Annotated in this window: 46 protein-coding genes and 1 pseudogene (1 of these 47 running past the window's edge); 18 read left to right on the top strand and 29 right to left on the bottom strand. The window is 73.1% G+C overall.

What is annotated here, in order from left to right; all coding sequences use genetic code 11:
* The 4 genes from AB0A97_RS10770 to AB0A97_RS10755 all read right to left on the bottom strand — a co-directional run.
* Nucleotides 1-417, bottom strand: partial view of a peptidoglycan-binding protein gene (locus AB0A97_RS10770; protein ID WP_361147550.1) — the 5' portion only. 36 nt of this gene lie to the left of the window's left edge; 417 of the gene's 453 nt are visible here — the first part of the coding sequence; it begins with the start codon at nt 415-417; the stop codon falls past the left edge of the window.
* A 292-nt stretch (nt 418-709) separates the two neighbouring features.
* Nucleotides 710-1,930 carry a thiopeptide maturation pyridine synthase gene (locus AB0A97_RS10765; protein WP_361147547.1) on the bottom strand — a complete coding sequence of 407 codons (1,221 nt, stop codon included), beginning with the start codon at nt 1,928-1,930 and terminating at the stop codon, nt 710-712.
* On the bottom strand, nt 1,927-2,967 hold the full coding sequence (locus tag AB0A97_RS10760) for a thiopeptide-type bacteriocin biosynthesis protein (RefSeq protein WP_361147544.1): 1,041 nt from the start codon (nt 2,965-2,967) through the stop codon (nt 1,927-1,929). Before AB0A97_RS10760 ends, AB0A97_RS10765 begins: the two co-directional genes overlap by 4 nt.
* A gap of 207 nt (nt 2,968-3,174) precedes the next feature.
* Nucleotides 3,175-4,251, bottom strand: coding sequence for a glutamate--cysteine ligase (locus AB0A97_RS10755; RefSeq protein WP_361147542.1), 1,077 nt, complete (start codon nt 4,249-4,251; stop codon nt 3,175-3,177).
* A 239-nt stretch (nt 4,252-4,490) separates the two neighbouring features.
* On the opposite strand from AB0A97_RS10755, the gene AB0A97_RS10750 reads away from it, so the two are divergent.
* Complete coding sequence (locus tag AB0A97_RS10750) at nt 4,491-5,303, top strand: alpha/beta hydrolase (RefSeq protein ID WP_361147539.1); 813 nt, start codon at nt 4,491-4,493, stop codon at nt 5,301-5,303.
* 88 nt (nt 5,304-5,391) lie between these two features.
* Here AB0A97_RS10750 and AB0A97_RS10745 read toward each other — a convergent pair whose 3' ends face one another.
* The 8 genes from AB0A97_RS10745 to AB0A97_RS10710 all read right to left on the bottom strand — a co-directional run bounded on the left by AB0A97_RS10745 (nt 5,392) and on the right by AB0A97_RS10710 (nt 14,668).
* Nucleotides 5,392-6,951, bottom strand: coding sequence for an AMP-binding protein (locus AB0A97_RS10745; RefSeq protein WP_361147536.1), 1,560 nt, complete (start codon nt 6,949-6,951; stop codon nt 5,392-5,394).
* 249 nt (nt 6,952-7,200) lie between these two features.
* Nucleotides 7,201-7,896, bottom strand: coding sequence for a DUF305 domain-containing protein (locus AB0A97_RS10740; protein WP_361147534.1), 696 nt, complete (start codon nt 7,894-7,896; stop codon nt 7,201-7,203).
* Between the two features lie 264 nt (nt 7,897-8,160).
* Entirely contained in the window at nt 8,161-8,835 is a 675-nt protein-coding gene (locus AB0A97_RS10735) for a CBS domain-containing protein (RefSeq protein ID WP_361147531.1), read from the bottom strand.
* Nucleotides 8,836-9,015: 180 nt separating this feature from the next.
* Entirely contained in the window at nt 9,016-9,414 is a 399-nt protein-coding gene (locus tag AB0A97_RS10730; protein ID WP_361148745.1) for a cyclic nucleotide-binding domain-containing protein, read from the bottom strand.
* 220 nt (nt 9,415-9,634) lie between these two features.
* Nucleotides 9,635-11,215, bottom strand: coding sequence for an ATP-binding cassette domain-containing protein (locus tag AB0A97_RS10725; RefSeq protein WP_361147529.1), 1,581 nt, complete (start codon nt 11,213-11,215; stop codon nt 9,635-9,637).
* A gap of 59 nt (nt 11,216-11,274) precedes the next feature.
* Nucleotides 11,275-12,081 (bottom strand): ABC transporter permease subunit, encoded by an 807-nt coding sequence (locus AB0A97_RS10720; protein WP_361148743.1) that lies wholly within the window; start codon nt 12,079-12,081, stop codon nt 11,275-11,277.
* Nucleotides 12,082-12,122: 41 nt separating this feature from the next.
* Nucleotides 12,123-13,013, bottom strand: a complete 891-nt coding sequence (locus AB0A97_RS10715) for an ABC transporter permease (protein ID WP_361148741.1) — start codon at nt 13,011-13,013, stop codon at nt 12,123-12,125.
* Nucleotides 13,014-13,129: 116 nt separating this feature from the next.
* Nucleotides 13,130-14,668, bottom strand: a complete 1,539-nt coding sequence (locus tag AB0A97_RS10710) for an ABC transporter substrate-binding protein (RefSeq protein ID WP_361148739.1) — start codon at nt 14,666-14,668, stop codon at nt 13,130-13,132.
* 331 nt (nt 14,669-14,999) lie between these two features.
* On the opposite strand from AB0A97_RS10710, the gene AB0A97_RS10705 reads away from it, so the two are divergent.
* The 5 genes from AB0A97_RS10705 (at nt 15,000) to AB0A97_RS10685 (ending at nt 20,976) form a co-directional block, all read left to right on the top strand.
* Nucleotides 15,000-15,995, top strand: a complete 996-nt coding sequence (locus AB0A97_RS10705) for a TauD/TfdA family dioxygenase (RefSeq protein ID WP_361147526.1) — start codon at nt 15,000-15,002, stop codon at nt 15,993-15,995.
* Nucleotides 15,996-16,038: 43 nt separating this feature from the next.
* Nucleotides 16,039-17,064, top strand: a complete 1,026-nt coding sequence (locus AB0A97_RS10700; protein ID WP_361147523.1) for an ornithine cyclodeaminase family protein — start codon at nt 16,039-16,041, stop codon at nt 17,062-17,064.
* Nucleotides 17,055-18,437 carry a Y4yA family PLP-dependent enzyme gene (locus tag AB0A97_RS10695; protein WP_361147521.1) on the top strand — a complete coding sequence of 461 codons (1,383 nt, stop codon included), beginning with the start codon at nt 17,055-17,057 and terminating at the stop codon, nt 18,435-18,437. Before AB0A97_RS10700 ends, AB0A97_RS10695 begins: the two co-directional genes overlap by 10 nt.
* A 68-nt stretch (nt 18,438-18,505) precedes the next feature.
* Nucleotides 18,506-19,534: a cysteine synthase family protein gene (locus AB0A97_RS10690; RefSeq protein ID WP_361147518.1), complete on the top strand. Its 1,029-nt coding sequence runs from the start codon at nt 18,506-18,508 to the stop codon at nt 19,532-19,534.
* The gene (locus tag AB0A97_RS10685) at nt 19,531-20,976 is read left to right on the top strand and encodes an MATE family efflux transporter (RefSeq protein WP_361147515.1); all 1,446 of its coding nucleotides are present in this window, start codon (nt 19,531-19,533) and stop codon (nt 20,974-20,976) included. Before AB0A97_RS10690 ends, AB0A97_RS10685 begins: the two co-directional genes overlap by 4 nt.
* Before the next feature lie 31 nt (nt 20,977-21,007).
* Here the strand turns inward: AB0A97_RS10685 and AB0A97_RS10680 are convergent, their stop codons facing one another.
* The 8 genes from AB0A97_RS10680 to AB0A97_RS10645 form a co-directional block, all read right to left on the bottom strand.
* On the bottom strand, nt 21,008-22,519 hold the full coding sequence (locus AB0A97_RS10680; protein WP_361147512.1) for an ABC transporter substrate-binding protein: 1,512 nt from the start codon (nt 22,517-22,519) through the stop codon (nt 21,008-21,010).
* Between the two features lie 7 nt (nt 22,520-22,526).
* Nucleotides 22,527-24,563, bottom strand: a complete 2,037-nt coding sequence (locus AB0A97_RS10675) for an ATP-binding protein (RefSeq protein ID WP_361147509.1) — start codon at nt 24,561-24,563, stop codon at nt 22,527-22,529.
* Nucleotides 24,564-24,728: 165 nt separating this feature from the next.
* Nucleotides 24,729-25,901 carry an FAD-dependent monooxygenase gene (locus AB0A97_RS10670; protein ID WP_361147507.1) on the bottom strand — a complete coding sequence of 391 codons (1,173 nt, stop codon included), beginning with the start codon at nt 25,899-25,901 and terminating at the stop codon, nt 24,729-24,731.
* A gap of 9 nt (nt 25,902-25,910) precedes the next feature.
* On the bottom strand, nt 25,911-27,272 hold the full coding sequence (locus AB0A97_RS10665; protein ID WP_361147504.1) for an AMP-binding protein: 1,362 nt from the start codon (nt 27,270-27,272) through the stop codon (nt 25,911-25,913).
* A 61-nt stretch (nt 27,273-27,333) separates the two neighbouring features.
* A complete protein-coding gene (locus AB0A97_RS10660) occupies nt 27,334-28,794 on the bottom strand; it encodes a 3-deoxy-7-phosphoheptulonate synthase (protein WP_361147502.1) in 1,461 nt (486 codons plus the stop codon).
* A gap of 2 nt (nt 28,795-28,796) precedes the next feature.
* Nucleotides 28,797-30,041: a 3-deoxy-7-phosphoheptulonate synthase gene (locus tag AB0A97_RS10655; RefSeq protein WP_361147499.1), complete on the bottom strand. Its 1,245-nt coding sequence runs from the start codon at nt 30,039-30,041 to the stop codon at nt 28,797-28,799.
* On the bottom strand, nt 30,038-32,059 hold the full coding sequence (locus tag AB0A97_RS10650) for a multicopper oxidase domain-containing protein (RefSeq protein WP_361147496.1): 2,022 nt from the start codon (nt 32,057-32,059) through the stop codon (nt 30,038-30,040). The genes AB0A97_RS10655 and AB0A97_RS10650 overlap by 4 nt, the downstream gene beginning before the upstream one ends.
* A 246-nt stretch (nt 32,060-32,305) precedes the next feature.
* On the bottom strand, nt 32,306-35,266 hold the full coding sequence (locus tag AB0A97_RS10645; protein WP_361147493.1) for an AAA family ATPase: 2,961 nt from the start codon (nt 35,264-35,266) through the stop codon (nt 32,306-32,308).
* A 161-nt stretch (nt 35,267-35,427) separates the two neighbouring features.
* Here AB0A97_RS10645 and AB0A97_RS10640 point away from each other — a divergent pair, with 161 nt between their 5' ends.
* Entirely contained in the window at nt 35,428-36,543 is a 1,116-nt protein-coding gene (locus AB0A97_RS10640; protein ID WP_361147490.1) for an alpha/beta fold hydrolase, read from the top strand.
* 38 nt (nt 36,544-36,581) lie between these two features.
* Here the strand turns inward: AB0A97_RS10640 and AB0A97_RS10635 are convergent, their stop codons facing one another.
* The gene (locus AB0A97_RS10635; RefSeq protein ID WP_361147488.1) at nt 36,582-38,861 is read right to left on the bottom strand and encodes a GMC family oxidoreductase; all 2,280 of its coding nucleotides are present in this window, start codon (nt 38,859-38,861) and stop codon (nt 36,582-36,584) included.
* Nucleotides 38,862-39,143: 282 nt separating this feature from the next.
* On the opposite strand from AB0A97_RS10635, the gene AB0A97_RS10630 reads away from it, so the two are divergent.
* The 5 genes from AB0A97_RS10630 to AB0A97_RS10610 all read left to right on the top strand — a co-directional run bounded on the left by AB0A97_RS10630 (nt 39,144) and on the right by AB0A97_RS10610 (nt 42,949).
* The gene (locus tag AB0A97_RS10630; RefSeq protein WP_361147485.1) at nt 39,144-39,503 is read left to right on the top strand and encodes a hypothetical protein; all 360 of its coding nucleotides are present in this window, start codon (nt 39,144-39,146) and stop codon (nt 39,501-39,503) included.
* Between the two features lie 119 nt (nt 39,504-39,622).
* On the top strand, nt 39,623-40,039 hold the full coding sequence (locus AB0A97_RS10625) for a CBS domain-containing protein (protein ID WP_361147483.1): 417 nt from the start codon (nt 39,623-39,625) through the stop codon (nt 40,037-40,039).
* A 179-nt stretch (nt 40,040-40,218) separates the two neighbouring features.
* Nucleotides 40,219-40,701, top strand: a complete 483-nt coding sequence (locus AB0A97_RS10620) for a VOC family protein (RefSeq protein WP_361147481.1) — start codon at nt 40,219-40,221, stop codon at nt 40,699-40,701.
* A 116-nt stretch (nt 40,702-40,817) separates the two neighbouring features.
* Nucleotides 40,818-41,201, top strand: a complete 384-nt coding sequence (locus tag AB0A97_RS10615; protein ID WP_361147479.1) for a DUF6479 family protein — start codon at nt 40,818-40,820, stop codon at nt 41,199-41,201.
* An 11-nt stretch (nt 41,202-41,212) separates the two neighbouring features.
* Nucleotides 41,213-42,949, top strand: coding sequence for a ubiquinol-cytochrome c reductase cytochrome b subunit (locus tag AB0A97_RS10610; RefSeq protein WP_361147477.1), 1,737 nt, complete (start codon nt 41,213-41,215; stop codon nt 42,947-42,949).
* Nucleotides 42,950-42,971: 22 nt separating this feature from the next.
* Here AB0A97_RS10610 and AB0A97_RS10605 read toward each other — a convergent pair whose 3' ends face one another.
* The 4 genes from AB0A97_RS10605 to AB0A97_RS10590 all read right to left on the bottom strand — a co-directional run bounded on the left by AB0A97_RS10605 (nt 42,972) and on the right by AB0A97_RS10590 (nt 46,089).
* Complete coding sequence (locus AB0A97_RS10605; RefSeq protein WP_361147474.1) at nt 42,972-43,358, bottom strand: cytochrome c oxidase subunit 4; 387 nt, start codon at nt 43,356-43,358, stop codon at nt 42,972-42,974.
* The gene (gene ctaD / locus AB0A97_RS10600) at nt 43,355-45,085 is read right to left on the bottom strand and encodes a cytochrome c oxidase subunit I (RefSeq protein ID WP_361147471.1); all 1,731 of its coding nucleotides are present in this window, start codon (nt 45,083-45,085) and stop codon (nt 43,355-43,357) included. The genes AB0A97_RS10605 and ctaD overlap by 4 nt, the downstream gene beginning before the upstream one ends.
* Before the next feature lie 299 nt (nt 45,086-45,384).
* Nucleotides 45,385-45,648: a hypothetical protein gene (locus AB0A97_RS10595; protein ID WP_361147468.1), complete on the bottom strand. Its 264-nt coding sequence runs from the start codon at nt 45,646-45,648 to the stop codon at nt 45,385-45,387.
* Nucleotides 45,649-45,726: 78 nt separating this feature from the next.
* The gene (locus AB0A97_RS10590) at nt 45,727-46,089 is read right to left on the bottom strand and encodes a hypothetical protein (RefSeq protein ID WP_361147465.1); all 363 of its coding nucleotides are present in this window, start codon (nt 46,087-46,089) and stop codon (nt 45,727-45,729) included.
* 98 nt (nt 46,090-46,187) lie between these two features.
* On the opposite strand from AB0A97_RS10590, the gene AB0A97_RS10585 reads away from it, so the two are divergent.
* Together AB0A97_RS10585 and AB0A97_RS10580 are read left to right on the top strand one after the other, a co-directional pair.
* Nucleotides 46,188-47,012 carry an SDR family oxidoreductase gene (locus AB0A97_RS10585; protein WP_361147462.1) on the top strand — a complete coding sequence of 275 codons (825 nt, stop codon included), beginning with the start codon at nt 46,188-46,190 and terminating at the stop codon, nt 47,010-47,012.
* A 68-nt stretch (nt 47,013-47,080) separates the two neighbouring features.
* Nucleotides 47,081-48,472, top strand: coding sequence for a cytochrome P450 (locus tag AB0A97_RS10580; RefSeq protein ID WP_361147459.1), 1,392 nt, complete (start codon nt 47,081-47,083; stop codon nt 48,470-48,472).
* Nucleotides 48,473-48,501: 29 nt separating this feature from the next.
* On the opposite strand, the gene AB0A97_RS10575 is transcribed toward AB0A97_RS10580, so the two are convergent.
* Nucleotides 48,502-48,831, bottom strand: a complete 330-nt coding sequence (locus AB0A97_RS10575) for a DUF6233 domain-containing protein (protein WP_361147456.1) — start codon at nt 48,829-48,831, stop codon at nt 48,502-48,504.
* A gap of 94 nt (nt 48,832-48,925) precedes the next feature.
* On the opposite strand from AB0A97_RS10575, the gene AB0A97_RS10570 reads away from it, so the two are divergent.
* Entirely contained in the window at nt 48,926-49,366 is a 441-nt protein-coding gene (locus tag AB0A97_RS10570) for an SMI1/KNR4 family protein (protein WP_361147454.1), read from the top strand.
* Nucleotides 49,367-49,537: 171 nt separating this feature from the next.
* Here AB0A97_RS10570 and AB0A97_RS10565 read toward each other — a convergent pair whose 3' ends face one another.
* Entirely contained in the window at nt 49,538-50,119 is a 582-nt protein-coding gene (locus tag AB0A97_RS10565; RefSeq protein ID WP_361147451.1) for a hypothetical protein, read from the bottom strand.
* A 762-nt stretch (nt 50,120-50,881) separates the two neighbouring features.
* Here AB0A97_RS10565 and AB0A97_RS10560 point away from each other — a divergent pair.
* Nucleotides 50,882-51,265 carry a helix-turn-helix domain-containing protein gene (locus AB0A97_RS10560; protein WP_361147448.1) on the top strand — a complete coding sequence of 128 codons (384 nt, stop codon included), beginning with the start codon at nt 50,882-50,884 and terminating at the stop codon, nt 51,263-51,265.
* Between the two features lie 38 nt (nt 51,266-51,303).
* On the opposite strand, the gene AB0A97_RS10555 is transcribed toward AB0A97_RS10560, so the two are convergent.
* Nucleotides 51,304-52,755 (bottom strand): FAD-dependent oxidoreductase, encoded by a 1,452-nt coding sequence (locus tag AB0A97_RS10555; RefSeq protein ID WP_361147446.1) that lies wholly within the window; start codon nt 52,753-52,755, stop codon nt 51,304-51,306.
* A gap of 193 nt (nt 52,756-52,948) precedes the next feature.
* Entirely contained in the window at nt 52,949-53,743 is a 795-nt protein-coding gene (locus AB0A97_RS10550; RefSeq protein ID WP_361147443.1) for a TetR/AcrR family transcriptional regulator, read from the bottom strand.
* A gap of 1,365 nt (nt 53,744-55,108) precedes the next feature.
* On the opposite strand from AB0A97_RS10550, the pseudogene AB0A97_RS10545 reads away from it, so the two are divergent.
* Together AB0A97_RS10545 and AB0A97_RS10540 are read left to right on the top strand one after the other, a co-directional pair.
* Nucleotides 55,109-55,708, top strand: a pseudogene (locus AB0A97_RS10545) (IS5 family transposase); the annotation flags it as partial.
* Nucleotides 55,709-55,953: 245 nt separating this feature from the next.
* Nucleotides 55,954-57,021 (top strand): hypothetical protein, encoded by a 1,068-nt coding sequence (locus AB0A97_RS10540; protein WP_361147440.1) that lies wholly within the window; start codon nt 55,954-55,956, stop codon nt 57,019-57,021.
* Nucleotides 57,022-57,671 lie beyond the last annotated feature (650 nt).

Here is a 57,671-nt window from a genome sequence, read left to right as displayed (position 1 = left end):
GGTCTTCGCCCCGGGGTCCCCGTCGATCTTGCCGGTGTACCCCCAGCTGTCCTTCAGCAGGCGTTGCAGCGCCTTCACCGTATTGACACCGGGCTTCCCGTCGATCTTGCCCTGGTACTTCCAGTACTTCTTGAGGCAGCGCTGGAACGCCTGCCAGCTCCCGGTGCCCAGCGCCCCGTCGATCTTCCCGCGGTACTGCCAGTGCTTCTTCAGCCAGCCCTGGACCTTCTTGGCCTGCGCGGCGCTCAGCCCGAGGTTGTTCACCGCGAGCGGCGCGACGGCCTCGGCCGTCACCGCGGGCTGCGCGGCCGGCGCGGAGGCGGCGAAGCTCGTGCCCGCCCCCGCCAGGCCGCCGGCGAAGATCCCCACGGCGGCGGTGACACTGACCAAGGTCCTCGTCACGGCATTGGGTCGCATTCCTTTTTTCCCCCTTCGAGTTCCGGGGGCACCGCCCGACACGCGCGGCGCGTACGTCGCCGGACGCCTCGGCGTACCCCCTCATGGCCGTACGGCGCAGCGGCGACCCTGGCGATGGTGCTCCCCGTTCGCCCCGGCGCGGTACGGGAAGAAGCTATCCGCCGGAGCGGCCCCCGGCGTCAGCCCACGAGTGCAGACCGCCGCAACCAGAAGCTGACATCCGCGCTCCACCGACCGCGGTAACGGCGGCGGATGTACAACCCCCGCGGTACTGCCCACCCGGAACGGGACGTCACTCCACGGGCCCCGCGCCCGCGGCCCGCCCGTCGGCCCACTCCTTGCTCAGCCGGGACCACTCGGGGGTGGCCTCGGTGGGGGAGGAGGAGACGACGTGGCGGCGGAAGGCGTCCTCCGCGGTGACGCCGTGCACCGCTTCGACCGTGTTCGCCGCGAGGTGGCACAGCAGGCCGCGGTCCACGGGTTTCAGTCCGAGGCGGTTGAGGTGGAGGTAGAGGTAGTTGACCACCAGCCGGAAGGAGGCGAACCAGTGGTCGTCCCGGAGGAAGCCGTCGTGGCCGTGGCCGGTCTGCAGGAGCCGGTGGAAGTCGCTGAGCTGCCGGGTCGGCAGTCGCGGGGCCCGGCCGGCGCCGCTGAGCGTCAGCTCGCCGGACTCCAGCAGCGGGTACGCGACGCGCTGGCACCGGCGTACGGCCTCGGCCCACTCCCGGACGAACGGCACGGTGGCGCCCGCGTCCGCGGCCGCGGGGGAGCCGGGCTCCGCGGACAGGACGGACTCCACCGTACGCAGCCGGGTGGTCAGCGCGTCGGCCTGCCGTCGGTACCGCTCGTCGAAAGCGGCCCGGTAGCCGGCCGGGTCGTGGGTGCGGGACAGGAACGCGTCGGCGTGGGACCGCAGGGACAGGAACCCGCGTGCGATCGGCGCGCTGCCCTCGTCGAACGGTACGGCGGCCACCGACGCGGTGGTCCACATCAGGTCCAGTGCCAGCACCGGCAGGGCGCCGCCGTCCCGCAGGTGCTCGTACATCGCGAACGCCAGGTCGTTCGTGTCGCTCAGGAAGTCGGCCAGCACCTCGCTGCCTCGCATCGACCCCAGCACCGGCAGCCGGTGGTCGTAGGGCTGTTCGAGCACGGTGTTGTCCGGCACCCAGGGATGCCGGGGGCCGGTCTCCATCTCCAGTTCCGCCAGCCGCTCGTGCACCGGCGCGAGCGCGGCCTCGTCCAGCCGGGCCGTGGAGGGGTGGTCACGGACGTACGTCTCCAGCGCGGCGACGACCCGCGGGCGTACCCGCGAGGCCCACGCCTCGGCCGTGGTACGGAAGTTCAGGCGCAGGTGCGGGCCGCGCAGCCAGTGACGGCCGAACCAGGCGCCGTCGACCGACGCCCGGACGGCCTCGAACGCCGGGCGGACGGCGTCCAGGACGAGCGCGGGTTCGGTGCTCTCGTCGTGGTGGTGGACATGGACGCTGTGCCACGTGGCGGCTGCCCCGCTCATGAGGCGGTCAGCGCCTCGGGCAGTTCGGCGAGCACCCGGCCGACGAGGAACCGCGCCTGACTCTCCTGCCACAGGGTCAGCCCGAGCCGGTTGTTGACCAGGTGGCCGCTGCGCAGCAGCACCAGGCTCGTGGCGGGGTGTGCGGTTTCGGCCAGTTCGAGCGGCCCCACGAGCGGCGAGTCCGTCCACTCGTTGGTGAAGTTCCCCGCGTCCTCCAGCACGTGGAGCGCGTCCCGCAGCCGGCGCAGGGACGCCATCCAGTACGCGCGGGGGTCCGCGCCCGCGCCGGTGAGCGACTCCTCGGGCGCGGCTGCCAGCCGCCAGACGCGCCGGGCCCGCTCCTGGAGCTGCGCCTGCTGGGCGCGGTACCGCGGCTCGACGTCCTCGGCCTCGGGGCCGCTGCCGAAGGGCAGGGGCGGGCCGCCGTTGCGGGACCACCGGTCGCGGACCTCGTCGAGGAGCGCGAACACTCCCACGACCAGGTCGAAGGCGAGCATCGCGCGCTGTTCGACGGTCGCGCCGGTACCGACGACGGACAGGGCCAGCTCGCTGGACTCGTGGAAGTGCCGCTCCACGGCGGCGATGGCGGCGCGGTACCCGAAGTCGGAGTTCTCCCGCTCGTACGGCCGCAGCTCCAGGGTGTTGTTGGGCCGCACCTCCTCCTGCTGCTCCTGGTCGGACCGGCCCTCCAGCCCGGCCAGCCCCTCGGAGACCTGGGCGAAGCGCGTACGGTCCACGACGTCCGGGGACGGGGCGCCCTCCAGATACGCGCGGAGGTGCCCGGCGGTCAGCCGCTCGATCTCGGCGCGGTCGGCGGTACGGGCCGGGAGGAAGCGCAGCCGGACGTGCGGCCCGCCTTCCCAGTACCGCAGGAAGAACCACCGCTGGACGAGACCGTCGGCCGTCAGCCGTGCGACCAGCGGGCGGACACCGTCGGTCAGCAGCGCGTCCTGGCCGGTGTCGTAGAAGATGTGCGCGCCCACCCAGTCCGCGCCCTCCGCGGTACCGGGGTCCAGCCGGTCGCTACCGGTCAGCATCTCGCCTCCGTCGATCGATGGTCGCCGGTCCCGGCGGGGCGGGAACCGGCCACCCCGATTCTCCGGCGGAGGCCGGGCGGCGGTCTTCACGGTACGACCACGGGGTGACCGAAGAACGGACCGAAGGCCACCGAAGAGGCACCACAGGCCCCGCGCGGCACCGAAGCCCGACCGCAGGCCGGGCCTTGACACGCGGCCGCCCGGCCGTCACAGCGTCGTACGCCGCACACACTCCTCGACGACCGCCCGCAGGCTGCCCGTACGGCGCAGCCGCTCCCGCTGGATGTGCGCCCCGTTGCCGCGGCCCATCAGGGTGTCCAGGCCCTCCTTGGCGAGCCCCAGGTCGCCGTTGTCCTCCAGCGCCTCGCCGACGTGGTCGAGCAGGGCGCGTACCACGGCCTCGGCGGGGGCCGGGGTCCAGGTGAGCGGATGGACGAGGCGGCCGGACAGTCCGGACCGGCCGGCCCGCCAGGCTGCCAGCCGCAACAGGCCGACCCCGGCCGGGTCCGGCGGTTCCCCCGCGCGCCACGCGCGGGCGGCGGTCTCCACCAGCCCGCGGGTCAGGGCGGCGATCAGCACCGTGTCGTCGGACTGCAGACAGACGTCGGCCACCCTGATCTCGACGGTGGGGTAGTGCCGCGACAGCCGGGCGTCGAAGTAGATCATGCCCTCGTCGAGCAGGGTCGCCGTGGCGAGCATCTCCCGCACCCGCCGGTGGTAGTTCTCCGCGCAGCCGAAGAGCTCCACCGGTCCGGACGACGGCCAGCGGCCCCACACCCGGCTCCGGTAGCTGCTGTACCGGGTGTCCTCGCCCTGCCAGAAGGGCGAGTTGGCGCTCAGCGCGAGCAGCGTCGGCAGCCACGGACGGATACGGTCCAGCACGGCCACGCCCTCGTCGTCCGACTCGACGGACACATGGATGTGGCAGCCGCAGGCGAGCTGTTCCAGCGCGGTGCTGCCGAACTCCTCCGCCAGCCGCTGGTAGCGCTCGTCGACGTTGAGGGACGGTACGACGGGCAGCGGCGAGGTGGCCAGGGCCACCAGTTCCGTACCGGCCCGGCGGGCCTGGCGCGCCGCCTCGCCGCGCCAGTGCGCGACCTCCGCGGCTAGGTCCTCCATCAGCAGCCGGGGCCGGGTCGCGATCTCCAGCTGCTCGCGGTGCAGTTCCTTGTCCAGGGTGGAATCCTCCGGAGACGTGGCCAGTACGGTCCCGGAAGCAGCTCGTGGCTTTCCTGAGTACGGGTCCACCAGGAGAAGCTCTTCTTCCACTCCCACACTCCGCATACGACAGCCTCTCTCGACCGGCGACGGTCAGCAGGACGGCTTTTTCGTGTCTGCTGACATGGGAAACGCTCGCGCGGCACGGCACAAGGGGTCGGGCGGCCACGGAGTGGCGCGATGAGGGCGGGAGCGGGCGGCCGCGCCCGCGGGGCCGGTGCGCGGTCGGTCGGACACCCGTACAAGCCGGGCCGGAGCTGCTCTGATGGAGGGGCACGCCATGAGGCGGACGAAGGGGGCGGGCCATGCCGGTGGTGCGGACCAACGGGATCAGTCTCGGGTACGAGGAGTACGGCGCCGGGGAGCCGGTCGTGATGGTCACCGGGACCGGCGCGCCGGGACGGGTGTGGCGTGCCCACCAGGTGCCCGCCCTGACCGCGGCCGGGTACCGGGTGATCACGTTCGACCACCGGGGCCTGTCGCCGGACGGTGCGTCCGGGGAGCCCTTCACCCTCGACGACCTGGCGGCCGACCTCGCCGGTCTCCTCACCCACGTCAGCTCGGGGCCCTGCCGTGTGGTCGGCTTCTCGCTGGGCTCGGTCGTCGTGCAGGAACTGCTCGTGGTCCGGCCGGAGCTGGTCCGCAGGGCCGTGCTGATGGCGACCATCGGCCGGGCGGACACACTGGTCCGCGCCATGGCGGCGGCCGAGATCGACCTGTGCGACAGCGGGGTCGCGCTTCCGCCCCGGTACGCGGCCTACGTCCAGGCGTTGCAGTACCTGTCGGGGGAGACGCTCGGTGATCCGGACCGGCTGCGCGGCTGGCTGGACGTGTTCGAAATGACGGCGACGGCGAGTTCCGCCGGAATGCGCGGGCAGCTCGGGCTTCAGGTGATCGAGGACCGGCGGGCCGCGTACCGGCACATCCGGTGTCCGTGTCTGGTCGTCGGATTCTCGGACGACCGGGTCGTCCGCCCGCGGCTGGCCGAGGAAGTGGCCGCGTGCATTCCCGGCTGCCGCTACACCCAGATATCCGGGTGCGGTCATTTCGGTTATCTGGAGAAGCCCGGCCCGGTGAATTCCGCGATCCTCGATTTCTTCGCGGAACCGAATCGCTGAGGGAACGTCAGGAAAGTCGCCGGAACACCCGGCCCCGGCCTTCCGATGGGCGGCGGCCGGGACCGGTGCGGGCCCGCGCGCGGCCCGTTCACGCGCCGAGTACGGCCCGGATGCGCTTCTTGTCGGGCTTGCCGACCGGCGTCAGCGGGATCTCGGTGACCAGGTGCAGCCCGGTGGGCGCGTACATCTCGCCCTTGTGGCGGGTGACGAAGTCCCGCAACTGGTCCGGGTCCAGCGGGCGTTCCGGTGCGGGGACGACCGCGACGTGCACCTCCTCGCCGGCGTCCGCGCGGCGCACGCCGAACGCCGCGCAGTGGGCGACGGCCGGGTGGGTGAGCAGCAGGTCCTCCAGCTCGCCGGTGTAGACGTGACCGCCCACCACGATGATCATGTCCTTGAGCCGGTCGACGAGGTACAGATAGCCCTGGTGGTCGAGGTAGCCCAGGTCGCCGGTGTGCACCCACCCGTCGCGCAGCACCTCGGCGGTGAGGCCGGGCTGCTTCCAGTAGCCGGTCATGGTCTGGCCGGAACGGACCCGGATCTCGCCCACCGACCCGACGGGGACGGGCGCGCCCCGCTCGTCGTGGAGGGAGACCTCGACGCCCGGGACCACCCGGCCCACCGTGGCCTGCCCCTCCGGGGACAGGTCCCGGTGCTCGTCCGGGCCGATGACGGTGATGTGGCCCGCCTCGGACTGGCCGTAGCCACCGAACAGGACCGTCCCGAAGGTCTCGTGCGCCTGCCGCAGCCGTGCCGGCGAGGCGGCGCAGCCGCCGTAGGTGATCCGCTGGATGCTGGACAGATCGGTACCGGCCAGGGCGGGGTGGTCGAGCAGGCGGTAGAGCAGCGGGGGCAGCAGCCACAGGTGGGTGATGCGCTCGCGCTCGACGGCGGCGAGCACCTCGCCGGGGACGAAGGAGTGCTGGAGCACCACGGAGCCGCCGGCCAGGAGGGTGGCGTCGGCGATGTTGCCGGCCACGTGCGCGAGGGTGGTGCAGGCCAGGAAGCGGGGCGGCTCGCCCGCGCCGGCGGAGCCGAAGGCGAGCATGTCCCGGTAGGGGCCGTGCGCCATGCGCACGCCCTTCGGGACGCCGGTGGTGCCGCCGGTGTGGCGTATGCACCAGTCGTCCTCGGGGCGAGCCGCGCTCCGCACCGGGGAGGGTTCGTGCCGTGCGGCGCGCGCCAGCAGGTCCTGGCCGTGCGGGCCGGGGCCGAAGGAGAGGACGTACGGAGGCCGGGCGCGGGTCAGCAGGCTTTCGGCGGCGTCCGGCAGGTCCGGGTCGATCAGCAGCAGCGCGGTGTCCACGCTCTCCGTGATGTGGGCGAGCGTCTCGGGGGCCATGCCCTGGTACAGGAAGACGGCCCGGGCGCCGAGCAGATTGGCGGCGTATCGCGTGATGAGGGCCTCCGGCCGGTTCCCGGAGAGCAGCGACACGGTGCTGCCGCGCCCGATGCCCCAGCCGGACAGTTCCCGGGCGATCCGGTACACGCTGCCGCGGAATTCCCCGGCGGTGACCTCGCGGCCGTCCGCCGTGGTGACCACGGGGCGGTCCGGAGTTTCCGCCAGGACGCCGAGGACGGATTCGACATAGGAGCAGAAGTCGTTCGTCGGGGAATTCACCTCTGCGGCAAGGAATTCGGTGGTCATGAAGTGTGTCTCCCTACTGATGTAGGCGATTACTACTTCTCGGTAAGCTAACAATTGGTTGCCGTATGAAGGTGTCCTGCTGATGAACAACGTGTGATGTCTGAAAAGTGTCTGGCGCGGCGCGCTTGCTTGTGCAGGGAGGGCCTGGGGTGTGGTGCGTCGTGGCGCACGCCACACGGCCCGGGCGGCCTCCCCTCGGGGGGACGGCAGGGGAGGCCGGGCCGTGTGCCGCCGCCGTGGCGGGGCGGGTCAGCGGGGCGAGAGCCGGTCGCGGACCGCCTTGAGCTGGGCCACCTGCGCCGACTGGCTCCGTACGACGGAGTCGGCGAGCCGTTTCGCGCCCGCGTCCCGGCCCAGTTTGCGCTCGGTGCGCGCCATCTGGATCGCGCCCTCGTGATGGCTGATCATCAGCTCGGTGAACTTCCGGTCGAAGGCGGCGCCCTCGGCGTCCTTCAGGGCGGCCATGTCCTGGTCGGACACCATCCCGTCCATGTCCGTCTCGTCCCGCCCGAGCTGCCCGTGGTCCATGCCGTGCGGGCTGTGCTCGGCGGAGGGCGACCCCGGATCACCGGAGCCCGTCGCGGCCGCCTCCGGCTCACCCCAGGACCGCAGCCACCCGCGCATGGTGGCGATCTCGGCGGTCTGCTCCTTGGAGATCGCCGCGGCCAGGTCCTTGACCTCCTGGTCGGAGGCGCGGGCACCGGCCGGTTCCGTCATCTCCACGGCCTGCCGGTGGTGCGGGATCATCCGCTGCACGAACCGTACGTCCGCGTCGTTGTGCGCGGCCGCCTCCGGAGAACCGCCGGGGGACGCCGCGGCGGAACCGCTCGCCGTCCGCGGCCCGCCGTCGTCGTCGCTCCCGCAGGCCGCAAGGGCCAGCGCCCCGGCGGCAAGGGCACCGGCCAGTGCGATACGGCGACCGGGAAGTCGCTCGCCTCGATGCATGATTCGCCCACCTCGATCTCTCTGCGCACGGCGGACACCCCGCGTGCGCGTCGGCCTACGCCCGCATTACCGACACGCGCGGAGATGCGAAGCGCACGGCGGCGCGGCACGCCGCGAAGTGATGAGGGGAGCGGTCGCGCGTTGACCGGAGGCGGGGCCGTGGTCAGCCGTTCCGCGGTGTCACGGCGTCGCGGTGTCACGGGGCCGAGAGGACGAGGGGGCAAGACAGGCGGTCGGACGTCACCGCCCGCCCCGCCCCGCGCTTCAGGCGCCGCTGTCGCCCCTGAGCCGCATGTCGACGTCGACCACCCCTTCGACGGCCCGGGCGAGCCGCGCCGCCACCGGTATGAGCGAGGTGTCGGCGATGGCCCCGGCGAGGGTGACGATGCCCTGGGACACCTCGACGGTCAACTGCTGTCGCCGGGACGCGAAGAGCTGCCCGACGACCGTCCGCCGCACCTCCTCGGCGATGTCCTCGTCCTCGCGGAGGAAGACCTTCAGGAGGTCGCTGCGGCTGACGACCCCTTCGAGCCTGCCGAGGGCGTCCACCACCGGCATCCGTTTGATCCGGTACCAGGCCATGGTGCGGGCGGCCTGCGCGAGGCTGGCGTCCGCGTGCACGGTGACGGCGGGGGCCGTCATCAGCTCGTCGGCCGTGACGCCCCCGGACTTGATCAGGGCGTCCAGGACGCGCATCTGCTCGATGCGCGAGGGGGTGTGGTCGCGGAACTCCTCCTTGGGCAGCAGATCGGCCTCGGACACCACACCGACCACCCGGCCCTCCCCTTCGACGACGGGCAGGGCGCTGACCTTCCACTGCTCCATCGTGCGGACGATCTCCTTGAAGGGGGCGGTACGGCCGATACTGATCACGGTGTGGGTCATCACGTCGCCGACGGTGCGGGGGTTGTTGTTCCCTGGCGTCACGGGCTCCTGCATCACGGACTCCTTCAGCGCGGGCTCCTTCCCCCAGGGTTGTGCATCACGGGCCCGTGCACCACACACCCGTCCACCGGGCCCGGAGCCGGGGCCGGCGGCGTGAGGAGGATCCGCCGGCCCCGACGGCCGGAAACCTGTGCCCGGGCCCCGGGCGCCCGGCCAGGGCCCGGACACAGGTGGTCAGTGCGCGCCGCTCCCGTACGGCCCGAAGAGGTCGAGCAGCCGGGTCCGCGCGCACCGCAGCCGGTCCCCGATCACCTGGGAGTACCGGAGCACCAGCGCGTGCCCGAGCGCGGGGTCCTCCTCGCACAGCGCCCGTATCTCCCGCGCGTCGAACTCCCAGGCCCGCACCGGGCTCAGCGTCTCCGCGCCCAGGTGCCAGCAGTACGGCGGGAACAGCCACGACCAGCCCAGCAGGTCGCCCGGGTGCAGGGTCTCGACGACGGCGGGCCGGCGGCCCGGTACCCGCAGGTCGAGCTGGACCGCTCCGGTACGCAGGATCCAGAAGCGGTCGGCCTTCCGGTCCTCCTCGAAGATCCGTGTCCCGGCCGGGAAGGAGACTTCCCGCGCCCGCGCCATCAGCCGCTCACGGTGTTCCGCGGGCAGTGCACCGAGCCGTGCGTTCGTCGTCCTCACCGCGCCACCTCCCCTTCCTGCGCGGTACCGGAGCCCGCGGCGGTACCGGGCGGGCCTCCGGGACCGGCGGGTCCCATGTCCTCAGGATCCGCCGTCGGCGGGCGCCCCGGGACGGGCCGAACAGCCCCTTCACCGGGCCGAACAGCCCTCCCTGACCGGCTTGTCAGGCCGAGGCGGCGCCTTGGCGGCGGACCGCGGGCCGGACGATGCGCCCGGCCCGCAGGTGGTGGACGGTGTCGGTGCAGTCGGCCACGAGGTCCAGCTGGTGGCTGACGAGGACGAGCGTCAGCCGGCGTTCGGCGCGCAGCCGGGTGAGCAGGTCCAGGACCGCGGTGGCGGTCGCCGGGTCGAGGGCGGAGGTGACCTCGTCGCACAGGAGGAGGTCGGGTTCGGTGGCGAGGGCGCGGGCTATGGAGGCGCGTTGGCGTTGCCCGCCCGACAGTTCGTGCGGGTAGCGGCGGGCGATGTCGCGGGGGAGGCCGACGGCTTCGAGGAGGCTGCCGACCCGTTCGGACAGGTCCCGGGCGGCGACGACACGGTGGAGCCGGAGCGGGCGGGTGAGCGTGGCACCGACGGTGCGCGAGGGGTTGAGGGCGCCCAGGGGGTTCTGCGGGACGAACTGGATGCGCCGTTGCTGGTCGCGGCTGCGCTTGCGGGCGTTCGCGGGCAGCGGGTGGCCGTTCCAGGTCAGGGTGCCGGTCTGCGGGACCTGGAGGCCGGCGAGCGTCCGCAGGAGGGTCGTCTTGCCGCACCCGGAGGGACCGGTGATGCCGGTGGCGGAGCCGATGGGTATGTGGAGGCCGGCGCCTTCCAGGGCGTGATGGGTGTGGCCGCGGTGGGTGAAGGCGACGTGCAGGTTGTCGGCGCGCAGGCCCCCGGGGGCGGCCGCGGTCCCCTCGGCCGAGGCCGAACCCGAAACGGACAGCGGTGCGGACACCGAGGCGGAAGCCGTCCCCGACGCGGAAGCCGAAGCGGAAGCCGACGCCGGAGCCACCCCGGAGGCGGCACCGGAGCGGCGCGCCGGACGGCCCGGAGCGGGCAGCGCCGTAGGGGCGGATGCGTACGGAACGGCCCCGGCTCCGGCGTCCAGGGTGACGACCGAGTCGGCGCAGGCCCCGACGACGTGCGGATCGTGGCTGGCCATGATGACGGCGAGGCCGTGTTCGGCGGCGAGCCGGCGCAGGAGCGCGGTGATGTCGTCGCGCAGGTCCGCGTCGAGTCCGGCGGTGGGTTCGTCCAGCAGCAGCACTTCGGGACGCCGGGCGAGCGCGCGGGCCAGCGCGAGCCGTCGCTGCTGCCCGCCGGACAGGGCTCCGGGGCGGTGATGGGCGAGCGGGGGCGGCAGACGGCACTCGGCCATGACCCGTTCGACGGCCTCGGGCGAGGGGTCGGCGGCCAGTTCGGTGATCAGACGGCGGGCCGTCATCCGCGGGTTGAGGGCGGACCCCGGGTCCTGGCCCACATAGGCGACGTGCCGGCGGCGCAGGGTGCGCAGCGCTCCGGGCGCGAGCGTCAGTACGTCCTGCCCCAGCACCTCGACGCTGCCGGAGAGGACGCGTGCGCCCTGCGGCAGTTCGCCGATCACGGCACGCAGCAGCGTCGTCTTGCCGGAGCCGGACGGCCCGGTGAGGGCGGTGATGCGGCCGCCGCGCAGGCGGAGGCCGGTGCGGCGCAGGAGCACCGGCCCGGTGGCGAGGCCGATTTCGAGGCCGGTGACGGTGACGGGCGGCGGGGAGTCGGTCACGGCGGAGTCCTGGGGAGCGGGCGCGCGAGCGCGGGCGGCCGGGGGTGTGACACAGGCTCTCAGCGCAGGGCGGCCCTGCGCGCGGTGGCGGGTGCCAGGGCGCTGGCGGCGAGGTTGACGCTGATGGCGAGCAGGCCGATGGCGAGGCCGGGGGCTACCACCGCCCACGGGTTGAGGAGGATGCCGGGGCCGTTCTCCCGGATCATCAGGGCCCAGTCGGCCTCCGGCGGCCGGGGGCCGAGCTGGAGGAAGCCGGCCATGGAGATGACGTACACCGCGTCGACGAAGCGCAGGCCGAACAGGGCGAGGACGGTGGCGCGCAGGTTGGGCAGGATCTCCCGCAGCGCCAGGTGCCCCGGGTGCTCGCCGCTCGCGACGGCGGCCTCGACGAACCCGGTGGCGGCGACCGGCGCCGCCGCACCGGCGACGATCCGTACCGCGTACGGAGTCCCCAGAAGGACGGCGGCCACGGTGATCGCGAGGCGGCCGCCGCCCGGCCAGGCCAGCGCGAGCAGCATGATGCCCAGCACCGGCGGAAGGAGGATCGCGGTGTCCGCCGCGCGTTCGACCAGCCTCCCCAGCCGCGGGCTGAGGACGGCGAAACACCCCAGCAGGGTCGCCAGGAAAGTGACCACCACGGCCACCACGAGCGCGCTGCCGATCAGCGCGCTCCCGCCGTTCAGCAGGCGGCTGAGCACGTCCCGGCCGAGCTGGTCCCCGCCCAGCGCGGCGCCGCCCGCGCCCGCCTCGCCGTACGGCGCGGTGACCGGCTTGTCGACCGGGTGCGCGGCGAGCAGCGGACCCGCCAGGGCCACCAGGACGAGCAGCACGGCGGGGACGACGGGGGCCAGGACGCGGGGCTCCAGCCGGCCCGGCCGGCGCGGCCGGGCGTGCACCTCGGCGGCGGTCACGAGCGGGCTCCCAGAGTACGGGCGCGTACCAGGTCGGCCAGCAGCAGGACGACGGTGATCAGCGCGGCCGAGCAGGCGACGACGGCCGCGATGACCGGGGTGTCGCGGTCGGCGACGGCCCCGGCCAGCACCGTGCCGATGCCGGGGTGGTTGAAGAGCGTCTCGACGACGACCGTACCGCCGAGCAGCATGCCGGTGGAGGTGGCGACGCCGGTGGCGATGGCGGGCCAGGCGCCCGGCAGCGCGTGCCGGAGCAGCACCTGGCGGGTGGTCAGCCCGTCCAGGCGGGCCGCCTCGACGTGCGGGGTGGCGGCCTGGTCGGCGAGGGCGCCGCGGACGATACGGGTGTTCCAGCCGGTCTGCGGCACGGTCAGCGCCAGCACCGGCATCACCAGCATGGTCCAAGTGGCGGGGGCGCCGTCGGCGCCGATGACGGTGGCGGCGGGCAGCCAGCCCGTCCAGAGCGACAGGACGAGCAACAGGCCGACGGCGACCACGAATTCGGGCAGCGCGAAGGCGGCGGTGGAGGTGAGGTCCACGGCCCGGTCCACCAGGCCCTTCGGGCGCGCGGCGGCCCAGGCCCCCAGGGCCAGTGCGCCGAGGACGGTCAGGACGAAGGCGGTGCCGCCCAGCAGCACGGTGTTGGGCAGCGGCGCCGCGAGGAGGTCGCCGACGCGTTCGCCGCGGGCCGAGGTGCCCAGGTCGCCGGTGGGCAGCGCGGTGATCCAGTCCCAGAAGCGCTCCCACACCGGCCGGTCCAGGCCGAGCAGGCGGCGGCGCGCGGCGACGCCCGCCGCGCCCTCGCCGCGCTCCGACGTGGCCGTGGCCGCGTCGCCCGGCAGCAGCTCGATCGCGGCGAAGACGAGCGCGAGCAGCACCACCAGCATCAGGACGCGCTTGGCCAGGACGGCCGCCGCCCGTGCGGCCAGGGCACCGGCACGCCGCGCGGCGGGCTTCGGCACGGGCCGGACGGCGGCCTCGGCGGGCCGGGTGCCGGTCTCCGTCACGGGGCGAGCCAGACGTTTTCGAGCTGGACGCGCCCGTAGCCGGGCAGCTTCGGCAGACCGTGCACCTTCGGCGCGGCCAGGTCGATGCCGTCCGCCATGCCCCACAGCAGATAGCCGGACCGCTCGTGCTCGATGCGCTGGAGATCGCGCAGGGCGGCGGCGCGGGCGGCGCGGTCGGCGGTGGCCATGACCTTGCGGTACGCGGCGTCGAACGCCGTGTCGGACCAGTCCGCCTCGTTCTGGCCGGCCCCGGTGGTCAGGGTCTTGGACGCGAAGAACACCACCGAGTCGTTGGTGCCCCAGTAGTTGGTGTAGAAGTCGCCCTTGAGCCAGGTCTTCTGGTAGAAGGCGCCGGACTCCTGCTTGACGACCTCGATCCTGACGCCGGCCTCGCGGGCCTGGGAGGCGAAGAGGGTGGCGGACTCGGCGAGTCCGGCGACGTCCTCGGTGGTGACGAGCTGATACGTACGGGAGAAGTCGAACCCGGCGTCGGTCAGCAGCCGTTCGGCCCTGGCCAGGTCGCGCTTGCGCTGCGGGATGTCCTTGGCGTAGGCGGGATCGCCCGTACCGAGGATGTCGTTGGCGACCGTCCCGTACCCGGACAGCACCTGGGCGACCATCGCCTCGCGGTCCACCAGCAGCTTCATCGCCTCGCGTACCTTCGGATCGGCGAACGGGCCGCTGGAGGTGCGCATCACGATGGGCATGGCCATGTCGTCCGGGCGCCGGACGATCCGGATGTCCCGGCGCGCCTTGGCCGTACGGGCGGCGACGGCGCCGACGTTGGACGCCACGTCGATCTGCCCGGACAGCATCGCGTTGGACATCGCCTGCGGGCTCTGGAACATGGTGACCTCGACGGCGTCGAGGTGGACCGCGCCGCCGTGCCAGTCCGCGTTGCGCACCAGCCGGGCGTTGCCGTCGCGGTACCAGTCCAGCTTGAAGGGGCCGGTCCCGGGGGCCTCGGGTATGTCCTTGCCGGCGGTGCCCTTCTTGAGGACGAAGGTCGACAGCCGGGTGAGCAGGGGGAGTTCGGCGTTGGGGTAGTCGGAGACGAGGACGACGGTGCGCTTGCCGTCGGCGGTGATGTGGTCCGCCGTGACGCCGGGCAGCCGGGCCGCCCCGGACGGGGTGCCGCGCAGGCGGCGCAGCGACCAGACCACGTCGTCGGCGGTGACGGGGGTCCCGTCGTGGAAGGCGGCGCCCTCGGCGACGGTGAACCGCCAGGTCCTGAGGTCCTTCGAGGGGGTGAAGGCGGAGGCGAGGCGGCCGACGGTGTTGTCCTTGTCGCCCGGCGCCGTCAGCGTGTCGTACACGAGGGCGATGACGAGGTAGTCGCTCTCGTTGCCCTGGGTGCCGTGCGGGTCGCGGGTGATCGCCGAGGGACGGCCCAGGGCGCCGATGCGCAGGGTGCCGCCCTGCCGCGGGGAGCCGCCGGCGGCGGGTGCCGCGCCGTCGCCGCCGCACGCCGAGAGCAGCGCGGACGCGCCCAAGCCCCCGCCGGCCGCGAGCAGTTGCCTTCTGGTGAAGTCCACGCCGCCTCGCTCTGTTCGTTCGGTCACTTAGGGTTGCCTACCCTAATGAGATCCGAGTGCGCAAGGGCGCTCGCCGCCGAGTGCGCCTTTTGGGGGTCGTCAACTGGGCCTTAACGGGCGGGAGTTGCTGGAAGGTGGGCGAGTACGGCAAAAGAAGTGAGGTTTGCCTTACCTAAGTTGGATCGGTAGCGTCGTTACTGTCCGCTGGACCCCGGACACGGAACGGCAGCCATGGCCGCCCCTGCCCGGCCCGTCGAGCGCGCCGCGCCCTGCCCGCGCGACGCCGCACCGGACCCGATTCCCACCCTCAACGGAAACGGACTGCCTCGACATGACCACGGGAGCCGCCCCCGTCCGCCAGCTCGACCCCGCCGACGCCACGGAACTGCGCCGCACCGCCGAGAAGATCCTCGCCGCGGCCGGCACCTCCGCCGCCTCCCCGTATCTCCTCGCCCGCGTCGCGGAGTCCGCCGCCGTACTGCCCGGCACGGTCCGGCACCAACTGCGGCCGGTCGACACCGACGACGGCCTGTTCGTACTGCGCGGCCTGCACGTCGACGACCTCGAACTCGGCCCCACCCCGGCGGGCTGGGCCGCCGCCGGCGACAGCGGCGCCGTGCACGACGTCGTCCTGCTGCTGCTCGCCACCGCCATGGGCAACCCCCTCGCCTGGGAAGGCCAGCAGGACGGCCGCTTCGTGCACAACATCGTCCCCGCCCCCGGCCACGAGGCCGAGCAGACCGGCGCCAGCAGCACCGTGCTGCTCAGCCCGCACACCGAGGACGCCTTCCACCCCGGCCGCGCCCACCTGCTCATGCTCAGTTGCATGCGCAACCACGACCGCATCGCCACCACGGCGGCCGGCATCCGCAACGTACGGCTCGACGCGGCCGACATCGAGCTGCTGAGCCGCCCGCTGCTGCCGATCCTGCCTGACGACGCGTACACCGAGGCCAAGAACTTCGACGGCGGCCCGCCGCCCGCCGTCCCCACCCTCTTCCGATCGGACGACGGCCTGACCCTGCGCTTCGACCCCGCCTACACCCCCCTGGACGACGCGCCGCCCGCCCATCGCGCCGCCTACGAGCGCCTGGAGCACGAACTCGCCCGCGTATCCGGCGCCGTGCGCCTCGCACCGGGCGAGGTGCTCGTCGTCGACAACGACCTGGTCGTACACGGCCGGGTGCCTTTCCGGGCCCGCTACGACGGCACCGACCGCTGGCTCAAGCGTGCCTCCGTCCGTGTCCCCGCGCGCCGTACGCGCCCCCTGGCCGAGGCGTCGGAGCACGGTTACGGTCAGGCCGCCGTCGAAGCCCACACCGGATGACCAACCGCACCGGATGACAGCCCGCAGCTCCCCGAGGACGGACATGACCGACAGCACCGTGGCCGCCTGCTCCCGCTCCATATCCGCCGGCGACCGCACCCTGCGCATCCTGACCACCAGCGACCTGGCCGGCCTCGGCATCGCGCTCGCCGATGTCGTGGCCACCGTCGAAGGCGCCTACCGCACCCTCGCCGCGGGCGGCTCCGACAACCCGCGCAAACTCACCGTCAAACCCGACGACGGACACTCCGTCGCCTACGCGATGCTCGGCCGGGACGGTTCCCGCGACGTCGTCGCCGTCAAGACCTCGTACAAGCACGGCCTGGACAAGGACCGCGGGAGCCAGCACTACTACACGACGCTGACGCTCTACGACGACATCACCGGCCTGCCCGTCGCCCTGATGGACTGCGGCCGCATCGGCTCGCTGCGCACCCCGGCCGTCTCCGCCCTGCTGGCCCGCGAGTGCGCCCCGCCCGGCGCCCGCGGCGCCCTGGTCGTCGGCACCGGCACGCAAGGCCGCCTGACCCTCCCGTTCCTGCTGACGACCCTGCCGGACCTGGAACGCCTGATGCTGTACGGCAGCCACCCCGAGGGCATCGCGGCGGTACGCGAAGAACTGCGCGCCCACTTCCCGGACCGGGACGTGGAACGCGTCACCGACCTGCGGGCCGCGGCGGGCGACGCCGACGTCGTCGTGGCGACCGCGGGCGGCCACACCACGGCGGCCGTCGAGGCCGACTGGCTCCGGCCCGGCGCGCTGTCCGTCCTCGTGGGACACGGACTGGCGCCGTCCACCCTGCACCGCGCCGACCGGGTCGTGGCGACCAGCGAGGCGCAGATGAAGGTCACCGGCACCGACATGGCGGACGCGGCGGGCCGGTTGCCCGCCGTGGACGCCGAGTTCCCGGCCGTACTGGCCGGTACCGCCACCGGCCGCGGCACGGCGCGGGAACGCGTCTTCGCCTACAACAGCGGACTGGTCGTCACCGACATCGCCCTCGGCCACCGCTTCGCCCGACTCGCCCTCGACCAGGGGCTGGGAACGCAGGTGGCACTGTGGCGGTGACCGGACTGCGCCCAGCCGACGTACCGACGCTGCCCGCCCACCCCGACCCCGGAACCGACCGGATCATGGACAGCGGTCTGCTGCACGAACTGTCCTACGCCTTCGGCGGCCCCTTCCACTTCCTGCTCCCGCACCGCTTCGACGCCAACCTCACCGCCTTCCGCGCCGCCCTCGACGGCGCCGGGGTGGCCGGGCGCGTGTACTACGCGAAGAAGGCCAACAAGGCCGCCGTCTGGGCGGAACGCTGCGCCGCGCACGGCGCGGGCGTGGACGTGGCGAGCGTCCCCGAACTGCGCGAAGCCCTCGGCCACGGTGTACGCGGCGAGCACATCGTCGTCACCGGGCCGGCCAAGAGCGACGCACTGCTGCGCCTGGCCGCACTCCAGGGCTGCCTGGTCGCCGTCGACGCCCTGGACGAACTCGACCTCCTCGTCACGCTCGCCCTGACCGGCACCGCACGCCCCGCCCGCCTGCTGCTGCGCCGCCTGCCGCCCGCGCAGCCGCACAGCCGCTTCGGCATGACGGCCGCCGAGCTGGACACCGCACTCGACCGGTGCGTACGCGCCGGGGACGCCGTACGGATGGAAGGCTTCAGCTTCCACCTGTCCGGATACGCCGTCCAGCCGCGCGCCGACCTCGCCGGGGAGCTTCTCGACCGGTGCCTGCGCGCGCGGGAACTGGGCCTGCGGGCCGACCGGATCAGCATCGGCGGCGGCTTCGCCGTCGACTACAGCAGCGCCCGCCACTGGCAGGCGTTCCTCGCCGCGCAGCGCCCCGCGCACTACCACGCGCACAAGACGTTCGAGGCCGACGGCTTCTATCCGTACCACTCGCCCGTCGCCGGGGCCGACGCCCTGCGCGCCGTCCTCGCCGCCGTCCCCGCGGGTGGCCGTACCCGCCTGGCAGACCGGCTCAAGGAGACCGCCACGCTGCTGATGGCGGAACCCGGCCGGGCCCTGCTCGACGGCGCCGGCGCGTCGGTCTTCTGCGTCCAGGGCGTCAAGGAACGTGACGGCTACCGCGTCCTCACGGTCGACGGCACCAGCCTCAGCCTCTCCGAGCAGTGGTTCAACAGCGAGTACCTGCCCGACCCGTACCTGGTCACCCCGGACGGACGGGCCCGCGGCGACGCGGTGCACCCCGCGTGCGTCGGCGGCGCGACGTGCCTGGAGTCGGACCTGCTCACCTGGCGCAAGGTCCCGTTCCCCGCCCGGCCGCGCGTCGGCGACCTGCTGGTCTACCCGAACACCGCCGGGTACCAGATGGATTCGAACGAGTCCCCGTTCCACGATCTGCCGCTGCCGCCCAAGGTCGTCGTGGACCGCCTGGACCCCCGGCCGCGCTGGCGTCTCGACCGACGCCCCGCGCGCTGAGGAACGCGCCTCGGCCCGTCGTCGCGCCCCCCTTCGTGACCAGCCCTTCCCCGCCCAGGAGCCGCCCAGTGAAAGAGGCCCTCGCGCGCCCCGCCGTGGTCTCCCGCATATCCGACCTCATCGGCCGCACCCCGCTGTACGAGCTGTGCCGCACCGAGACGGGCAGCCGCCTGCTGCTCAAACTGGAGATGTTCAACCCGACCGGCACCGCCAAGATCCGGATGGCCCGCCAGATGGTCCTCGACGCCGAGGCACGCGGCGAACTGCGGCCCGGCGGCCGCATCGTCGAGTCCACCTCCGGCAACACCGGCCTCGGCCTCGCGGTGATCGCCGCCGAGCGCGGCTACACCTTCACCGCCGTCGTCGACCACCACGCCTGCACCGACAAACTGCGCGCCATGCGGGCCCTGGGCGCCGAACTCGTCCACGTCGCCGACGACGGCACCGACGAGCTGGCCACCGCCGCCCGGGAGGAACTGGCCGCGGAGATCGCCCGCGGACAGCACAACACCGTCTTCACCGAACAGCACAACAACCCCAGCAACGGCATCGGTTACTTCCCCGTCGCCCACGAGCTCCACCAGGCCCTCGACGGGAGGATCGACGTCCTGATCGGCGCGGTGGGCACCGGCGGCGCCCTCTGCGGCACCGCCCGCGAACTGCGCGCCCTCGTCCCCGGCTGCCGGACGGTCGGCGTCGAACCCAAGGGCTCCATCGCCTTCGGCGGACCGGCCCACGACTACTACCAGTCCGGTACCGGCACGCCCGAAGGCGCCGAGATCGGCGCGCTCGTCGACTTCGGACTGATCGACGACGGCGTGAAGGCCGGCGACATCGAGGCATTCGCCACTGCCCGCGCCGTCGCCCGCGCGACCGGCCTGCTGATCGGCGGCTCCGCGGGCGGTGTCGTCCACGAGGCCCTGTCCCGGCTCCCCGCCGCCCCGCCCGGCACCACTATGGTCGCTCTGGTCAACGACGGCGGCGAGAAGTACCTGGACACCGTCTTCGACGACGACTGGATGCACGCCCGCGCCCTCCTCGACCGCGACCTGGAACGCGAAATCGACGAGACGCTCACCAAACTCCGCAGGACATGAGCCGACCCATGCGGGTGACCACGCTCCTCCGCGACAGCCGCGCCCTGGCCGCCCTCGCCGTCCCCCTCGTCCTGACCCAGCTCGCCCAGGTCGCCCTGACGACCACCGACACCGTGATGATGGGGACGCTCGGCACGACCGACCTCGCGGCGGGCGGGCTGGCCATCGTCGTCTTCAACCAGCTACGCACCATGGGCGTCGGCCTCGTCACCTCCGTCGGCAACGGCATCGCCGCGGCTTCGGCGCGCGCCGAGACCGCGCGGGCCGAAGCCGCGGGGGCCGGGCCGGCGGACACGGGCCCGAGCGCGGGGGACCAAGAAATCCGTACGACCGTCCGCGCCGGGCTGGCCGTGGCGACCCTCGCCGGACTGGCGGGCGCCGTCCTCATGCTGCTCATCGGCCAGGCGCTGACCCGGCTCGGCCAGGAGGCGGACGTCGTCGACCGGGCGCGGACGATGCTGCTCGCCCTCGCGCCGGGCCTGCTGCCGTGTCTGTGGTTCCAGGCCGTCCGCCAGTTCACCGTGGGGATGCGGCGGCCGCAGGCGCTGCTGCGCATCACCGTCGCCTCCGTCGCCGTCAACGCCGCGCTCAACTGGGGGCTGATCCACGGCACCTGGGGGCTGCCCGAGCTGGGCCTGCCCGGCGTGGGCGTGGCCACCACCCTCGTGTACTTCCTCTCCTTCCTGGCGCTGTACGCCGCCGCGAAACGCGACCCGGTGCTCGGCCCCCACCTGAGCCTGAACATCGCCGGGGCCGACCGCGCCGCGGCCGTCCGCATCGTCCGGCTCGGAGTGCCGATCGCCGCGACCTACGGGTCCGAGGCCGGGTTCTTCTCCGTCACCGCCCTGATGGCCGGCTCGTTCGGCAGCGCCGCACTGGCCGCGCACACCGCCGTCAACCAGCTCGTCTACATCGTCTTCCAGGTCGCCGTCGGCCTCTCCCACGCCGCGTCCGTCAACGTCAGCCGCGAACTCGCCCTCGGCCGCACCGACACCGCGCTGCGCATCAAGAACTCCGCACTGGCCTGCGCGGGCGCCGTCATGGCCGTCGTCGCGGTCGTCTACGTCACGCTGCCCGGACCGGTCCTCGCCCCGTTCTTCGACACCGGCCGCGCCCGGGACACCGAAGCCGTCACCATCGCCACCCACCTGCTGCTGGTCGTCATGGTCCTGCAATTCTTCGACTGCGCCCAGAACATCGGCGTCGGTCTCCTGCGCGGGCTGGACGACACCAAGAGCGGCTTCCGCATCACCCTCGTCGGCTACTGGGCCGTGGGCCTGCCCGCCGCCTGGCTCCTGGGCTTCGCCGCGGGACTGCACGCCCTCGGCATCTGGCTCGGCCTGCTCACCGGCCTCGCCACCACCGCCGTCCTGCTCCTGCGCCGCTACGGCAGCAGACTGCGGGCCCGGGCGGGCGCACCGCGGACAGCGCGAGCCGCGTGAACGCCGCCCTGCGGGCCGTAGGAGAGCCGCCCTACGGCCACACCACCTTCCGGAAGTCGTACGAGCCGTCCGGCTTCAGTTCCACCAGCGCGAGCGGCTTGCCCACCGGATCGCCGTGGTCGTCGAAGCGGATCGGCCCGCTCACGCCGTACACCGGCTTGCTGCCGCTGATCTGGAGCAGCATCTGGCGGGTGCTGCCGGTGGTGACCGGGCTGCTGCCCTGCCGGCCGGCGCCCTCGCGGATCGCCACCCCCAGGGTGAGCAGGGTGTCGTGGCCCATCATCGCCTGCCCGTCGGCCAGTTCGGTGTCCAGCCGGCGGATGTCCTTCCGGTAGGCGTCGCGGAACTGCGGCAGCGGGTTGACGGAGCCGGGGTACGCGTCCGTCCACTGGTCGGGGTGGGCCAGCACGGTGTGATGCACGGTGACCCGGCTGCGCTGCCACACCTTCCGGAACGCCTGGCGCGACTCGTAGCTCTCCGGCACGTCGAAGACGCCCACCACGTCGTCCGCCGTGACCACCGTGGTCGGGCAGCGCCGGCCGGCGGCGGCCATCGCCTCGATGAAGACGCGCAGCGCCCGCCCCCGGCCCGCGAAGTACACGGCGTCCGGCGGGTCGGCGCACACCCGGTCGGCGAGCGAGGAGAAGGCGTTGGCGGTGGCCGGGTCGGCCGAACTGTAGGCCAGGCCCAGGTCGGTGACCTTCAGGCCGTGGCGTGCGGCGGCCGCGCTGAAACTCCGGTACAGGGAGGTGCTGTAGGTGTCCTGTTCGCTGCGGTCCCTGATGGTCGTCACGCGGTACGGGCGCTGCTGTCCGGGGCGGTTCTGCAGGGTCCGCAGGTGGCGGACCGCGGCCGACGCCTGGTCGGAGTTGGTCGCCGCCACCCGCCAGAAGCCGGTCTGCCCCGGCCGGTTCATGGCATCGGCGGTCACCGTCGAGCCCATCATGGGAATCCTGGCCTCCCGCAGGGCGTCCACCGCCTGCTGGGTGGTCCGGCGGCTCTGCCCGAGACCCGCCACGGCGACCAGGTGCTGGCCCCCGTCCTTCATCTCCTTGAGCTGGTCCACCAGCGGCTCCCACTGCGCCGACCCGGCACCGCTGTTCGCCAGCAGCAGCTTGATCTGCGGCGAGTCGCCGCGCCCGCCACGCCGCGGGTCGTTCAGCTCGCGCTGGGCCAGGTAGGCCCCCTCCAGCTCCCGGCGTATGCTGTCGCGCCCCCGGTCCCCGGTGCCCGTCGTCATCGGCTGGAGGTAGGCCACCGACACCCAGGGTTTGCCGGACGCCGCCACCCGCCGGTTCTCGGCGAGGATCTGCCGGGAGATGTCCCGCAGCGAGGCGTCGAACACGTACGAGCCGTCGCTGACGCCCACGCACTCGTTCCGCGGCCCCTGCTCCCGCACCCCGTCCGCACATCGCTCGAACACCCTGTCGTACACCCAGTACCCGCCCACGCCCAGGGCGCCCGCGACGGCCACGGCGACGGCGGCCCGCAGCCATCTGCGGGGCTGCGGCCGCGGGGCCGTGAGCTGGTCCTCGCCACTCATCCGACGGTCACCAGGGCTTCCTCTCGTAGGCGGCCGCCCGCTGCCACAGCACGTCGTGGTCCGTCTCGTCGCCCAGCCGGCCGCTCAGGGTCTGCAGTGCATCGGCAATCTTCGGGTACAGCTCGGCCACCGGGTCGCCCAACGGGTCGGACCACAGCGACGCGCAGGGATCGGACGCCGGGTGGGTGGTGATCCACCCGGCGACCAGCAGGCGGGTGACCGTCAACTGCTCGGGCGGGCTCTGCGCCCGCGCGAGCCGGTGCTGGAACTCCGCGCCCGCCGAGCGTTCCAGCGTGTCCGCCTCCCAGCGGCGCGGCGCGCGCTGGATGAAGGACAGTTCCGCGCACCACGCCTGCGCCGAGCCACCGCCCCCGCACACGTCGAGGAAGCGCTCGTGCAGATAGGCCGCGGCCCCCTGGACGTCACCGGCCGCCAGCCGGTGGTAGGCCCCGGCCCGCCCCGACTCGGCCGCGTCCCGCAGGATCTCGTGCGTACGGACCCACGGCACACGGGCGTCGGCAGGCGCCGTGGCCAGCGACAGCCGGCCCAGCAGCAGGGTGCGGACCATGGCCGGGAGCGCGCTGTGCGGCTGTCCGTCGAAGATGATCCGTTCGGCGTGCCGGTCGTCGTGGGCCAGGCCGCGCAGGAGCCGCGGCGGGGCGTCGGCCTGCCGCCACAGGTCGGCGGCGCTCGCGGCCTGCCCGAGGGTGACGGCGGCGGCCGCGCGGGGCAGCGCGCCGTCGGCCAGCTCCCGCGGCAGGTCCTGGAGGAGCAGTTCCAGCAGCTCGTCCGCGACGGAGTGCGGGCCTTCGGGCGCCAGCACCCTGCGCAGCCGCTGCCCGCAGGGCACGTCCGGCGCGAAGTCCTCCAGCGCGGCCAGCACCGCACCGGTCGCGGCCGGGTGGCCGCGCGTCAGCTCGTGGACCGTACGGCCCAGCCAGGCGACCGGATGCGTGATGCCCGCCAGCGCCGCCTGCGGCATCCGCTTCACGTACGGACCGGCCTGCTCCTGCACCTCGGCGCGGTCCAGCGGACGCAACTGCGCCACCTCCAGCCGGGCGCCGCCGCCGGGCCGGGCGACGGTCCGCGGCACGAACGACTCCGGTCCGTCCTCCTGTTCCGGCGGCTGCCAGCACGACAGGTAGCTGCCGAGCGGCCGGGGCCCTTGCTCCAATTGCCGCAGCACGTCCGGCGCGCGGCGCGCGCTCGCCACGACCACCAGCGGGTCCCGGTGCTCCGGCCCCGCGGTGGCCCGCGCCTCGACCAGGGCCTGGAGGAACGCGTCGCCCAGCTCGCTGTCGGCGTTGTCCAGCAGCACCAGGCAGCGCAGGGTGCGGGCGCGGTCGCCGCCGTGTCGGGTGTACGCGCCCTGGAGATCGGCGAGGAACGCCTGGAGCAGCACCGACTCGGCGCGCTCCCGCTGGGCCGCCGTGCCGTGCCGGAAGTGCTGGTTCAGCTCGACGAGGGCGTCCGCCGGGACCTGGGGCCGGGAGCCGCCGCGCGGTACCCGGCCGACCCTCCGGTGCACGCCCCACCACACCCGGGCCCGCTGCCACCCCTGTATCAGCGGCACGACCGCCGCCGACCAGCCGGGCAGCCCCATCGGCACACCGACCGAGGCCACCAGATCCCGCAGCACCGCCAGCGAATGGTCCTCCGCACGGCCCGTCCGCAGCGCCTCGCGCATCTGGCCGAGCGCGGCGTCCCGGCTCTCCGGGTCGGCCTCGGCGGACAGCGCCATCAGCAGGACGGCGAAGGACGGCAGGGCCAGCGGCGGGAAGTCCGGCCGGCGGGCGTTGAGCTGGAAGGCGATGCGGGCCAGGACGTCGACGGGGTGGTGCACCCCGTCGTCGAGCGCCGAGAGGTCCAGGGCGGCCATCGGTGCCCGGCGGCCCCAGGTCTCCAGCCGCCCCGCCAGCGTGGTCTTGCCGCTGCCGCGGGGCCCGAGCAGCAACAGGGCCGGGTGTTGGGTGTGTTCACCGCGCGCCCGGACGAGCCGCCGACCGACGAACTCCCGGATCATCAGATCACGTCGGGACTGCACCGCGCCCCCTCGTGGCCACCGTCGTGAGTGACCAGGATGCAGCAATCGGGGCCCTGCGCAAGGCGGTTCGGGAGCAGAGGTGACGGCTGAGCCGTATGAGGCCGGTGAGGTATGACGGAGTGAGCCGTCCGCGCCGCACGGGAGAGGAACGCGCGACGCGGGCACTCAGTAGCGGCTCCCGGGGACACCGGCGTCCCGCGGGCCGTACGGGGCGGAGTCCAGCCAGCGCCCGGCGCGGGCGCACCGGGGCGCCGCGGCGGCCGCCAGCCGCTGCGCGGCGCGCTGCCAGGGAGCGGGCGCGGTGAGGTGGCCCAGGGCGCGCCCGGCCGCCTGACGGTTGAGCAGGGCGGCCCGGTGGCGGGCGGCCGCGAAGCCGGCCACGTCGCCGGTGGCGATCGCGTCGGCGGCCGCGGCCGCGTCGGCGATGCCCGAATTCAGGCCCCGTGCCCCGAAGGGGGCGAAGAGGTGCCCCGCCTCCCCGGCGAGCAGCACCCGGCCGTGCATGTCGGTGAGATCGTCGGCGACGACCTGCTGGAAGCGGTAGTGCGAGGACCAGGTGACCGCGCAGGCGTGCCCGTCCGGCAGCAGGCCGGGCAGCCAGTCCGCCGCGGCCTCGGACAACGCCTCCGGGTCGTCGTCCGGACGGCACTGGACGTCCACGCGCAGGCCGCCGCGGAACGGCACGGTCAGCACGTTGCGCCCGGCCATCCGCGGGTCGCGGTAGTGGAACGCCCGCTCGCACGGCAGCGGACGAGCGGGGTCGTCGGCGACGTCGACCACCAGGAACGCGTGCGGGGAGCGGGGGCCGCGCAGCCGTACGCCGACGGCCCGGCGCACAGCCGACCTGGCCCCGTCGCAGCCGACCGCGTACGGGACACGGTGCTCGGACTCCGGTGTGCGCACCACCACGCCCTCGGGCGAGGAAGCGAGCCGGGTGACCGGACTCTCCCAGCGGATGTCGGCACCGGCGCGGCGGCAGGCGGCGCGCAGCAGTTCCTCCATGACCGGCTGCGGAAGACTGGAGAACGGCGCGCGGTCCGCCGGAGGCGGGGTGTACGTACGGCGATGGACCTCCCGGCCCTCGAATGTCGTACATCGCGCGCCCCAGACCAGCCCGTTGCCGACCAGCGCGGCGCCGAGCGCCGGATCGGCGGCGGCCAGCGTGGCCAGCGACTGCCGGTGCAGGAAGATCGCCCGGCTGCCGGGCCGCGGCGCGTGCTCGGCCGCCGCCTCCAGGACGGTGACGGCCGGACCGCGGGCCCGCAGCAGCAGGGCCGTGGCCAGCCCGACCGGGCCCGCGCCCACGACGAGGACGTGCGGTGCAGCGGTGGTGTTCATGACGGCCTCCTAGCGGGGCAGCCGGCCGCGCGCGACCTTGCCGCCCGCGGTGGTGGGGAGTTCGGGCAGGAACGTCGTACGGCGGGGGATCTTGTACGGGGCCAGGTGGGCCCGGCAGTGGGCGAGGAGCGCCGCCTCGTCGGCGGCTTCGCCCTCGGCGGTCGCTATCCATGCCTGCGGGGCCTCGCCGCGAACCGCGTCCGGCATGGCGGTGACGGCGACCGCGGCCACGGACGGGTGGGTGGCGAGCACCCGTTCCACCTCGGCCGGGTAGACCGTGTAACCGCCGCACAGGATCACGTCCTTGAGGCGGTCCAGGACGGTCACGTCGCCGTCGTCCGTCATCCGTCCGACGTCCCCGGTGCGCAGTTCGCCGCCGGGCATCAGGACGTGGGCGGTGGCCTCGGGGGAGCCGAGGTAGCCCGGAGTGACGAACGGCCCGCGTACCAGCAGTTCACCGTCCTCGCCCGTACGGACCCCGGCGCCCGGCACGGGCGGGCCCGCGGTGCCCGGGTGGCCGGGGTCGTCGGCGGGGGTGAGCGAGGCCAGGCCGGCCAGTTCGGTCATGCCCCAGCCCTCGGCGAAGACGGCACCGGACCGCTCCTGCCAGGCGCGGGCGAGCCGTTCACCGGCGGGCTGGCCCGCGGAGAGCGAACAGCGCACCGACTCCAGCGGCAGCCCCGCGTGGGCCAGCAGCCGCCGGTACATCGTCGGTACCCCGGCCAGCACGGTGGGGCGGTGGCGGCGCAGCGCCTCGGCCACCGCCTCCTCGGTGAAGCGGGTGACGAGGACGAGGGCGGCCCCGGCGGACAGCGCGGCGTTCAGGACGTTGGTGCCGTACGTGTGGGCCAGCGGCAGCGGACTGAGCACCGTGTCACCGGGCCCCAGCGCGAGCCGCCGGGCGATGTTCTCCCCGCCGAGCCGCACCGCGCGCCGGGTCTGGAGCGCTCCTTTCGGGCGTCCCGTGGTGCCGGAGGTATAGGCGATGGTCGCGATACCGGTGAGGTCGGTGGTGAATTCGGCGGTGGGGGAGCGGGGCGGTGACCCGGAGTCGGGCGGCGGTGGCGGTGGGCCGGGCCCTTCGGCGGTCAGGAGGAGCGCGGCGCCGCTGTCGGTGGCCGCGTGCCGGAGCTCGTCCGGCGCCGAAGCGGCGTTCAGCGGTACCCCCACGGCGCCCAGCTCCGCCAGCGCGAGGTAGTCGGTGATCCACCGGCGGCCGTTGGGGCGGCAGAGCACCGCCCGGTCGCCGGGGCGCAGCCCCAGCGCGGCCAGCTCGGCGGCCCGGTCCGTGACCGCGGCGCGCAGCGCGCGGCGGGCGAGAGGGCCCTGTTCGTCGATGAGAGCGATGTCGGTGTGGCGTCGGCCGGACATGAGAGGCTCGCTTTCCTTGCAGGTGGGAGGAGGGGAGGGGGAAGGGGGAGACCCGGGCCGGTCAGGGCACCGGCTGCCAGGCGGCAGCGGCGGTGTGCACCGTCCGCAGCACCTCGGCCGGTGTACGGCCGTTCTCGTCGAGCAGCAGACCGCCGGGCCGGCTGCCCACCGAGTAATGGGTGTCGAAGAACGTGTCGACCTCGGCCGCCGCCGTGGCCCCGCCGGGCCGGGGCGCGCAGACCCACGTCACCGGGGTGCCGGTGGAGGCCACGGCCTCGATCAGCGCGGGCAGCTCGGCCACGATCCGGTCCGGCGCGAGCCGTACCGCCAGCAGCAGTCGCCCGGGCACCCGGCCCGGATTGAGCGCCGCACACCGCGCGGCGACCGCACGGGGATGACAACCCGGTCGCGGACGCAGCCCGACCACGGCGCCGGGCGGCGGCACCCGGTCACCGTCGGCCGTCCACCGGACCTGCCCGGCGATGGCCGGGGGGCAGGCGTCCAGGAACGACATGAGCTGCGGGAAGTCGCCCAGCCAGGGGTGGGAACGGGCCGTCGCGCGGTACTCCTCGGCGACCCACCGTGCCTCGCGCGGCAGCACGCCCGGAGGCGGGTGCCCGCCGGTGACGACGGTGACGGGCACACCGGCCACGTAGTGGGCCAGCCCGGAGGCCACCGTGGTCAGCGCTCCGGTCGCGTGGCGCCCGAGGTGCAGCAGGAACGCCTCGCCGCCCGCCGTCGGGGCCAGCGCCGGATGCGGGTCCGGTACGGCGGACCCGGAGCGACCGATCTCCTCGGTGAGGGGCCGGGGACGGCCCGCCAGCCGCTGCCGGGCCGGCGGCGACGGGACGACGACCGGGTGCGGCCGGACCGGCGCCGGACCGCTGCCCGGCGCCGGGCCCCCGTGCCCGTCGTACTCCGTACCGGCGGGCACCAGTCGCGGGTTGAACAGTTCGCGGATGAACAGCCAGGGCCGGTCACCGTCGAGGACCACGTACGCCTTGAACACGGCGGGCCGGACCCGGCCGTCCTGTTCCCACCCGGCCACGCCGACCTCCACCAGCCGCCGGGTGCGCATCGCGCCGGCGGCCCGCAGGCCGTAACCGATCGGCGTACGGCCGCTGGTCAGGCACGCGGCCAGCGCCGGGTCGTCGGGGACCAGCCCGACGACGGTGTTGAGCGAGACGGGCGTCAGCGCGGCGTCGGCCAGCGCGGAGCGGCGTACCAGGACCTGTTCGTCCCGGCCCAGGCTCAGGCAGCGGCGGGCCAGCGCGTCCTGCGCGGCGGCGGGCGCGGTGCCCTGGTGCAGGACACGCAGCCGCAGGGGCGTGGCGAGCGCGGATTCCAGCAGGGTGGTGGTCAGTCCGTCGCTGGCGAGCAGCATCCGGGTCAGCGGGCTGCTGAAGCGGGCGACGTCACCGAGGTCGAAGGGCCGCGTGGCCGGCCGGCCGGGGGACCGGTCGCCGGCGCCGCCGTCCGGCGGGTGGCGGTCGGTACTGGGGTAGCGGAGCGGGGTGAACACGGTCAGGTCCTCTCCATGAAGGGGGTGGTGCCGAGGACGGCGGAATCGGGGTCCGCCGCCCGGCGGGGGCGGGGGCAGGAGGCGCGGCGGGCGCGTGCCGCGCCGGCCAGTTCCCGCAGCAGCTGGGCGGTGCCGCTCCAGCCGATGCACGCGTCGGTGACGCTCTGTCCGAAGACCAGCTCACGGCCGGCTCCGGCGTCCTGGCGGCCGGGTACGAGGAAGCTCTCCAGGAGCAGGCCGCGCACGGTGGTGTCACCGTCGGCGATCCGCACCGCGAGGTCGTCGGCGACCACCCGCTGCCGCTCGTGCTGCTTGCCGCTGTTGCCGTGACTGGCGTCCACGACGACGCGGACCGGCAGCCCGGCCTCGGCCAGCAGTTCCGCGGCCCGGTGCACGTGTGCCGCACCGTAGTTGGGGCCGTCCGCGCCGCCGCGCAGGACGACGTGGCAGTCCGGGTTGCCGCTGGTGCGCAGCACGGACACCGGCCCGGCGCCGGACGCGCCGAGGAAGGTGTGCGGTGCGGCCGCGGCCCGTACGGCGTCGACCGCGACCTGCACCGAGCCGTCCGTGCCGTTCTTGACGCCGACCGGCATCGGCAGGCCGCTGGCCAGGTCGCGGTGCACCTGGCTCGCCGCCGTACGGGCCCCGACGGAGCCCCAGGCGACGACGTCGGACAGATACGCCGGGGTGGCCGGGTTGACCCATTCGCAGCCCACCGGCAGCCCCGACTCGGCGATGTCGAGCATCAGGGACCGGGCCTCGGCCAGGCCGCGGCCGAGGTCGGCGCCGCCGTCCAGGCCGGGGTCGCCGACCAGGCCGGGCCAGCCGAGGCAGGTGCGCGGCTTCTCGACGTAGACCCGCATCACGACGAGCAGGTCGTCCGCCAGTCCGGCCGCCGCGTCCCGCAGCCGGGACGCGTAGTCGAGGGCGGCCGCCCGGTCGTGCACGGAGCACGGCCCGACGATGACGAGCAGCCGGTCGTCCCGGCCGTCGAGGACCCGCACGGCGTCGTGCCGGGCCGTCATGACGGTGTGCGCCGCGTGGTAGGTGAGGGGCAGCCGTTCACAGAGCTGCGCGGGGCTCTCCACCGGCAGGACGCGGGTCTGGCCGCCGGTGGGGCGGACCCGGCGTCCGTCGCGGTGCCGGAGGTGCGGTGTGCCGGGGGTGTCCGTCGAGGTGATCATGGTGGTTCGCTCCTTCGGGGCGGTGCGGGCGGGGTTCTGCGGGGTGGGAAGCGGATATGTCATGACGTGTGACCTCCGTGGCCCCCCGAGCCTCCGTGGCCGCCGCCCCCGTGCATGCCGGGGTGCATGTCCATCACCGGACCGGGCATCACCGTGAACGGCCGCATCATCGATTCGTCCTCGTGTTCGAGGATGTGGCAGTGGTACATGTAGCGCCCCGAGCCGCCGTCGAACTGGCCCAGTACGGACACCAGCTGGCCGGACCCGGCGGGCGCCGGCCTGGTGTCGCCGACCCGTACGGTGTCCTTCCAGCCGAGGTCGGCGCCCTCGATGGGCAGGTCCCCGGTGAAGGTGACGGGGGTGACGGTGCCGTGACCGCGTACCGTGCCGTCGCCGTTGGTCAGCCGCTGGAAGCCGCGGCCGTCGTAGTTCTGGCGCCGGGTCTCCTGGAAGCGGATCAGGTGGATGTGGAAGGGGTGCACGGGGCCGCCCAGGTTCAGTACGTTCCACTGCTCCCAGCCGCCTTCGCGCGCCATGATCGTGGTGGTGTCGTTGAACATCTCGGCGACCCGGCGCAGCGTCAGCAGCGGTTGTCCCGGCCGCTGCACCTGCACGATGCCGTCACTGGGGATCTCCACCGACGAGGCGTCCTCGACGGTCTCCATCTCCCACATCATCGGCATCCCGGTCACGGCGGGCGGGGTCAGCACGATCCACCGGTGCTCGTGGTCGGGGGCCGTGGCGTGGCTCAGCCGTACGTAGGACGGGCTGATGCGGCCCGGCAGCGTGAACGGGTCGTCCACCGCCTCGTCCGCGACCCGGAACTGCAGCACCTCGGGCGAGGGCGCCGGGCCCGGCGGGTTGGTGGCGGTGTCGGTCCAGTGGACGCGCATCCCCCGCAGGACGGAGAAGTCGGCCAGGATGTCGGCGCGTTCAGCGGGGGCCAGGGTCAGACCCTGCTCCGGCAGCGGTTCCGGCTCGGGCAGCAGCCCGCTGTCCGTACCGATCTGGTGGAAGGCGCGGGCGACCAGTTCCGGGTCTACCGGCGTGCCGTCCTCGTGGCACAGACGCAGGGTGAAGAACCGCGCGTTGGAGCCGTTGACCATCCGGAGGCGGTACCAGCGCGCGGCCACGTCCAGGTGCGGTTGCACGACGCCGTTGACGACGTTGTACGGGCCGAAGAACGGCCGCGGCACGTCCTGGTCGTCCCGCAGGACCTTGTGCATCAGCACACCGGTCGGGCGGCCCTTCCAGTCGGTGTCCACGTTGCGGTCGCACAGTACGAGGGGGATCTCGCGGGCGCCGTCCGGCAGGCCGAGTGCCGTCTCCTCGTCGTCCCGGATCCAGTACATGCCGGCCAGGCCCGTCATCACGTTCAGCGCGGTGATGTTCATGGCGTGGTCGTGGTACCAGAGGGTGCAGGACGCCTGGTCGTTGACGTACTCGGAGAGCTGGGTCTCGCCCGGCGGCACGGCGTTGTCGGTCCAGCCGTCGTTGACGCCGCTGGTCCGCGCGCCGTGCAGGTGCACCACGGTCCACGGGGGCAGCGCGGCCACCTTGCGGTCGAAGGTGTCGGCCGCCGGGTCGTAACCGGGGCGCACGATGTTCGCCGGCACCCGCGTCTCCACCTTGATCAGGGGGTACGGGCCGCTGAGCCCGTTGGCCCAGGACACCCGCAGCCGGGTGCCGCGCCGCACCTCGACGGTCGGCCCGGGGACCTGACCCTCGTAGGCCCACATCAGCGACGGGGGAAGTTGCGAGTGCAACTGAATGCGGACGGGGCGGGTCGTGACGGTCAGCTCGGCGCGGCCGGTCTCCGGGTCCGTCTCCGGCCGCAGGACCGGCGGAATCCGCAACGGGTCCAGGAACGGTTCCAGCGGCGGGACCTCGGGGGCTGCCGGGGGTTGCGGGACCTCCGGGGCCTCAGGGGTCGGAGCGGTCTCCGGAACCACCGGGGTCTCCGGGGGTGGCGGGACCGGCGGAGCCGCCGGGGAGGCGGTGGCCGGGGGAGCCGGTTCGGTGAGGACGGCCGGCTCGGTGGCGGCGGCCGCCGGGGTGGGGGTTTCGATCAGCTCAGGCATTTCGGGGACTCGTTTCCGAACGGTGGGAAGGTTGACTCCCTCACCGTGCGCCCCGGCGGCCCCTCCCCACATCGGGGAAAACACGTGCCCGACTACTGAACCGGTACGGAGCCGGGAAGACCCGCTACTGAGCCCCCGAAGGCCCCGTCCTCATCCCTCAAGGCTCCTGCCCCGTGCCCCTGCCCCGGCCCGGCCTCACCCCGCCCCCTCAGGCCCCCGCCCCTCATCCCTCCGGCGCCGCCCCCCTCAGCTCTCCGGCCCCCGCACCTCCGCCAGCCTCCCCGCCACCGCCGCTCGCGACGAGACCCCGAGCTTCGCGAAGACGTGGGCCACGTGCGTCTCGACCGTCCGGGGGCTCAGGAACAGCCGCTCCGCGATCCGCTGGTTGCTGAAGCCCTGCCGGACCAGCTCGGCCACCTCCGCCTCCCGCCGCGACAGCCGCCCGTCGGTCTGCGCCGCCGCCCGTCCGGCCCGTACGCCCAGCCGCCGCTGCTCCCGTACGGCCCTGGCGTGCAGCCCGAGCGCTCCGCACGCGCCGAACACCTCCGCCGCCCGCGCCAGCTCCGTACGCGCGGCGGCCTTCTCCCCGCAGCCGGCGTGCGCGGTACCGGCCCGCAGCCAGGCCCGCGCCGCGGACAGCCGCTCACCCGTCCCCTCGAACAGCTCCGCCGCCCGCACCGCGCCACGGGCCGCCGCGGCCGGGTCGCTCTCCTGCTCCGCGTGGGCCCGCGCCAGCACCGCGTGCCCCGATCCCGCGCCGCCGCCCGGCACCGCCGCGGCCCGGTCCGCCCAGCCCGCCGCCGCACCGGGCCGGCCGCGCTCCGCCTCCGCGTCGGCCATCGCCTCGCAGCACACCAGCAGGCAGCTCCGCTCCAGCAGCGGCGTGACGAACTCGTCGCACGCGTCCAGCACCTGCGCCGCCCCCGCGTCCACCTCCTGCAACCCCACCAGGGCCAGCCCGCGGCCGACGGCGCCGAGCCGCGCCCACCACTCCCGGCGGCCGTCCGCGTGCCGGATCGCCTCGTCGGCGAGGGCCAGCGCGGCGGCGGCGTCGCCCGTCCAGCGGACCATGAGCGACTTGACGGCCAGCGCCAGGGCCACGCACTCGTCGGAGCCGAGCAGCCGCGCGGCGTCCACCGCGTCCTCGGCCCGGTCGACGGCCTCCGCGAGGCGTCCCGTCCGGCCGTACGTGAACGCCTGAGCGGTCAGGATCCACGGGGAGAGGTAGCTCTGCCCGGTGGCGTTGGCGATGGCCAGGCTCCGTTCGACCGTGCGGGCGGCCTGCGGCAGCCGACCCATCATCGCGTCGACCCAGCACAGGAAGGCCAGCGACTCCAGCCACGGGGCCAGCTCGGCGTCGGTGGCGTCCTCCGTCAGCCGCTCGGCCTTGGCGGCGAGGGCGTGCGCGGCGTCCAGGTCGCCCGCGCCGTAGGCGCAGCCGAGCCGGAGCGTCACCAGCGGCATCCAGTCGTCGGGCGGGTCACCGGCCGTCCCGGCGCCGCCGCCGGGCCGGGACAGTACGGCGGTCAGCCGGTCCAACTGCTCCGCGGCCCCCGTGAAGTCGGCGCGGATGAGGCTGTCGCCGATCAGTTGGAGGTGCAGGGGGACGGCGTCCACCGCGTGCTCCGGCGGCACCCGGCCCAGCTCGGAGCGGAGCAGGGCGCGGCCCTCCGCCTGCCGGTTGAGCAGCCGTTCCAAAATGGCGCAGAACCGGGCGGCGCGGGCCCGCTGCGCCCAGGCGTCCGGCGGCAGCAGCCGCAGTACCTCCAGCGCGGTGTCGCGGCCCTGGACGAGCCGCCCGCCGACGCCCTGGAGCCGGGCCAGCTCGACGAGCAGGGAGAGCCGGTCGGGCGCGGGCCCGGTCGCCGTGCTGCCGGGTTTCTCGGGGAGCAGGTCCAAGGCGGTCCGCAGCCACTGGGCGGCGGTCGCGGGGGACTGGTACGCGGTCGCGCGGGCAGCTTCGACGAGCACGCCGACGGACAGCAGGTCCCCGAAGCGCGCCGAGCGGGCGATGTGGCGGGCGCGGGTGACGGTGGGCGCGTCGCGCTCGTCCAGTGCGGCGGCGACGCGCGCGTGCGCGGCGACCCGCCAGCCCGCGCCGGAGGAGGCGTACGCGAGGTGCCGGACGACGGGGTGGCGGAAGCGGAACCGCCCGGGGGCGGGCGCGCAGCGGACCACGTCCCGTACGGCCAGTTCGTCGAGGGCCGCCAGGGCCTCCGCCTCGGTCGTCGGCGCGGCGACGGCCACCATGCCCGGCTCGAACTCGTCGCCGAGCGTGGCGGCGGCCTGGGCGGCCAGCCGCACGTCGTCGGGGAGCGCGGCCAGTTCGGCGGCCAGCGCTTCGCGTACCGCGTTCGGCAGCAGGCCGTCGTCGTCCGGGGCAGTGCTCTCGACGGCGTCGCCCGTGGGGGCGGCGGTGGACGGAGCGGAGCGGGCCAGCGCTTCCAGGTACAGCGGGTTGCCGCCGCTGGCCTCGTACAGCGCGCGGCGGCGCCGGGCACCCACAGCAGGGCCGAGGAATTCACCGGTCTCCCGGAGCGTGAGCGGCGCGACCTCGATCCGGGTACGCAGCTCCGGCGCGGCGTCGGCGAGGGCGGCGGTGAGCCGGGGCCCCGCCTGGCGGGTGCGGTAGGTGACGGCGAGCAGGAGGGGGCCGCGCGGCGGGTGCCGGGCGAGGTGGGAGAGGAGTTCCACCGAGCCTTCGTCGGCCCAGTGCACGTCGTCCAGCAGGACGGCGAGGCCGCCGGGAGCTGCCAGGGCTTCCAGCAGGAGACGTACGGCGCGGTGCACGCGGTAGCGGTTGAGACCGGTGCTCGGGGCCGCCGCCGGGTCCGGGCCCGGCCGGTCCGCCGACAGGGCGGGGAAGACGTCGGCGAGCAGCCGCGCGCTCTCCGGGTCCAGGGCCGCGCGTACCTGCTCGGCCCTGGATTCCACCTCGTCGTCCAGGGCGTCCACGGCCAGCGAGAGGGGGACGTCGTTCTCGTACTCGGTGCCGCGGCCGCGCAGCACGGTCAGCCCGTGCCGGAGCGCGGCGCCGGCGGTCTCGCCGAGGAGTCTGGTCTTGCCCGCCCCCGGGTCCCCGGTCAGCTCGACGAGCCGGAACTCGCCGGCGGCGGCCCGCTCCGCCTCCGCGCCGAGGAGCCGTACGACCTCCGTGCGGCCGACGAGTGCGCGGTTGCCGTGGAGCGGTACGGGACTGTCGGGCATCGGGCGGGCCGGTTTCGTTCGGATTGCGTGCGGTGGGTGGACGGGTGAACGGCGGAGGTCGCCCCAATGGAATATTTTGGTCTATAGGAACTATCCGGGCAATTCGTAGCGATGCTCGGTCCCGGGGCCGAGCGACGGGGGCCGAGGAGGGCCAGTGCCGTATGCAGCGCCGCCGCATCCCCCTGTTCACCAGTGAAGGCGTCCGGGACGCCGAGGTCACCGTCCACCCGTTCGCCGCGGGCGACGGGCTGGGCCTGACCCTGACCCGCTACCGCCGCCCGCGGGCCGCCGGTACCGCACCGGCCGACGCGGTCCTGCTCGTGCACGGCCTGACCACGTCGAGCGACATGTTCGTCATGCCCGAGCACGAGGACCTCACCACCTACCTGCTCGACCACGGCTACCCGGACGTCTGGGCCCTCGACCACCGGATGAGCAACCGCTTCCCGTACGACCTGGCCGCGCACCGCTTCACCCTCGACGACGTCGCCCTGCACGACTTCCCCGCCGCGTTCGCCGAGATCCGGCGGCACATCGGCCCGGCGGCCCGGCTGCACGTGATCGCGCACTGCCTGGGCGGGGTCACCTTCGCCATGAGCCTGGCCGCCGGCCTGGTCACCGGCGTGACCAGCGCGGTCGTCAACAGCTCCGCCCTCGTCCTGCGGCCGCCCCGGTGGTCCCGCTGCAAGCTCCTCGTGGTCCCCGGACTGACCGAGTACGTGCTCGGCCTGCCCTACCTCAACCCCGCCTGGCCGCAGGACGCCCGGTTCACCCGCGGCCGTATGATCGCCCGCCTGGTGTCGCTCTTCCACCCCGAATGCCGGGAGCCCGCCTGCCACATGGTGAGCGCGATGTGGGGCTCCGGGCGGCCCGCGCTGTACGACCACGCCCTGATGTCACCGGTCACCCACGAGCGCGTGGCGGACCTGTTCGGCGCCACGGGGGTGCACTACTACCGGCACATCCGGGCGATCGTCCGGGCGGGCAGGGCCGTCAAGTACCGGCCCGGCGATCCGGCGTACCGCGACCTGCCCGACGACTACCTGGAGGCGGCGGCCGGCCTGACCACCCCGCTCCTGCTGACCACCGGCGAGCACAACCGTGTCATGGCCGACTCCAACCCCGCCTGCCAGCGCGAACTCGCCGCCCGTGCACCCGGCGTGTCCCGGCTGCACGTCTTCCCGGGCTACGGCCACCAGGACGTGTTCATGGGCAAGGACAGCGCACGCGACATCTTCCCGTACCTGACCGCCTTCCTGGACGCGCACGCGCGGTGACCCGCACACGCGGGGCACGCCCCCGCGGCTCGGACACGTCACCGCCCCGGCCCGTACACCCCCCACAGCTCCCCGGCGAAGAACTCCCCGAACCGGGCGAGCGCGGCGAGCGGAGCGGGACCCGTCGCGCGCATGGAGGCCAGTTGCCGGACGAAGGCCAGCCGGCCCACGCGCACCACGCCGGAACAGAGCGGCGGCTGCCCGGTCTCCGCATCCGGTGCCTGCCGCCCGTGACGGATCTCGACCGCCAGGGTGGTCGTGTCCGCCCACAGGTCGGGCCCGGGGTCGTCGCCCACCTCCTTGCGGCCGGTGAGGGTCAGCGGGCGGCCCCGCGGCCCGTCCAGGTGCAGGTGGTAGAGCATCCGCCGGCGTCCGGGCCGCCCGTCCGGTACGAACAGGTTGAACCAGCCCTCCCGTACCGGCAGCCGGCCGCCCAGCGGATCGCAGTCCACCGCGCCGCGCACGGCGGCCCGGTGGTCCGGCGAGTCGATGAAGGCGTCCACGTCGTCGACGGTGACGGTCAGGCGCAGCACCAGCCCCGGCCCGTCGGCCAGCGCGCCGCGCATCACCTCGGCGAACGTCAGGGCCGTGGCCGGCGCCGGAGCCGGGCGGTGCGCCCGCCGGGACGGCCGGTCCTCCAGGAGCCGGGTGCTCATCCGGTCCGCCAGCGCCGCGACGGTCAGCGACGGGTTCACCCCGACCGGTCCGGGCAGCGCCGCGGCGTCCGCCACGTACAGGCGCGGGTGCCCGAACACCTCGCCGTACGGGTCGCAGACGGCCTCCTCCGGCCGGTCGCCGATGGGCGCGCCGCCCACCGGGTGGACGGTGACGACCCGCCGCCACCACCAGACGGGGTTGTCCAGGAACCCCGTCCCCATCGCGTCGGCGAGCCGCCGCATCGTGGTGCGGACGCCCTCGTAGTACGCCTGGCTCGTGGCGGTCGTCCACCGGATGTCCAGCCGGCCGTCCCGCAGTCCCATCACCCCGTCGGGTACGTCCCGGCCCACGCCCAGCAGCGGCAGCACCCCGGGGAAGCCTCCGCCGGGGCCGAGCAGGGCGGCGATCTCGCCGGAGAGGTTGCTGTCCGCCGCACCGAGGACGTGGTCCCGCGCCAGGCCGGCGGCGAACGCGGCCAGCCGCCCGGCACCTCCGACCAGCCGCACGCCCTCCGCGAGCCAGTTCAGGAAGCCCGGATAGCCGCCGTCCTGGACGATGTGCCCGCGCCCCGGACCGCCGTCCGCCTCGCCCACCACGCCGGTGATCACCGGGCCCCGGTCCGGGGGCGGCACCGGTGTGCCCCGCCTGCCGTACAGGAAGGTCAGCAGGTCGCCGTTGCCGCAGAACCGGGTGCCCAGCGCCGGGCCCAGGCCGGGCAGCCGCGCCCGGTTGGCCAGCAGGAGGTGGACGGTGCCGTACGTGCCCGCCGCCAGCACGAGGCGGTCGCAGTCGATGTGCCGACGCGGCAGATCGGCGGTGCGTACCGGCGGCCCGCCGTCCACGTCGTGCACGACGTAACCCACGCGGTAACCGCCGCCCTCCAGCGGCTCCACGGTCACGGCCTGGTGCCCGGTCCGCAGCTCGGCGCCGTGGTGACGCGCGGCGGACAGGTACGTGTGGTCGAGGGTGTTCTTCGCGCCGTTGTTGCAGCCCAGGTCGCACTCACCGGTGAGCCGGCAGGTGCCGCGCGGCACGCCGTGGAGATTGCCGTACGGCTCGTCCGCCAGCGGCAGGCCGGGGCCGGGCGGCGCGCCGGGGCGCGGTGCGAAGCTGACCGCGAGCGGCGCCGGCGACCACGGCAGCCCCACCCGACCGGCCGCCTCCCGCAGGGCCCGCGTCTTCGGCGTACGGGCGTACGGCTCGGTGTCCACCGGGTACGGGACCGGGCGCAGCACCGACTCGACCGCGTCGTAGTGCGGGTCGAGGTCCGCGCGGGTCAGCGGCCAGCACTCGTGGCCGCCTCCGGGCAGTTCCTCCCGCTGTACGAACCAGTGCGCCTCCTTGCGGAGCAGCACGTTGGCGTAGATCAGCGAACCGCCGCCGAGCCCGCTGGAGACGAGGGAGTCGCAGCCCCCGAACCGCCAGACGTCGAACAGGCCGTACAGCCCCTCGCTCGGGTCCCACAGGGCCCGCCCCAGTTCCGCCGGGGTCCGGGGAAAACTCCCCGGCGGATACGCCCGGCCGCGCTCCAGGACGACGACGGACAGACCCGCCTCCGCCAGCCGGTACGCCGCCACCGAACCGCCGAAGCCGGACCCGACGACGAGCGCGCCGACCCGCTCGGAACGCTCCGCTCCGCTCCCCGGCGACGCCTCGGCCACGATCGGTCCCTCCGGTCCGGCGACGGCCGCGCGGACCGCGGCGGCCTGACCTCCCAGTAGAGCAACGGACCACCGCGCGCACATCCGGAAGCCGGGGCGGCCGGAGGGTGGGTTCCGCGGGGCCCGCGTGCCAGGAGGTGCGGAACACCTCCCCGTGGACAGGCATCCGGCATCAGTGCTCCGGCACCACAGGCGCCCGCGCGGGACCACACGTTCGACGTCATCCGCCGCGTGCCCTCGCGAGCCGCCCGAACGCACCACAGCGTGCGCAAGAGGGCCGCCGTGGCCACCACCGCACCCGCACGCCGCACACGCCGCCCCGCTGCCCCGGACGCCGCCGAGGACCTCCGGCTCCTGACCGGACTGTCCGACGGGGCGCGCCGCACCGGCGTCCGACGGCGGGTGATCGCCGCCTGGCCACCGGTGGCCCACCGCCTGGCCCGCCATCTGCGCGACCGCGGCGAAAACCTCGCCGACCGTCGCCCAGCTCGCGGGCACACCGGGCACACCGGACTCGGCGAGGAGGACGTCCCGCTCGGTCTGGACGCCCTGGAGACCTACCGCTCGCTGTCCCTCGACGCGCCGTGGCCTGAGCGGCGGCGCGGGACGACATCCGGCCCGATCCCGCGCAGGCGACGTTAGCGATCCGAACAAAGGGGCACGCGTGTGCTGGCGGCCGGAACCGGGCGCTCACTCCGCTCCACGAGCGGCGTCCGGCCGCGGTCACGCACCGGCACATCCCAACGAAGAAAGGCGGAACCATGCCTGCTGCACGCGACATCATGACTCCCGGAGCCGAGTGCGTCGGCGCCGAGGAGAGCGTCCTCGACGCGGCCCGCAAGCTCACCGGCCTCGGCGTCGGAGCGGTTCCGATCTGCGGTACGGACGACCGGCTCAAGGGTGTCCTGACGGACCGGGACATCGTCGTCAAGGTGCTGGGCCAGGGCAAGGACCCCGCGCGGACCAAGGCCGGCGAACTGGCCCAGGGCGAGGCCGTGACGATCGGTGCCGACGACGGCGCGGAGGAGATCCTCGCGACCATGACCCGGCACAAGGTCCGGCGTCTGCCCGTGATCGACGGCCACCGCCTGGTCGGCATGGTCGCGCTGGCCGACGTCGCCCGCGCCCTGCCCGACTCGAAGGCGGGCGACCTCCTCGAAGCCCTCTCCACCGACTGAGAGCACCGCGCACGCCCGCGGGCGCGGGGTGCGGCCACGCCGGACCGTAGGCACGATGGTGTACGCGGCGTGGGCGCACCTCCGTAAATCACCGTGCACTCCGGTTCGAACACCGGTTTGGTTATGGCGCGGCCTCCGCCGTACGGGTATACACGAGCCCACACGACGGGAGGCACACCATGGCGATCGACGGTTTCACGACCTGTCTGTGGTTCGACGGCCAGGCCGAGGAGGCGGCACACCATTACCTGTCCATCTTCAAGAACTCCCAGCTCGGCGACATCGTCCGTTACAACGAGGCGGGACCCGGAACGCCCGGCGAGGTGATGGCGGTCGAGTTCGTCCTCAACGGCCAGAAGTTCATGGGCCTCAACGGCGGACCGGAGTTCACGTTCAGCGAAGCCGTCTCGTTCCAGGTCCGCTGCGCCGACCAGGAAGAGGTTGACTATTACTGGGACCGGCTCACGGATGACGGCGAAGAAGGGCAGTGCGGCTGGCTGAAGGACAGGTACGGCGTGTCCTGGCAGGTCTTCCCCACGGAACTCCTGCGGCTGCTGACCGACTCCGACCCGGCGAAGGCGAAGCGGGCCACCGAGGCGATGTTGCAGATGCACAAGATCGACCTCGCGGCCGTCCGCAAGGCGCACGCCGGAGAACGGTAGGGCGCGGGACGGGCGGGTACGGGCAGGCCGCCCGTACCCGCCCGTGTCCACCGGCGCCCCCACTCGTTTGGGGGCGCCTTTGATGGCAAACCGGGGCCAACGGGTAAGCAGCCCCCATGTCTCTCGATGCTCCCCTGATGGCCGCCCCCCTGCCGGTCGAAGCGCCGACGGCCGCCTCCCACCTGGCCATCGGCATCGGCCCCCTCATCGCGGGCATCGTCGTCGTCCTCCTGCTCATCGGTGCCGTCGTGTACGGCTACCGGCGCCGCGCGCGCAACAAGGACCGCCCGCCGCGCGCCCACGCACGGCCCCGGCATGCCAGGACGGCGGCCCGGCACGGCACTTCGGCACGGGAGACCGACGGGGTGTCCCGGGAGAGCCATGACGCGGCACCGGCTGCCGGGGTCAAGGACATGGGCGAGTACGGGACGCGCCCCGGCGACTCCGACGAACCGCCGCCGTGGAACGAGGGGAAGAGCGGCTCGTTCGGCAACGGCTGAGGCCACGCCCCATGGCGTTTCCTCGGCGGAAGCCACCCGCACCGCCTCGCAGCGGTGCCTTGGCACGCACCGGTTTCGAGGCACTCGACCGCCGCCTGCCGACCGCCGAGGCTGCCAGAGCCCTGCTGCGCAAGGCGTTCCCCGACCACTGGTCGTTCCTGCTCGGCGAACTCGCGCTCTACGGCTTCCTCGTCCTCGTCCTCACCGGCACGTACCTGACCCTGTTCTTCGACCCGGTGACCGCGCAGACCGTCTACCACGGCCGGCACACCCCGCTGTCCGGACTGCCCATGTCGCAGGCTTACTCCTCCACGCTGCGCATCAGCTTCGACGTGCGGGGCGGACTGCTGATCCGGCAGATCCACCACTGGGCCGCGCTGGTCTTCGTCGCCGCCATCGGCGTCCACCTGCTCCGCGTCTTCTTCACCGGCGCCTTCCGCAGGCCCAGGGAAGTCAACTGGATCATCGGAGTGACGCTGTTCATGCTGGCGATGCTGGAGGGCTTCGCCGGTTACTCGCTGCCCGACGACTCACTGTCCGGCACCGGCCTGCGCACCGCGCACACCATCGTGCTGTCGATCCCGCTCGCCGGCACGTATCTGAGCTTCTTCCTGTGGGGCGGCCCGTTCCCCGGCACGGACCTCGTCAACCGGCTGTACGGGCTGCACATCCTGCTCGTCCCGGGCGTGCTGGTCGCGCTGATCACGGCACATCTGATCCTGGTCGTCCACCTCAAGCACACCCAGTGGAACGAGCGCGGCCGGACCAATCGCAACGTCGTCGGCCGCCCGATGTACCCGCACTTCACCGCGAAGTCCGCGGGCCTCTTCTTCATGACCGCGGGCGTTCTGACGCTCCTCGGCGCACTGGCCCAGATCAACCCCGTGTGGGAGTACGGGCCGTACCGTGCGGACCAGGTCGCCACCGACGCGCAGCCCGACTGGTACGTCGGCTTCCTGGAAGGCGCGCTGCGGCTCATGCCGCCGTGGGAGAGCGACCTCCTGGGCCATACGGTCCTGTGGAGCGTCCTGGTCCCCGCGGTGATCCTGCCCGGCCTGCTCTTCCTCGTCCTGTACCTGTATCCGTTCTGCGAAGCCTGGCTGACCCGGGACAGCCGGGAACACCACCTGTGCGACCGGCCGCGGAACCGGCCCACCCGCACCGGCCTCGGAGTCGCCGGCCTCGTCTGCTACGCCGTGCTCCTCGCCGCCGGTGGCAACGACGTCACCGCCTTCGGCTTCCGTGTCTCGGTGAACGCCCTGACCTGGTTCTTCCGTATCGCCGTCGTGGCGGCCCCGGTCCTCGCCTTCTGGCTCACCAAGCGGATCTGCCTCGCCCTCCAGAGCGAGGACCGCGACGCGCTGGCGGAAGGGGAGGAGACAGGTGAGGTGACGCAGGACGTGTGCGGCGGACTCGGTGAGGGGCGCCGCCGCCTGTCCGCCGACCGCCGGTACCGGCTGCTCGTGCGCGACCTGCCCGAGCCGCTCCTGCCGCCTGCGGGCACCGCCCGCCCCGCGCGCCGGCAGCGGATCCGGCTGGCGCTGAGCAACTGGTACCACCATGACCGGGTCGAACTGCCGGTCACTCCCGAACAGCGGGCCCGCATCGCCGAGCGGACGGCCGCACCGGGGTGGAGTCCGGACCGGAGCCCGGACGGGAACTCGGAGCGTGGTCCCGGGCAGGGCTCGGACGAGAACCCGGATCGTGGTCGGGGACAGGGCTCGGACCGGAGCCCGGACCGCGGCTGACGGCCTTCCCGTACGGCCTCCCTCACGGCCGCGCGGCGAACTCCAGCACCATGCCGACCACCCCCGCCACCAGCAGACCCACCCCGATGACGAACAGCCACAGGCCGAAGACGACCCCCAGCGCGGTCAACGCCACCGCCAGGCCGGTCAGCGGCGGGTAGCCGCTGCGCGGCGGGAAGAACCCGATCCCGCCGGTCCGCTCGCGCACCTCCGCCTCCTTGCGGTCCTCCGGCCGCGGTCCGCGCCTGCGGTGGTTGACCGTGCAGAACCCGCACACGACCAGCGCCATCAGACACGAGACGGCCAGCGCCGCCGTACCGGCGGGCTCCCGCGACCACAGCGCGTAACCGAGCCCGGCCACGAAGAAGAACCCCGCCACACCGGCGAAGAGAAGCGCCTCGGCCTTCACGGATGACGCTCCCGGTGCGGATCGGGAGTCGGTTCGTCCGCGCCGCGCTGCGGAGCGGGCAGCCGCAGCACCTCGGGATGGTGCAGGTCGAAGGCGGGGGAGTCGGACCGTACTCGGGGCAGCGCGTGGAAGTTGTGCCGGGGCGGCGGGCAGGACGTCGCCCACTCCAGCGATCTGCCCCACCCCCACGGATCGTCCACCAGCACCTTCGGCGCCCACCGCGCCGTACGCCACACGTTGTACAGGAACGGCAGCGTGGAGATCCCCAGCAGGAACGCACCGGCCGAGGAGAGGGAATTCAGTACGGTGAATCCGTCGGCGGCCAGGTAGTCGGCGTAACGCCGGGGCATGCCTTCCGAACCCAGCCAGTGCTGCACCAGGAACGTCAGCTGGAAACCGGTGAACAGCGACCAGAAGTGGATTCTCCCCAGCCGCTCGTCGAGCATCCGGCCGGTCAGCTTCGGCCACCAGAAGTAGAAACCGCCGAACATCGCGAAGACCACCGTCCCGAACAGCACGTAATGCAGATGCGCCACGATGAAGTACGAGTCGGTGACGTGGAAGTCCAGCGGCGGTGACGCGATCAGCACGCCGCTCAGCCCGCCGAGCAGAAAGGTGACCAGGAAACCGCCCGCCCACAGCATCGGCGTCTCGAACGAGACACTGCCCCGCCACATGGTGCCGATCCAGTTGAAGAACTTCACCCCGGTCGGCGCCGCGATCAGAAAGGACATCAGGGAGAAGAACGGCAGCAGCACCGCACCCGTGGCGAACATGTGATGGGCCCACACGGTCGCCGAGAGCATGGTGATGGCGATGGTCGCGCCCACCATGCCGAGGTACCCGAACACCGGTTTACGGCTGAAGACCGGGACGATCTCCGTGATCACGCCGAAGAACGGCAGGGCGACGATGTAGACCTCCGGATGCCCGAAGAACCAGAACAGGTGCTGCCACAGGACCGCGCCGCCGAAGGCGGGGTCGTAGAGGTGCGCGCCGAACTTCCGGTCCGCCTCCAGGGCGAGCAGCGCGGCGGTCAGCACGGGGAAGGCCAGCAGCGCCAGGATCGAGGTGAACAGCACGTTCCAGGTGAAGATCGGCATCCGGAACATGGTCATGCCGGGGGCGCGCAGGCACATGATGGTGGCGATGAAGTTCACCGCGCCCAGCGTGGTGCTGAGCCCCGACACCACCAGGCCCATGGTCCACAGGTCGCCGCCCGCGCCCGGACTGCGGACGGCGCTGTTGAGCGGCGCGTAGGCGAACCATCCGAACGACGCGGCGCCCCCCGGGGTGAGGAATCCCGAGACCACGATCAGGCCGCCGAAGAGGAACAGCCAGTAGGTCAGGGCGTTCAGCCGCGGGAAGGCCACGTCGGGGGCGCCGATCTGGACCGGCATCACCGCGTTCGCGAACCCGGCGAACATGGGCGTCGCGAACAGCAGCATCATGATCGTGCCGTGGATGGTGAAGAGCTGGTTGTACTGCTCGTTGCTGACGATCTGCATCCCGGGGCGGGCCAGTTCGGCGCGCATCACCATCGCCAGTGCGCCCGCCAGCAGAAAGAAGCCGAAGGCGGTCACGAGATAGAGATTTCCGATCACCTTGTGATCGGTGGTGGTCAGCCAACGGCGCACCGCGCGGCCCACCGTGTTGCGGGGCGCCGCGTCGTCGCGGAGCGCCGCGCCGCCCTCCGTGCGCGCGTCCTGCCCAGCCTCGATGACCATGAACCTCCGCCCGGCCCACGCCGGAGACCGACGCGGGCACGCCGTCCCGTACCGCGCGGCGCGCACACCGGGCCGGCGCGCGGCCGCCGACCGGCCACCGACAGCCTGGCACCGGCGGCGGCCGGATCGCCGGTGCCCACGGCACGGGGGAGGCCGCCGCCACCCGGAAGGGCGTACCGGCCGCCCCTCGCGCCGGGAGGAGACCCGGTGAGAGGGGCGGCGGGAGGGAGGCCGGCCAAGAGCACCGCTGCGGTTGGCCGCGGGCACCGGTGTGGTTCAGCCGCGGACACCGGCGTGGCTCAGGCCCGGCGTGTCCCCTCGGCGGTCGCCGGGCCGCGGCGCAGGGACAGCAGCCGCCCCAGAAGACCGGGCCCGGCCGTGGCAGCGGGCGCCGGCTCCGTCGCGGGAGCGGGGACGGGGGTCTTGCGCGGAGCGGACTCGGCCCCGGAGCCCGACTCGGACTTCGGCTCGGATTTCGGTTCGGATTTCGGTTCGGCTTCGTACGGGTCGTAGCTCAGAGCCCGCAGATAGCCTTCCAGCGCGCGCTGGGGGTCGATGGACATGATGGACACACCTCTCCTGCTGATCGCTGCTGTGCTGGTGCGGGAGCGCTCCGCGTACGTGCGGCAGCGCGGTCCCGGTCAGCAGCGCAGGACGGTGTGGTGCGCGCGGTCGCCGGCGGCGTCACGTACGTCCGACCGCAGATCCGCCCAGCGGGCGAGGAGCCTGGCGAGACGTCCGGCGTGGCACGGAAGAGATCGTGCGAGGGCCCGGGCCTCGGGGAAGCGGCCGGTACGTCCGGCCCGGGGCGCCCGGGACGCGGCGGCCTGAGGAAGGCTGTCGTCGGCCGCCGGCTCGGCCGACATGGCGGCGGCCTCGGCAGGCCCGGCACCCGGTTCGAGGGCCGCGGGCGCCGCGCCGCACAGGGCGATCAGTACGGCGATCAGCACCAGGGCACCGGTCCGTCCCACGGATCGGTGGCCCCGGCAGCCCCCTCGGTTCATATGCAAAGGGTAGTCATTCGGCTACTGTCTGCGCATGTCGTCGAACGGGTGAGATTACCGCGTCGAAAGCCGGTCACCGCCCGCGGAAAGGAGCTGCCGTGACAGCCGGCAAACGCATTCTCGTCACCGGCGCGGGCTCCGGCTTCGGCCGTGCCGCCGCCCTGCGCCTCGCCGAACGCGGACACCACGTCATCGCGGCGGCCGAGAACCGCCCGCAGATGACCGAGCTGACCCGGGAAGCGGACCGGCGCGAAATCCCGCTCCGGGTGGAGAATTTGGACGTCACCAGCGCACTCCATCGCCGCCAGGCGCACACCTGGGACGTGGACGTGCTGTTCAACAACGCCGCCGTCGGGGAAATGGGCCCGCTGTCCGAAATCCCCCTGGAACTGGTCCGGCAGGTCTTCGAGGTGAATGTCTTCGGCCCTCTCGCCCTGGCCCAGGGATTCGCCCGGCAGATGGCCGGACGTGGCAGCGGCCGCATCGTCTGGCTGTCGTCCATCGCCGGCCTGACGACCAATCCGTATCTCGGTCCGTACTGCGCGTCCAAGTACGCCATCGAGTCGATCGCCCAGGCGATGCACGATGAACTCAAACCGCTGGGTGTCCAGGTGTGCACCATCAACCCGGGCCCGTACCAGACCGGCTTCAACGACCGGATGGGTGACGCGCTGCGCGTCTGGTTCGACCGGGAGAAATCCTTCAGCGCCGAGCACTTCACCACGGACCTGGGCGTCGAGGTCCGGCTCGCCGACGATTACCACGAGATGACCGGCGAGAGCCAGCAGGACCCCGAGGAGATCGTCGAACTCTTCGTGCGGGTCGCGGAGGAGGAATCCGGTCTCTTCCGCAATTTCCTTCCGGCGGACCGTATCGACGAGGTGAAGCGGCAGCAGGCGGCGATCTGGGACCTTGGACAGTGAGACCGGACACCGGGCGGCCCCGGCGGGAGGCCGCCGGGACCCGTCCCCGCACCCCACTTGGAGGAGCCGTGCCCGCGCAGACCGTCCCGCTCCGTCCCGTCCCCGGCCCCCGCGGCCTGCCGTGGCTCGGGAACCTCCTCGCCTTCGGCAAGGACCCGCTTGCTTTCATGACCCGGCTGCGGGACGAGTACGGGGACGCCGTGACGTGGTCCCTGGGGCCACGGCGCAGCCTGTTCCTCTCCCACCCGCAGCACATCGCCGAATTCCTGGCCTCCCGGGAGCACAGCTACGGCCTCCTGGAAGTCGGCTGGTCGTTCCAGCAGATCACCGGCGAGAGCGTCATACGCAGTACGGGTGCCGAGTGGCGCCGCAAGCGGGCCCTGGTCCAGCCGGCCGTCCGCCCGCGTCAAGTGCGCCAGTACGCCCGGGTCATGGTCGACAGCGCGCTCGCGGCGGCCGACCGGTGGCAGGACGGCGGCCGCGTCGACGTACACCGGGAGATGGTGGTCCTCAGCCAGCGCGTCGTCATCCGTACGCTGTTCGGCAACGACCTCGGTGACCGTGCCCGGGCGGTCGGCGCGGCGATGGCGGTGGCCGAGCAGGTGATGGCCCGCGAGCTGCGCGGCGTCGGGCTCCTCCTGCCGGACCGGGTGCGTACGCCCTCCCGGAGGCGACTGCTCCGCGCCCTCGCCGTCATCGACGCCGAGGTGCACCGACTGATCATCGCGCGGCGCGACGGACCGGCCGCCGCCGACGGTACCGGCAGCGCGGGCGCATGCGACGAGGGCGGAGGCGACGACCTGCTGGCCCGGCTCCTCGAAGCCCGGGACGAGGAGGGCCGTCCGCTCACCGCCAAGGAGGTCCGCGACGAAGCCGTGACGCTCTGGGCGGCCGGTCACGAGACGACCTCCACCGCGCTGACCTGGACCTGGTACCTGCTGTCGCGGTCGCCGGAAGCGCGGGCCCGGCTGGACGACGAACTGGACCGGGTCCTCGGCGGGCGCCCACCCACCGTCGACGACTACGAACGGCTCACCTGGACCCGGCAGATCGTCAAGGAGGCCCTGCGGATCTACCCGCCGTCCTGGGTGATTCCCGCCGTGGCCCGGGAGGGCGCCGTGCTGGGCGGCACCGCCGTCCCGGCCGGTACGGCGGTGTGGTGCAGCCAGTGGACGGCCCACCGCGATCCGCGCTGGTTCCCCGACCCGGCGGTGTTCCGCCCCGAACGCTGGGACGCCGACGCCCCCGACGTCATCCCCGACCACGCCTGGTTCCCGTTCGGCGGCGGTCCCCGTGGCTGCATCGGCGCGCGGTTCGCGCAGGTGGAGGCGGCGCTGCTGCTGGCCACTCTGGCGCAGCGCTTCCACCTGGAGCTCCCATCGGAGGAAGTGCCCCACCGGACCGGCATCCTCGTCCAGCCCGCCGTACCGCTGATCGCCACCCTGCGTGCGCGCCCGTGACTCCGCCCGCGGCTCGCCCTCCAGTGCCGTCAGCCCAGCATGCCCAGCTCGGTGTCCGGGCGGCAGCCGTAACACGCCTCCACGCCCCGGCTCAGGGCGTCGGCCGCCTGCGCACGGCTGATGGCCCGGCCGCGTGCCTGGCCGCACCCGCCGACATGGACACGGACGGGCCGCCCGTTGCGGCCTCCGAGGCGCTCGGTCTCCAGCAGCCAGTCGGGCCGGGGAGGCCGCACCGGTGCGGGGCGGTCGCGCTCCGCCTGTTCGAGGTGCTGGATGCGGGCCCGGACGGTGGCGAGCTGCAGGCGCAGCCACGTCTCCAGGGTGCGGAGGCGCGGCAGATCAGGGGGCAATTCGCTCACGCGTTCGAGTCTATCCTTCCGGCGTCACGACGACCGGACATGCCGGCGGTGGGCCGGATGGGCCGGGCGCGGAGGTCATCGCTACGGTCGCCGGATGGGGAACTGGCACCAGGACGGTGTCCGCGCGCGGATACGGGAGATGGCAGCACGGGACCCGGAGCGGGGGCGTCTCGGTGCGTGCACGCACGGCTATGCCCTGGCGCCACGGCTCCCGGAGGCGGAGATCCGGGCGTTCGAGGAATCCCACGGCATCGCGCTGCCGGTGGAGTACCGGTCCTTCGTCGCCGACGTGGGCGACGGCCCGGCCGGGCCCGGACACGGCCTGATGCCGTTGACCGTCCCTCGCCCGGAGGCCGACGAGGAGTGGGCCGCGGACGACGAGTGGGCGGAGGACCGGCTGCCGGGCCGGCTCGCCGAACCGTTCCCGCTCGCCGCCCCTCTGCCCGGCCGGATCGGGGCGCGGGCCGGTGCACTGACCGGGGGCACCCTCATGCTGCCGAACAGGGCTGCGGCATCTTCGTCCGGCTCGTCCTGAACAGCCCGTACGCGGGCGAGGTCTGGCAGATCGATCCGGACTGGGGCGGCTTCGTACCGGTCAGCCCCGGGTTTCGCGCCTGGTACACCGACTGGCTGGCGGGCCCGTGAGCGCACGCTCACGGGCCGATACCCGACACCCGCAACGCGTACCGGGGCGTACGGGCCGGAATCACCCCACGGCGTCCTGGCCGGTGGTGACATGCGCGGGAGGCAGGGGAGCGGCGCGGGCCGGAGCCCGGCAGGCCACCGCGGCGCACAACAGGGCGGCCGCGATGCCACCCAGGTGGGCACGGCTGGAGAGGGTGGCGGTCAGCACGCACTCCAGCGAGAAGGTCACCACCGTACCCACGCTCAGTACGGGAGCCCGGCAGGCCCAGCCGGTGCAGATCAGCAGCCCCAGTACGGCCGCGGACGGGCCGGTGTCGGCCAGCGTCGCCTCGGCCGGCGGGACCGCCAGGGGATGGTCCGGGCCGAGGGTGAGCAGGAAGCGCGCGAAGAACGTCGCCGCGGCGGTGACGACCAGGGACACGGCCAGGGTGCGCAGTGTCCCGAGGACGCACTCGGCCACTCCGAAGATCACGGCCACTTGCAGGAGCGCTCCCCACCACGGGAGCCCCGGCGCGGGCGCGAACAGCGACAGCGGCAGTCGCAGCAGCACCAGCCGGACCGGGACGTCCGCCCGTACACCGCCGAGCGACCAGACCAGCCGTTCTCCGGCGTCCGTCAGGGTGAGTGCGTGAAAGACGATCACGAGGACCACGGAGGCCGCCGTCAGCGGTACCGCGGCCAGTCGGCGACGGCACAGCGCCGTCCAGGTCGGTCCGGCGACCCGGTGCCACTGCGCCAGGAGGGCCCGGCCGGTGCGTGCCGGCAGACCGGGCGCGCGCTCCCGCGAACCGCCGGCCGCTCGGCCGACGTCCGCCGGACGCCGCCCCGGCCCCGAGCGCCCCGTCTTCGGCCCAGGCGGCCGCCGCTCGGCACGCGGAAGCCGCCGTTTCGTATCGACGCAATCCTGCCCCCGGCGCGACAGCCCCCGCTCCCGGCGCGGCAGGTCCTGTTCCCGGGGGCCCTGTCCCCGGGACGGCAGTCCTCGCTCCCGGCGCGCAAGGGGCCGCCATGCGCGGATCACGAGCCGGTCCTGTTCGTCATCGCCCCTCCGGCGCGAACCGGCGACCGGGTCGCGGTCCGGCGATCGTGGTCAGCCGTTGTTCAACGCGTACGTCACCCGTGCCTCACGCGTACCTCACAGGTACCTCACTCGTCCCCGGCACGGCTCCCACGGCCCGCCGGACTCCGCCGGTTCACTCTTTCGCCACGGGTGCCCCGGCGGGCCGGATGCATGTCGGCCACCGGCGGCTGAGGTCACGTCAGCCCGCCCGCGCCGGCGGATCCGACCGGCCACGGCCCGGCCGTCCGCCCCGCGTCCTGCGAGGATGTCAAAATACGACGTTCCTCGTACAATGATGATCCCCGGCAGGAACCGACCGCCCGGAGCCGACTTCCAGGAGCCGCCATGACGACCACCACGACGACATCCGCCGACCGGCCCGGTGCCCGCGTCCTGGACCACCCGGACCGTTCGGCGATCCGTCTCGAAGACGTACTGCACGCGCTCGCCGACCCGATGCGGCTGCGGATCGTCCGCCGCCTGGCCGCCGCCGAGGGCGAACTGTCCTGCACGGTCATCGAGCTGCCCGTCAGCAAGTCCACCTGTACGCACCACTACCGCGTACTGCGCGAGCACGGCGTCATCAGCCAGATCTACCGCGGCACCGCCAAGATGAACGTGCTGCGCCGCGCCGACCTGGACGAACTCTTCCCCGGCCTGATCGAACGCGTCCTGAAGGCGGCGGAACTCCAGGACGAACGCCTCGACGCCCCGGCCGACAGGGCGTAGCGGCACCCGGGCGCGCCGGCCCTTCCCGACGTCCCGGCTCAACACCCCCCACCCGCACTTTCACCCCCGTCCCCGCCCCCACCTCCTTTCCCGCCCCTTTCTCCCTCACCGCCCCCACACCTGGCTGCCGCCAGCAGCTCGGGCCAGTCGGCGATCTTCACGGTGGTCCGTCCCAGCCCCCGGCCGAGCGCGGTTTCCGCCGCCTCGATGCCCAGCCAGCCCGGCCAGCGGACCGGCCGCTGCCCGCTGCGCAGCAACGCGGCCACCGGATCCTCCGGCAGCGGCTCGCGCGCCAGCTCGTCCGCGTCCGCCAGCAACGCGGCCGCGGTCTGCTTCGCACACGGCCGGTTCGTGCCGATCACCCCGGTCGGCCCCCGCTTGATCCACCCCGCCACGTACTCGCCGGGACACGGCACACCCTCCCGCAGCACCCGGCCCTCCACGTGCGGCACGGTCCCGGTGGCCGCGTCGAACGGCAGCCCCGGCTGCGGCGTCCCCTTGTACCCGACCGAGCGCAGGACCAGCTGCGCCGCGATCTCCTCGTACTGCCCGGTCCCCGTGACCCCGCCCAGCCCGTCCGGAACCGTCCGCTCGAACCGCACCCCCCGCACCCCCGCGTCCGCGTCTCCGACCACTTCGACCGGCCGTAGGAAGAACCGCAACCGAACCCGCCGCCGCCCGCCGGCCACTTCCTCACTTCCCCCCTCCGCTCCCTGCGCCCCCTTCCCCTCGGCCCAGCCGCGCAGCACCTCCACATTGCGGCGGTTCACCGCGGGCAGCCCCGAAGGGTCGCCGTACGCCGGGTCCAATGCCAGTTCCCCGGGGTCCACGAGCACGTCGGCGCCCGGCAGCGCACCCAGTTCGCGCAGTTCCTTGGTGGTGAACTTGGCCTGCGACGGCCCCCGCCGCCCCACCATCCACACGTCCTCCACCCGGCTCTCCGCGAGCGCGCCGAGCGCCGCCTGCGGCACGTCCGTACGCGCCAGCTCGTCGGCCCCGCGGGCGAGGATCCGGGCCACGTCCACCGCGACATTGCCGACGCCGATCACCACCGCTGACCGCGCGGTCAGCGGGAAGCGGCCGTCCGCCGCGTCCGGATGCGCGCTGTACCAGGAGACGAAGGCGGTGGCGGAGTGGCTGCCGGGCAGGTCCTCACCCGGGATGCCGAGGTGGCGGTCGGTGGCGGCTCCCACGCAGTACACCACCGCGTGGAACATGCGCCGCAGCTCCCGCGGCCCGAGGCCGTCGGCCCCCACGTCGACATTGCCGAGGAAGTGCACGCGCGGGTGCTCCAGCACCGTACGGAGGTTGTGCTGCAGCGATTTGATCTTCTCGTGGTCGGGCGCGACCCCGTAGCGGACCAGCCCGTACGGGCACGGCAGCCGGTCGAGCACGTACACCTCGACATCCGGTACGGCCTCCTGCCCGACCAGCGCCTGAGCGGTGTAGACGCCACTGGGTCCCGAACCGATCACTGCGACACGAAGCACGGAAGGCCCCTTCCCGCGGAGTACTTCCAGAGTCGCACCGGTGCGGGGTACGCGGGAGGTGTGCCGCCGGAGTTGCCCCACGGAACGGCGACAGCACCCCGTAACTCTCCAGGGTGAACCTCGCACCCAAATCGGCATTCACCCGATCAAGCGATTTCCGCAGCGCCCTGGAGCCCTCTCCCTGCCCCTGCGCCTACCCCTCCGCAGCAGCACCTTCCCGCCCCAGCACCGGCGGCGGGTCCTGTACCGGCGGCTCCTGTACTGGCAGCGACTCCTGTACTGGTGGCGGGCCCAGCACTGGTGGCGGGCCCTGTGCCGACGGCGGAGCCAGCGCCGGCGGCGGGCCCTGAAGTGGAGGCGGACCCTCCAGCGGCGGTTCCGGCCCTTCGCTGGGCGGGGTCCCCAGCTCCCAGTCCAGGCCGTACCGCTGGAACAGCTCCGCCCGAAGCCGCGCGGCGGGCATCGGTGCCCCCGGCAACAACACTGCCACCACCGACCCCATCAACAACGCCCGCAACAGCCGGTAGTCCGTGTCCGCGTCCTCGGTGCCGTACCGCTCCACCGTGTCACGCAGCAGAAACGCCAGCCGCTGCTGTTCGGGGCACTGGATGAAACCTTCCGCCGTCAGAATCCCGGCCATGTGCGTACGCATCAGCAGCGGACGCTCCTGCGCCAGCCCCAGAATCGCGTCGATCGCCCGCGCCAGCCGCTCACGGCCCGCGTCCTCGCCCGCCGGCACCGGCTCACGGTCGAGCGCCGCCTGCAACGAGTGGTGCATCAGCCGGTGCACGGCCGACTGCAGAAGCTGCCGTTTGCCCGGGAAGTAGTACGAGATCAGCCCACGCGCCGACCCGGCACGGCAGGCGATGTCCCCGAGCGTCGTCGCCTCGTACCCGCGCTCGTCCACCAGCTCGACGGTCGCCTGCAACAGACGCTCCCGGGAACGCCGCCGCAACTCTTCATTGACCGAGGGGCTGCGGGGGGACATGCTGTTAACTCCTGCGTTGACTGGCTGAGAGCCAATATACTCAGCAGGTCTCCGGATGTCCGCCCCGACGCGGCCAGGACCCGGAAGAGCCGCCTGAGTCGGGCGACGCGGGGGATCGCCCGACTCAGGCGCGCGTGATGTCAGTCACACCTCCTGTGACCTGCGTTTCTGCAGGTCACAGGAGGTGTGGCGGGTCGGGGTAGATGTGCAAGTTCGATCATCTCAGGCCGCCTGTGGTCGTACTGATGCTGACTCGATGCTGACTTTCCTGATGGGGCGTCAGGTGCAAACTGGTTACGCTCCGTGTCGGCCGCGAGGGGGCTCGATCTGGGTCTGGGGGCGTCAGTGAGGCGAAAGCGGCTCCCGACAGGGAGATGACTGCCTCAGTCGCGAGATGATGGGCGCGACTGTCGACCGCTCATGAGTTCCTTGCACCCGCTTGCCGACCATCACGCGTCGGTAAGCGGGCGCGTGCTCGGCTGCGAAACCGTAATGTCGTGGGCTCTACATGAAAGAGGGTCGCTTCCGAAAATCATCAAGGCAGACGATCTCGGTACGTACGTCATGAAGTCGCCTACCGGACCGGGCTGACCTGCGGGTATGTGGCTCTTCGGGCCTCTGACCTGCGCAGATCGATCTTTCGGCGCCTTTCAGCGTCGTGCCGCGTTACGCAGCCGATTCTCCCCAGCCGCTCCCCAGCGGCCTCCATACTCCCCAGATTCTCCCCAGAGAGGACTGGCCGTGAGGGTCGGGGACGCGGGCGATCAGACCTAGCGGAGACTTCTTGGTGAGTACGCTGCGTGACACGACCTGGGTCGGGTGTGGGACGGCGAAACTGCCCGCAGTTTCTTCGTCTGCTGGTGGTACACGCCCTACTTCGCTTCCGACCTTCGGCAAAGGCTGGAAACGCCTGGTAAGAGACTGAGTTGGTCCGCACATGCTCCGGACCTTGGTGAGAGGTCTGTGATGCTAGCTGGTGGGCCTCGCGGTACCACATGGCACATGTCGTAGAAACCGTCCAGGGTCGTCCAGCAGGTCCAGGGTGAGCGCGTAAGTCCAGGTCAGAGCGCTGTGACGCGAGTGCGTCCGTGGGGTTAGTGATTGGGTTGTGATCGCTCGTGACATGTAAGTGCCCCGGTCGGCTTGCTCTGGCGGAGCGTCATCGTGCAGTTGGTCGAGATGGATTGGGGATCGCACTAGAGATTCTGTTGTACTCCGGCTCGCCGCTATCGAGTACCCGGAGGGGCGAGGCGGTGACGACGCGGGCGGTGCCGCCTATCGACAGCACGCGGTAGGGGAATTCCCCGCGGCGACCGAGGTCGTAGCTCTTCGACCTCGACAGGCCGAACGCCTGGGCCGCACCACCGGTTCCTGACCTGGTCCAGAGCCGGTGTTTGGGGCCGGCTGCACCAGGCGGTGCTGCACTGGCTCGGTGACGCCAACCTCGTCGACGTCACCCGCGTCGTCCTCGACACCGCTCACGTCCGGGCAAAAAGGGGGGCGAACACACAGGTTCGAGCCCCGTGGACCGGAGCAAGCCGGGTTCCAAGATGCACATCTTGTCGGACGCGAACGGGCTGCCCCTCGGCGTTGGCATCTCGGCTGGCAACGTCCACGACAGCGATGGGCTGAAGCCCATGGTCGAGGGCCACCAATGCAACACGACCCCTGTCGCGGCCGGTACTTCAAGGCTCAGCGACTACATGCGGACAAGGCGTACGACTTGACCCACCTGCGGAGATGGCTTTGGGGAAAGCACATCGGCGTGCGCATCGCCCGAAAGGGAATCGAGTCCAGCGAACGATTGGGACGCCGCCGGTGGGTGATCGAGTACACCTTGTCCTGGTTGTCAGGCTACCGCCGCCTCAGCCCCGCTACGAGCGCAACCCCCGCAACTACCTGACCTTCCTCGGCCTCGCCTCCGCCCTGTGTTGCTACAAACGACTCGTCCGCCTCACCACCTAGGAAACGGTCTAAGGGCACGTCTTGAGGATCGGAAAGGTGCTGCTGGCTGATTAACCTTCAGCCGTCCTGCGCACTGTCGTTCCTTGCTCGAAGTTCTAGGGCCGAACGGCACCTTTCTGCGATTTGGATCCGTTTTCTGATCGAGGTAAAAGTAGGTCGAGTTGCGCGGCTGTCGGTGCGATGGGCATATGGGCGCTTGCTTGCGTGATGGACGAGTGGCGGTCGAGTGAGAGCGAGGTGCGCGGGTGGACATTCCTGTTGAAGAGGCTGCTGTCGGGTCAGTCCGTCCGGAAGGCCGAGACTATGACAGTCAATTGTCGGCACGACCTTCAAGGACCAGCGGGCACGGCCGTATCGAGACCGTTCCTGTCGCTTCGCTGATACTTACGGACACGCCCAGGACGAGCGGAACGGACCCGGAACACGTCCTGCGCCTGGCGGAAGTCAAGGAGGGGCTGCCGCCGATCCTGGTTCAGCGTTCGACCCTGCGTGTCCTGGACGGCATACACCGGGTCAAGGCTGCGATGCTGCGCGGCGATGACACCATTCCGGTCCAGTATTTCGAGGGAAGCGACGCGGAGTCGTTCGTGCAGTCCGTGCAAGCGAACGTAGCCCACGGGCTTCCGTTGTCGGCCGATGAGCGGGAAGCGGCCACCGAGAGAATAGTTCGGATATACCCCGACTGGTCGGATCGCGCGATCGCCGCAGTGGCGGGCCTCAGCCCTCCGACCGTCGCGGGTATCCGTCGCCGTTCAACTGAAAAATCCTCGCAGTTGAACAGGAGAGTGGGGCGCGACGGCCGCAGGCGCCCCGTGGACGGAGCGCCCGGGCGGAAGAAGGCCGTGGACATCATGCGGGAACGTCCGGAAGCGCCACTGCGGGCGGTGGCACAGGAGGCGGGGGTCTCCGTAGGCACCGCACACAACATACGCGCGAAGCTCCGCAGTGAAGCAAAGGCGGATGCAGACGGGCCCGGCCAGGAACGTAAGGACACGGCAAGGAAGAAAGGCGCTCCCGTACCGTCCGGGGAAGCCACCGCTGGCGCGGCGCCGCAGCCCGCAGAAGCTCAGCAACCCCAGCGGCAGTTGCTGAGCAGCCTGCGCCAGGACCCCTCCGTGCGAATGACCGAGAAGGGTCGCCTTCTGCTCCACTGGCTCGGCATCCTCACTCTCGACGCCGAGGAGCTACAGCAGTTCGCCGACTCCATGCCTTCTCACCGGCTGCTCTCCATGGCCCAGCTCGCCCAGGACTGCTCCGCAACCTGGCAGCAACTGGCCACCGAACTACACCGGGCGGTCCGACGAGGTCCATGAAAGCTGCCCCGGTAGCGCGCCGGCCGCGAGCCGGACGGTTCACAGGTCGACTGTACGGATGGACGGGAAGCAGCCGGTGGGATACGGCCAGGATGCGCAGGGTGCTTGCGCCTGCTCCCGAATGACGGGCCCCTCGCAGGTCTGGTGAGCGGTCCGGGCCCGGCCGCCGGATCGGTGACACCGCCTCGCCTCGGCTGCCGTGCGGCCCTCCTCCAGCGCGCCCGCGACACCGCGATCCGCACCAACGCCCGCAGAAGATCGCCAGCTTCCTCGAAGTGGTTGAGCAGAAGACCGCACCGCAGATCGATCTGCCCGTCGCGCGAGCCTGACAGCTCCTGGCAACCGCACAGGAGGGAGAGACACCGACGTCGCCCGTCGTCTGCTGGCCTTGGCCGCGGAGCGCGGCGACGACTACGAGCTCTACCTGATTGTCCTCCCCAGCTGAGACAATCGTGCCGCTTCTGCTGGACCACCCCCGAGCAGACCCACACCCTTTCGGGGGCGATAACCGGGCACGCTCGCGGCGACGGAACCGGTTGGCCGCACTACAACGAGTCCTAGGAGTTGTCTTCAAATGTCAGGCCCACATCAGGAGCGATGCGAGGGTGACGGCTGCCTGGTAGGACTCGGCGGTCTTGTCGTAGCGGGTG

The organism is Streptomyces sp. NPDC045470, assembly GCF_040646595.1.
Classification (GTDB): domain Bacteria; phylum Actinomycetota; class Actinomycetes; order Streptomycetales; family Streptomycetaceae; genus Streptomyces.
The sequence above is the reverse complement of the archived record's forward strand: the minus strand, read 5'-3'. Positions and strand labels throughout refer to the sequence as shown.

Bases quoted from the DNA above. Each gene is read 5' to 3' on its own strand.
- AB0A97_RS10765 (WP_361147547.1), bottom strand. From the start codon at position 1,930: ATGAGCGGGGCAGCCGCCACGTGGCACAGCGTCCATGTCCACCACCAC.
- AB0A97_RS10760 (WP_361147544.1), bottom strand. From the start codon at position 2,967: ATGCTGACCGGTAGCGACCGGCTGGACCCCGGTACCGCGGAGGGCGCG.
- AB0A97_RS10755 (WP_361147542.1), bottom strand. From the start codon at position 4,251: ATGCGGAGTGTGGGAGTGGAAGAAGAGCTTCTCCTGGTGGACCCGTAC.
- AB0A97_RS10750 (WP_361147539.1), top strand. From the start codon at position 4,491: ATGCCGGTGGTGCGGACCAACGGGATCAGTCTCGGGTACGAGGAGTAC.
- AB0A97_RS10745 (WP_361147536.1), bottom strand. From the start codon at position 6,951: ATGACCACCGAATTCCTTGCCGCAGAGGTGAATTCCCCGACGAACGAC.
- AB0A97_RS10740 (WP_361147534.1), bottom strand. From the start codon at position 7,896: ATGCATCGAGGCGAGCGACTTCCCGGTCGCCGTATCGCACTGGCCGGT.
- AB0A97_RS10735 (WP_361147531.1), bottom strand. From the start codon at position 8,835: ATGCAGGAGCCCGTGACGCCAGGGAACAACAACCCCCGCACCGTCGGC.
- AB0A97_RS10730 (WP_361148745.1), bottom strand. From the start codon at position 9,414: ATGGCGCGGGCGCGGGAAGTCTCCTTCCCGGCCGGGACACGGATCTTC.
- AB0A97_RS10715 (WP_361148741.1), bottom strand. From the start codon at position 13,013: ATGCTGGTGGTGCTGCTCGCGCTCGTCTTCGCCGCGATCGAGCTGCTG.
- AB0A97_RS10705 (WP_361147526.1), top strand. From the start codon at position 15,000: ATGACCACGGGAGCCGCCCCCGTCCGCCAGCTCGACCCCGCCGACGCC.
- AB0A97_RS10700 (WP_361147523.1), top strand. From the start codon at position 16,039: ATGACCGACAGCACCGTGGCCGCCTGCTCCCGCTCCATATCCGCCGGC.
- AB0A97_RS10685 (WP_361147515.1), top strand. From the start codon at position 19,531: ATGAGCCGACCCATGCGGGTGACCACGCTCCTCCGCGACAGCCGCGCC.
- AB0A97_RS10680 (WP_361147512.1), bottom strand. From the start codon at position 22,519: ATGAGTGGCGAGGACCAGCTCACGGCCCCGCGGCCGCAGCCCCGCAGA.
- AB0A97_RS10670 (WP_361147507.1), bottom strand. From the start codon at position 25,901: ATGAACACCACCGCTGCACCGCACGTCCTCGTCGTGGGCGCGGGCCCG.
- AB0A97_RS10665 (WP_361147504.1), bottom strand. From the start codon at position 27,272: ATGTCCGGCCGACGCCACACCGACATCGCTCTCATCGACGAACAGGGC.
- AB0A97_RS10655 (WP_361147499.1), bottom strand. From the start codon at position 30,041: ATGACATATCCGCTTCCCACCCCGCAGAACCCCGCCCGCACCGCCCCG.
- AB0A97_RS10650 (WP_361147496.1), bottom strand. From the start codon at position 32,059: ATGCCTGAGCTGATCGAAACCCCCACCCCGGCGGCCGCCGCCACCGAG.
- AB0A97_RS10645 (WP_361147493.1), bottom strand. From the start codon at position 35,266: ATGCCCGACAGTCCCGTACCGCTCCACGGCAACCGCGCACTCGTCGGC.
- AB0A97_RS10640 (WP_361147490.1), top strand. From the start codon at position 35,428: ATGCAGCGCCGCCGCATCCCCCTGTTCACCAGTGAAGGCGTCCGGGAC.
- AB0A97_RS10625 (WP_361147483.1), top strand. From the start codon at position 39,623: ATGCCTGCTGCACGCGACATCATGACTCCCGGAGCCGAGTGCGTCGGC.
- AB0A97_RS10620 (WP_361147481.1), top strand. From the start codon at position 40,219: ATGGCGATCGACGGTTTCACGACCTGTCTGTGGTTCGACGGCCAGGCC.
- AB0A97_RS10615 (WP_361147479.1), top strand. From the start codon at position 40,818: ATGTCTCTCGATGCTCCCCTGATGGCCGCCCCCCTGCCGGTCGAAGCG.
- AB0A97_RS10610 (WP_361147477.1), top strand. From the start codon at position 41,213: ATGGCGTTTCCTCGGCGGAAGCCACCCGCACCGCCTCGCAGCGGTGCC.
- ctaD (WP_361147471.1), bottom strand. From the start codon at position 45,085: ATGGTCATCGAGGCTGGGCAGGACGCGCGCACGGAGGGCGGCGCGGCG.
- AB0A97_RS10595 (WP_361147468.1), bottom strand. From the start codon at position 45,648: ATGTCCATCGACCCCCAGCGCGCGCTGGAAGGCTATCTGCGGGCTCTG.
- AB0A97_RS10590 (WP_361147465.1), bottom strand. From the start codon at position 46,089: ATGAACCGAGGGGGCTGCCGGGGCCACCGATCCGTGGGACGGACCGGT.
- AB0A97_RS10570 (WP_361147454.1), top strand. From the start codon at position 48,926: ATGGGGAACTGGCACCAGGACGGTGTCCGCGCGCGGATACGGGAGATG.
- AB0A97_RS10560 (WP_361147448.1), top strand. From the start codon at position 50,882: ATGACGACCACCACGACGACATCCGCCGACCGGCCCGGTGCCCGCGTC.
- AB0A97_RS10550 (WP_361147443.1), bottom strand. From the start codon at position 53,743: ATGTCCCCCCGCAGCCCCTCGGTCAATGAAGAGTTGCGGCGGCGTTCC.